Source organism: Granulicella sibirica, from assembly GCF_004115155.1.
GTDB classification, from domain to species: domain Bacteria; phylum Acidobacteriota; class Terriglobia; order Terriglobales; family Acidobacteriaceae; genus Edaphobacter; species Edaphobacter sibiricus.
The window spans coordinates 744,024-801,694 of record NZ_RDSM01000002.1; the positions used below are offsets into that span (position 1 = coordinate 744,024).

Annotated in this window: 43 protein-coding genes and 1 tRNA gene (1 of these 44 only partly in view); 19 read left to right on the forward strand and 25 right to left on the reverse strand. The window is 60.1% G+C overall.

From position 1 onward, the window contains the following. Window positions 1-168: 168 nt before the first annotated feature. Window positions 169-1,119: an alpha/beta hydrolase gene (locus GRAN_RS13975; protein WP_128913622.1), complete on the reverse strand. Its 951-nt coding sequence runs from the start codon at window positions 1,117-1,119 to the stop codon at window positions 169-171. Between the two features lie 105 nt (window positions 1,120-1,224). Between GRAN_RS13975 and GRAN_RS13980 the strand changes: the two genes are divergently transcribed. The 5 genes from GRAN_RS13980 to carB all read left to right on the forward strand — a co-directional run bounded on the left by GRAN_RS13980 (window position 1,225) and on the right by carB (window position 7,132). Beyond that, window positions 1,225-1,536 carry a Rieske (2Fe-2S) protein gene (locus tag GRAN_RS13980; protein WP_128913623.1) on the forward strand — a complete coding sequence of 104 codons (312 nt, stop codon included), beginning with the start codon at window positions 1,225-1,227 and terminating at the stop codon, window positions 1,534-1,536. A 149-nt stretch (window positions 1,537-1,685) separates the two neighbouring features. After that, entirely contained in the window at window positions 1,686-1,814 is a 129-nt protein-coding gene (locus tag GRAN_RS26720) for a hypothetical protein (protein ID WP_277751216.1), read from the forward strand. Between the two features lie 237 nt (window positions 1,815-2,051). Next, window positions 2,052-3,185 (forward strand): glutamine-hydrolyzing carbamoyl-phosphate synthase small subunit, encoded by a 1,134-nt coding sequence (carA, locus tag GRAN_RS13985; RefSeq protein ID WP_128913624.1) that lies wholly within the window; start codon window positions 2,052-2,054, stop codon window positions 3,183-3,185. A gap of 73 nt (window positions 3,186-3,258) precedes the next feature. After that, window positions 3,259-3,807, forward strand: a complete 549-nt coding sequence (locus GRAN_RS13990) for a GIY-YIG nuclease family protein (RefSeq protein ID WP_206662764.1) — start codon at window positions 3,259-3,261, stop codon at window positions 3,805-3,807. 43 nt (window positions 3,808-3,850) lie between these two features. Next, entirely contained in the window at window positions 3,851-7,132 is a 3,282-nt protein-coding gene (gene carB, locus GRAN_RS13995) for a carbamoyl-phosphate synthase large subunit (protein ID WP_128913625.1), read from the forward strand. Between the two features lie 81 nt (window positions 7,133-7,213). On the opposite strand, the gene GRAN_RS14000 is transcribed toward carB, so the two are convergent. After that, on the reverse strand, window positions 7,214-10,717 hold the full coding sequence (locus tag GRAN_RS14000; RefSeq protein ID WP_128913626.1) for a TonB-dependent receptor: 3,504 nt from the start codon (window positions 10,715-10,717) through the stop codon (window positions 7,214-7,216). Between the two features lie 365 nt (window positions 10,718-11,082). Between GRAN_RS14000 and GRAN_RS14005 the strand changes: the two genes are divergently transcribed. Continuing rightward, on the forward strand, window positions 11,083-12,333 hold the full coding sequence (locus tag GRAN_RS14005; RefSeq protein ID WP_241654596.1) for a hypothetical protein: 1,251 nt from the start codon (window positions 11,083-11,085) through the stop codon (window positions 12,331-12,333). Window positions 12,334-12,339: 6 nt separating this feature from the next. Here GRAN_RS14005 and GRAN_RS14010 read toward each other — a convergent pair whose 3' ends face one another. Both GRAN_RS14010 and GRAN_RS14015 read right to left on the reverse strand, forming a co-directional pair. Beyond that, window positions 12,340-15,066 carry an MGH1-like glycoside hydrolase domain-containing protein gene (locus GRAN_RS14010; RefSeq protein ID WP_241654600.1) on the reverse strand — a complete coding sequence of 909 codons (2,727 nt, stop codon included), beginning with the start codon at window positions 15,064-15,066 and terminating at the stop codon, window positions 12,340-12,342. 126 nt (window positions 15,067-15,192) lie between these two features. After that, entirely contained in the window at window positions 15,193-16,176 is a 984-nt protein-coding gene (locus GRAN_RS14015) for a transglutaminase-like domain-containing protein (protein WP_128913628.1), read from the reverse strand. A 278-nt stretch (window positions 16,177-16,454) separates the two neighbouring features. Here GRAN_RS14015 and GRAN_RS14020 point away from each other — a divergent pair, with 278 nt between their 5' ends. The 3 genes from GRAN_RS14020 to GRAN_RS14030 are packed head-to-tail and all read left to right on the forward strand — an operon-like array spanning window position 16,455 to window position 23,050. Continuing rightward, window positions 16,455-19,676 carry a transglutaminase family protein gene (locus tag GRAN_RS14020; protein WP_128913629.1) on the forward strand — a complete coding sequence of 1,074 codons (3,222 nt, stop codon included), beginning with the start codon at window positions 16,455-16,457 and terminating at the stop codon, window positions 19,674-19,676. Continuing rightward, complete coding sequence (locus GRAN_RS14025; protein ID WP_128913630.1) at window positions 19,673-22,165, forward strand: circularly permuted type 2 ATP-grasp protein; 2,493 nt, start codon at window positions 19,673-19,675, stop codon at window positions 22,163-22,165. Before GRAN_RS14020 ends, GRAN_RS14025 begins: the two co-directional genes overlap by 4 nt. A gap of 6 nt (window positions 22,166-22,171) precedes the next feature. Further along, entirely contained in the window at window positions 22,172-23,050 is an 879-nt protein-coding gene (locus GRAN_RS14030; RefSeq protein WP_128913631.1) for a transglutaminase family protein, read from the forward strand. 129 nt (window positions 23,051-23,179) lie between these two features. Here GRAN_RS14030 and xylA read toward each other — a convergent pair whose 3' ends face one another. The 9 genes from xylA to GRAN_RS14075 all read right to left on the reverse strand — a co-directional run bounded on the left by xylA (window position 23,180) and on the right by GRAN_RS14075 (window position 37,924). After that, window positions 23,180-24,499, reverse strand: a complete 1,320-nt coding sequence (gene xylA, locus GRAN_RS14035) for a xylose isomerase (RefSeq protein ID WP_128913632.1) — start codon at window positions 24,497-24,499, stop codon at window positions 23,180-23,182. Window positions 24,500-24,707: 208 nt separating this feature from the next. Beyond that, window positions 24,708-26,444: a CRTAC1 family protein gene (locus GRAN_RS14040; RefSeq protein ID WP_241654602.1), complete on the reverse strand. Its 1,737-nt coding sequence runs from the start codon at window positions 26,442-26,444 to the stop codon at window positions 24,708-24,710. Between the two features lie 38 nt (window positions 26,445-26,482). After that, window positions 26,483-27,646, reverse strand: coding sequence for a tetratricopeptide repeat protein (locus GRAN_RS14045; RefSeq protein ID WP_161570977.1), 1,164 nt, complete (start codon window positions 27,644-27,646; stop codon window positions 26,483-26,485). Between the two features lie 74 nt (window positions 27,647-27,720). Beyond that, a complete protein-coding gene (locus GRAN_RS14050) occupies window positions 27,721-30,408 on the reverse strand; it encodes a glycoside hydrolase family 3 C-terminal domain-containing protein (protein WP_241654604.1) in 2,688 nt (895 codons plus the stop codon). A 97-nt stretch (window positions 30,409-30,505) separates the two neighbouring features. Next, window positions 30,506-33,940, reverse strand: coding sequence for a TonB-dependent receptor (locus GRAN_RS14055; RefSeq protein ID WP_128913635.1), 3,435 nt, complete (start codon window positions 33,938-33,940; stop codon window positions 30,506-30,508). A gap of 382 nt (window positions 33,941-34,322) precedes the next feature. Then, a complete protein-coding gene (locus GRAN_RS14060) occupies window positions 34,323-35,321 on the reverse strand; it encodes a LacI family DNA-binding transcriptional regulator (protein ID WP_128913636.1) in 999 nt (332 codons plus the stop codon). Between the two features lie 229 nt (window positions 35,322-35,550). Next, window positions 35,551-36,414 carry an SDR family NAD(P)-dependent oxidoreductase gene (locus tag GRAN_RS14065; RefSeq protein WP_128913637.1) on the reverse strand — a complete coding sequence of 288 codons (864 nt, stop codon included), beginning with the start codon at window positions 36,412-36,414 and terminating at the stop codon, window positions 35,551-35,553. Window positions 36,415-36,484: 70 nt separating this feature from the next. Further along, entirely contained in the window at window positions 36,485-37,051 is a 567-nt protein-coding gene (locus tag GRAN_RS14070; protein WP_128913638.1) for a TetR/AcrR family transcriptional regulator, read from the reverse strand. 237 nt (window positions 37,052-37,288) lie between these two features. Then, a complete protein-coding gene (locus GRAN_RS14075; protein WP_128913639.1) occupies window positions 37,289-37,924 on the reverse strand; it encodes an FMN-dependent NADH-azoreductase in 636 nt (211 codons plus the stop codon). Between the two features lie 113 nt (window positions 37,925-38,037). Between GRAN_RS14075 and GRAN_RS14080 the strand changes: the two genes are divergently transcribed. Then, complete coding sequence (locus GRAN_RS14080; RefSeq protein WP_128913640.1) at window positions 38,038-38,634, forward strand: TetR/AcrR family transcriptional regulator; 597 nt, start codon at window positions 38,038-38,040, stop codon at window positions 38,632-38,634. Between the two features lie 89 nt (window positions 38,635-38,723). Here the strand turns inward: GRAN_RS14080 and GRAN_RS14085 are convergent, their stop codons facing one another. The 4 genes from GRAN_RS14085 to GRAN_RS14095 form a co-directional block, all read right to left on the reverse strand. After that, on the reverse strand, window positions 38,724-38,927 hold the full coding sequence (locus tag GRAN_RS14085; protein ID WP_128913641.1) for a hypothetical protein: 204 nt from the start codon (window positions 38,925-38,927) through the stop codon (window positions 38,724-38,726). A gap of 184 nt (window positions 38,928-39,111) precedes the next feature. Beyond that, window positions 39,112-39,672: an outer membrane protein assembly factor BamB family protein gene (locus tag GRAN_RS26300; RefSeq protein ID WP_241654804.1), complete on the reverse strand. Its 561-nt coding sequence runs from the start codon at window positions 39,670-39,672 to the stop codon at window positions 39,112-39,114. 2 nt (window positions 39,673-39,674) lie between these two features. Then, window positions 39,675-40,664: an outer membrane protein assembly factor BamB family protein gene (locus GRAN_RS26305; RefSeq protein WP_241654605.1), complete on the reverse strand. Its 990-nt coding sequence runs from the start codon at window positions 40,662-40,664 to the stop codon at window positions 39,675-39,677. A 50-nt stretch (window positions 40,665-40,714) separates the two neighbouring features. Then, a tRNA-Ser gene (locus GRAN_RS14095) sits at window positions 40,715-40,806 on the reverse strand. 105 nt (window positions 40,807-40,911) lie between these two features. Here GRAN_RS14095 and queG point away from each other — a divergent pair. Genes queG through GRAN_RS14110 form a run of 3 tightly spaced genes read left to right on the forward strand, consistent with a single transcriptional unit; the run spans window position 40,912 to window position 45,304 of the window. After that, entirely contained in the window at window positions 40,912-42,072 is a 1,161-nt protein-coding gene (queG, locus tag GRAN_RS14100; protein WP_128913642.1) for a tRNA epoxyqueuosine(34) reductase QueG, read from the forward strand. A 28-nt stretch (window positions 42,073-42,100) separates the two neighbouring features. After that, a complete protein-coding gene (locus GRAN_RS14105) occupies window positions 42,101-43,135 on the forward strand; it encodes a YihY/virulence factor BrkB family protein (protein WP_128913643.1) in 1,035 nt (344 codons plus the stop codon). Between the two features lie 3 nt (window positions 43,136-43,138). Next, entirely contained in the window at window positions 43,139-45,304 is a 2,166-nt protein-coding gene (locus GRAN_RS14110) for a PP2C family protein-serine/threonine phosphatase (protein WP_128913644.1), read from the forward strand. Between the two features lie 13 nt (window positions 45,305-45,317). On the opposite strand, the gene GRAN_RS14115 is transcribed toward GRAN_RS14110, so the two are convergent. Genes GRAN_RS14115 through GRAN_RS14125 form a run of 4 tightly spaced genes read right to left on the reverse strand, consistent with a single transcriptional unit; the run spans window position 45,318 to window position 48,089 of the window. Further along, a complete protein-coding gene (locus tag GRAN_RS14115; RefSeq protein WP_241654610.1) occupies window positions 45,318-46,556 on the reverse strand; it encodes a YncE family protein in 1,239 nt (412 codons plus the stop codon). A gap of 42 nt (window positions 46,557-46,598) precedes the next feature. Beyond that, entirely contained in the window at window positions 46,599-46,724 is a 126-nt protein-coding gene (locus GRAN_RS26725) for a hypothetical protein (protein WP_277751217.1), read from the reverse strand. A 13-nt stretch (window positions 46,725-46,737) separates the two neighbouring features. Beyond that, a complete protein-coding gene (gene ccsA, locus GRAN_RS14120) occupies window positions 46,738-47,511 on the reverse strand; it encodes a cytochrome c biogenesis protein CcsA (protein WP_338323439.1) in 774 nt (257 codons plus the stop codon). Window positions 47,512-47,558: 47 nt separating this feature from the next. Then, window positions 47,559-48,089: a hypothetical protein gene (locus GRAN_RS14125; RefSeq protein ID WP_128913645.1), complete on the reverse strand. Its 531-nt coding sequence runs from the start codon at window positions 48,087-48,089 to the stop codon at window positions 47,559-47,561. A 206-nt stretch (window positions 48,090-48,295) separates the two neighbouring features. On the opposite strand from GRAN_RS14125, the gene GRAN_RS14130 reads away from it, so the two are divergent. The 4 genes from GRAN_RS14130 (at window position 48,296) to GRAN_RS14140 (ending at window position 51,501) form a co-directional block, all read left to right on the forward strand. Beyond that, complete coding sequence (locus tag GRAN_RS14130) at window positions 48,296-49,285, forward strand: glycosyltransferase family 2 protein (protein WP_421800824.1); 990 nt, start codon at window positions 48,296-48,298, stop codon at window positions 49,283-49,285. Beyond that, window positions 49,282-49,707, forward strand: coding sequence for an alcohol dehydrogenase catalytic domain-containing protein (locus GRAN_RS26310; RefSeq protein ID WP_241654612.1), 426 nt, complete (start codon window positions 49,282-49,284; stop codon window positions 49,705-49,707). Before GRAN_RS14130 ends, GRAN_RS26310 begins: the two co-directional genes overlap by 4 nt. Further along, complete coding sequence (locus GRAN_RS26315) at window positions 49,701-50,249, forward strand: zinc-binding dehydrogenase (protein ID WP_241654614.1); 549 nt, start codon at window positions 49,701-49,703, stop codon at window positions 50,247-50,249. Before GRAN_RS26310 ends, GRAN_RS26315 begins: the two co-directional genes overlap by 7 nt. A gap of 127 nt (window positions 50,250-50,376) precedes the next feature. After that, window positions 50,377-51,501 carry a catalase family protein gene (locus GRAN_RS14140; RefSeq protein ID WP_128913646.1) on the forward strand — a complete coding sequence of 375 codons (1,125 nt, stop codon included), beginning with the start codon at window positions 50,377-50,379 and terminating at the stop codon, window positions 51,499-51,501. 149 nt (window positions 51,502-51,650) lie between these two features. Here the strand turns inward: GRAN_RS14140 and GRAN_RS14145 are convergent, their stop codons facing one another. After that, the gene (locus GRAN_RS14145) at window positions 51,651-52,751 is read right to left on the reverse strand and encodes a toll/interleukin-1 receptor domain-containing protein (RefSeq protein ID WP_161570978.1); all 1,101 of its coding nucleotides are present in this window, start codon (window positions 52,749-52,751) and stop codon (window positions 51,651-51,653) included. A 206-nt stretch (window positions 52,752-52,957) separates the two neighbouring features. Between GRAN_RS14145 and GRAN_RS14150 the strand changes: the two genes are divergently transcribed. Beyond that, the gene (locus tag GRAN_RS14150) at window positions 52,958-53,107 is read left to right on the forward strand and encodes a DUF3309 family protein (protein ID WP_128913648.1); all 150 of its coding nucleotides are present in this window, start codon (window positions 52,958-52,960) and stop codon (window positions 53,105-53,107) included. Between the two features lie 95 nt (window positions 53,108-53,202). Here GRAN_RS14150 and ribA read toward each other — a convergent pair whose 3' ends face one another. The 3 genes from ribA to GRAN_RS14165 form a co-directional block, all read right to left on the reverse strand. Beyond that, window positions 53,203-53,841, reverse strand: coding sequence for a GTP cyclohydrolase II (gene ribA, locus GRAN_RS14155; protein WP_128913649.1), 639 nt, complete (start codon window positions 53,839-53,841; stop codon window positions 53,203-53,205). A 105-nt stretch (window positions 53,842-53,946) separates the two neighbouring features. Beyond that, window positions 53,947-55,461 (reverse strand): M16 family metallopeptidase, encoded by a 1,515-nt coding sequence (locus GRAN_RS14160; protein WP_128913650.1) that lies wholly within the window; start codon window positions 55,459-55,461, stop codon window positions 53,947-53,949. Between the two features lie 23 nt (window positions 55,462-55,484). Further along, window positions 55,485-57,059, reverse strand: a complete 1,575-nt coding sequence (locus GRAN_RS14165) for a M16 family metallopeptidase (RefSeq protein WP_241654618.1) — start codon at window positions 57,057-57,059, stop codon at window positions 55,485-55,487. A 176-nt stretch (window positions 57,060-57,235) separates the two neighbouring features. Here GRAN_RS14165 and GRAN_RS14170 point away from each other — a divergent pair, with 176 nt between their 5' ends. Continuing rightward, on the forward strand, window positions 57,236-57,671 hold the beginning of the coding sequence (locus GRAN_RS14170; protein ID WP_128913651.1) for a 3-hydroxyacyl-CoA dehydrogenase/enoyl-CoA hydratase family protein. It continues 2,051 nt past the right edge of the window; only the first 436 of its 2,487 coding nucleotides appear in the window; it begins with the start codon at window positions 57,236-57,238; the stop codon falls past the right edge of the window.

Here is a 57,671-nt window from a genome sequence, read left to right on the forward strand (position 1 = left end):
TTTCGGAACGGTTTGCGTCTATTTGAATGTAGCTAGCAATTGCCGGACTATCAGTTCCCTCGGTTACGGCGTCCCCTATCCGCAACACCAATACCCATCCTTTAGTAAGGCGCCCTGAACACCGGGCGCCTTCACTCCTTAAGCCGACTTTCTCGAATTTGGCGTGATTCAACGGCTTTGCTGCGGGGCCGTGAGGCTTGAGGGTGCCTGCGCGAGGCTTTGATCGAGGAACCGGGCTATACCCTGGGGAAGGCTACCGGGATCGTTTGATACAAGCTCCAAGGTTGTCTTCGGATCTGCTGCAGTCTTGTAGGTGGGTGGGATCGGGGATGACGGAGTGGGATAGCTGATGAGAAGCTTTGGCGTCCTGAGACCAGAGAGGCCGCCGAGGGGAAAATCCTCGTGGAAGAGCGCGCGAACGGGGAGAGCGCGGGTACGGGGGTCGGCCATGGCGGTTCCGATGGGATCGGGGCCGAGAGAGTCGAGGATGAGGGCAGGAATCTTTGGATCAGAAGAGGCAAGTTGGACGGCGAGGCTGGCACCCAGACCGTGGCCGAAGAGGATCAGGTGGTCTGCTGGTACGTGGCGACTGTTCTCAGTCCACAGCAGGGCAGCGTGAGCATCTTCCAGCATGCGGATCTGATTGGGGTGCGTTGGGTCGCTTTGGCCGTATCCGCGATAGTCGAAAGCGAAGATGCTGAGGCCCAATCCGTGAAGGACCGCGAGATTGCCGGCATCCGGCGCACTCTGCGAGAGGGAGGCGTCGCCCGAGCGAAGGTAGAGGACGGTGTAGCCTGCGTACTTTGAATTGGGCGCGGCAGCCAGGTAGGCACCCGAAAGTCGCGGTGAACCAGTCTCCGCGGCGTCGAAATGGACAGGTTCAGCCGGGAGACCTCCGAGAGTGTCGAGGGGGGAGTTCGAGCGCTGGGGATGCAGGATGAGCTGCCACTGTCCCTGGTAGAAGAGGAGGCAGAGGGTCAGATAGCCGCAGACAAGGGCCGCGACGATGGTGAAGCCGAGCGCCTTCAGAATCCAGATGGGGTCAACGGTTTCGGGAGTGGATGCTGCCTTCGGCGTGGGCTGGGGGGCGGTGGTACGGGTGGTCTTGGGGCGAGGCATGGGTCTGTTCAAACTGTAGCATTCGGCTCGCGCTGCGGCACTCCGGGCGATGGCGGACTGCGGGAGTGGGACGCCTTAGTAAGATGGCTGCTGGAGGATTTGTTCTTGGCGCAATGGGTGAAGTTGATCAGCCTGGCCGACGCTCCGGAGCCGGGCAAGGTGATGGAGTGCGGGGTGGATGGGGTCGAAATCTGCCTGGCGAACGTTGCGGGAGAGTTGTCGGCGCTTGATAACTGGTGTCCGCACCGGCGCGGGCCGCTTGGGGAGGGGTGGCTCGAAGGCTCCTCGGTGGTGTGCCCGTGGCACTCGTGGGCATTTGATGTGAAGACGGGACTGTCGACTTATCCGGAGAAGGAGCGGGTGGATGCATTTCCACTAAGAATTGACGGCGAGGATGTCCTGGTAGACATCGAGTGACTTGCCTGTCCCGCATGAGGCGCGCGGTTGAACCACAGCGGGTTACCCTGTGGAGAAGTTTTGACGACAGGTTGATGCTTGCGAGCATATTCTGAACGCAGCCCGAACTGGTTGCAAGCCGACTGGCGGGTGCTTAGGGGAGATTTACCATGAAGCTTCGGAATCTGATGCTTGGCGTCATTGCCATGATCGTGCTCGCTGGGTCTGTGATCCCGGCTGGCGCGCAGCCCTACCACCGGCATCATCGCCGTCACCACCGCCACCATCATCGCCGGTAGCCTCCGGCACCCAGCGAAGTAGAGCTGCGGCGCGTCTCATGGCTCGTCTGGTCTGCGGAATGTCAACGTGGAATGCCCGGATTCGTCCGGGCATTTTCCGTGCTTTCAGGTCGCGAGCGACAGCCCAGGAGGTCCGCATTCCGAGGAAACCTTGTCTTACCGCAATCCTCCAGCGTGCAAGGTTCGATGCTGATAGAATCACTTGAATCCACTCCTTTTGGATTTACTGGAGAGGCAATGCAGGCAATGCTGGCGCTGGAAGATGGGCGCATCTTTCGCGGTAAAGGTTTTGGCGCGCGGGCCGAGTGCTCGGGCGAGGTGGTCTTCAATACATCGCTGACCGGCTACCAGGAGATCTTCACGGATCCCTCGTATGCGGGGCAGATTGTGGTTCTCACGAACCCTCACATTGGAAATTACGGAACGACACCGCATGATGCGGAGGCGTCGAAGCCTTATATCGAAGGTCTCGTGACGCGTGAGTTCTCTGCGATGAGCTCGAACTGGCGTTCAACCGAGGTCGCGGACGAATACCTGGAGCGGAATGGGATTCCGGTGATCGCTGGCGTGGATACGCGCGCCGTCGTTCGGCATCTGCGGGCGAATGGCGTCATGCGTGGCGTGATCGCTTCCGGTGAGTCGCTTGATTCGGAAGCGCTGGTCGCAAAGGCGCGGGCGATTCGCAAGATGGACGGCACGGACCTGGCTTCGGTCGTGAGCACGAAGAAGATCTACGAGTGGAGCGATGCGGAGCCGAAGAACCAGACGGGCGATTCGCTGCTCGGTGCGGGTTCGGACAAGGCGCTTAAGCACGTGGTCGCTTATGACTTCGGCATCAAGGAAAACATCCTGCGCATGCTTACGCGCGAAGGATGCCGTGTGACCGTTGTCCCGGCTCGCACGTCCGCCGAAGAGGTGATGGCGATGAAGCCGGATGGGGTGTTCTTCTCGAACGGACCCGGCGATCCGGAGCCTCTGGATTACGCGATCGAGAACGTGCAGAAGCTCAAGGGGCAGGCTCCGCTGTTCGGGATCTGCCTCGGACACCAGATCTTCGGGCTGGCGCTCGGCGGTAAGACCTACAAGCTAAAGTTCGGGCATCACGGCGGGAATCACCCGATCCTGAACCACGAGACGGGCAAGGTCGAGATCACCGCGCAAAACCATAATTTCAACGTCGACCCGGCTTCGTTGCCGAGCGATGTCGAGCAGACACACACAAACCTGAACGACAACACAATGGCGGGGTTGAAGTCGAAGACGGACCCGATGTTCAGCGTGCAGTACCACCCGGAGGCGAGTCCGGGGCCGCATGACTCGCACTATCTGTTCCGGGATTTCCGGAAGATGATGGATGAGTGGGAGAAGTGAAGGAGCAGGACGAGATTAGTTATTGAAACTCTGAAAGTTGAGCACAGGGGCGCGTGTATCGGTGACTGGTGAGATGACGCAAGTGAACGATGAACGAACCTTCTATGTTTATGCGCTGAAGGATCCTCTACTCAAACCTGCGGTTCCGTTCTACATCGGCAAGGGTACAGGTGTGCGGGCCTGGGAGCACGAGCTAACACCGGACACTTCTTCGAAAGGCAGGAGGATTTCCCAGATTCACGAGGCTGGGCAGCAAGTACTCGTGACGAAGTTAGCAGATCGTCTCACTGAAACCGACGCGCTGAGGATCGAGGCGGAATTGATCTCCGCATTCGGAAGTGAAGTCACTGGTGGACTTCTTACAAACGCGGTTTTCCCTAGGCTTGAGTTGGCTAGGCGTAAGTCCCGAAATTTGAATATACCGAGTGGTACTTGGGAAAAAGCACAGCTTGGTTTGCAACTGATGGAAAGCGCGGTTCTGGAGTTGGCGCTTGCAAATCAAGAAGGAGTTACTAACTCCGACGTTTCGCATGCGTTAGGTCTACAGAGCGATTACCTCGGTGGATCAAGGATTACCTCAGCTGGAGCGTTCTCGGCCTTCTTATGCGTGAAGGCCGAATGATCCGCGTAGAGAAAAAAAGACATAAGGCACAGGTGCGATAGAAATGCCACGCAGGAATGACATTGCGAAGATTCTGGTGATCGGCTCGGGGCCGATCGTGATTGGGCAGTCGGCCGAGTTTGATTACTCGGGGACGCAGGCTTGCAAGGCGCTCAAGGCTGAAGGCTACGAGGTTGTGCTGGTGAATTCGAACCCGGCATCGATCATGACGGATCCCGAGGTTGCCGATCGAACGTACATCGAGCCTTTGAACGCCGCCTATGTCGAAGAGATCCTGCGGGTCGAGACGGAGATGCTGCGAGAGTCCGGGGCCAAGGGCGTGTTCGCCGTGCTGCCAACGGTCGGCGGACAGACGGCGCTGAACCTTGCCGTCGATCTTGCGGATTCGGGTGTTCTGGATAAGTACGGCGTCGAGTTGATTGGAGCGAAGCTCGAGGCGATCAAGAAGGCGGAGGATCGGCTTTTGTTCAAGGACGCGATGAACAAGATCGGTCTTGACATGCCGAAGTCGCTCCTCGTGAACAACGTCGGCGATGGGCTTGCCTTTGCGGGGAAGATCGGCTTCCCGGTTGTCATCCGGCCTTCGTTCACGCTGGGTGGTTCTGGCGGCGGTATCGCTTATAACCGCGAGGAGATGACGGACATTCTCTCGCGCGGGCTTGATCTCTCGCCGGTCAGCGAGTGCCTGATCGAGGAGAGCGTGCTTGGATGGAAGGAGTACGAGCTTGAGGTCGTGCGCGATCTCAATGACAACGTCATCATCATCTGCTCGATCGAGAACTTCGATCCGATGGGCGTGCATACGGGTGACTCGATTACTGTCGCTCCGGCGCAGACGCTGACGGACCGCGAGTACCAGAGGATGCGTGACGCGGCCATCGCCTGCATCCGCGAGATCGGTGTCGAGACTGGCGGATCGAATGTGCAGTTCGCTGTCAACCCGCTGAATGGCCGCATGACGGTTATCGAGATGAATCCGCGCGTATCGCGGTCGTCGGCGCTGGCTTCGAAGGCGACGGGATTTCCGATTGCGAAGATCGCGGCGCGCCTTGCTGTCGGCTACACACTTGACGAGTTGAAAAACGACATCACGAAGGTGACGCCGGCCTGCTTCGAGCCGACGATCGACTATGTCGTCGTCAAGATTCCGAAGTGGCAGTTCGAGAAGTTCCCTGGAACAGACGAGGGGCTTGGCCCGCAAATGAAGTCGGTCGGCGAAGTCATGGCGATCGGCCGGAGCTTCAAGGAAGCCATGATGAAGGCGGTGCGGTCGCTCGAGACAGGCAAGAAGGCGACGGCTGCGGACATCGAGCCGAGGCGCCTGACGCAACGGCTCGTCACGGCGCACCCGGAGCGTCTGCAGTACGTACGGTACGCCTTCGAGAAGGGGATGACGGTGCGCGAGGTTGCGCGCATGACCGGCATGGATCCGTGGTTCCTGTACCAGATGAAGGAGATCACGGACGAGATCAAGGCCATCAGCGAGATCCCTTTCGAACAGGTTACCGAAGAGGCCTTGCGCGACGCCAAGAAGATGGGCATCTCCGATGAGCGCCTCGCGACCGGCTGGGGAGTCGAAGCTTCCGCTGTTCGTCAGCTTCGCGCCCGGCTCGGTGTGCTTCCGGTGTTCAAGCTTGTGGATACGTGTGCGGCCGAGTTCGAGAGCCTTACCCCGTATCTCTATAGCTGCTACGACGAGGAGGATGAGGCGTCTCCGACGAAGCGCAAGAAGATCATGATTCTCGGCAGCGGGCCGAACCGCATCGGGCAGGGAATCGAGTTCGATTACTGCTGCTGCCATGCGGCCTTCGCGCTGCGCGAAGATGGCTACGAGACCGTCATGGTGAACTGCAATCCCGAGACGGTTTCGACGGATTACGATACGAGCGACCGTCTCTACTTCGAGCCGCTTACGCTTGAAGACGTGCTTGCCGTTTACGAGCACGAGGCAGCCTCCGGTGCCGAGATTGGGATGATCGTGCAGTTCGGCGGGCAGACGCCGCTGAACCTTTCGCTTCCTTTGAAGGCGGCTGGTGTGCCGATCATTGGAACGTCGCCTGAGTCGATCGATCTTGCTGAGGATCGGAAGCGCTTCGGCAAGCTGATCGAGCAGTTGCAGATCCCTCAGCCCGAAGGTGCGATGGCTACGTCCGTGGAGGAGGCTGTCGCGGGCGCGAACCGCGTCGGATACCCGGTGCTTGTGCGGCCATCGTATGTGCTTGGCGGGCGGGCGATGGTGATCGCGTATGACGATGAAGCGATCGTGAAGTACATGAGCACGGCGATCGAGTACTCGCAGGAGCGGCCGGTGCTGATCGATCACTTCCTTGAAGATGCGACCGAGGTTGACGTCGATGCGCTGTGCGATGGCGACGATGTGCTGATTGCAGGCATCATGCAGCACATCGAGGAGGCCGGTATCCACTCAGGAGACTCGTCCTGCGTGCTTCCAGCGGTCGATCTGAGCCAGGATGTGCTGGAGACGATCCGGAAGCATACGCGGGCGCTGGCGAAGGCTCTCAACGTAATCGGACTGGTGAACATCCAGTTTGCGATCCAGCGTGGCAAGGTCTTCGTGATCGAGGTCAATCCACGTGCCTCACGGACCGTTCCGTATGTCTCGAAGGCCACGGGTATTCCTCTGGCCAAGATCGCGTCGCGCCTCATGGTTGGCAAGAAGCTCAGAGATCTCCTTCCGGAGCAGGTTGCCTCGGGCAAGGATCTCGATACGGGATCGCACTTCTTTGTGAAGTCGCCGGTGTTCCCGTGGGGTAAGTTCCCGGGCGTCGATACCGTGCTTGGGCCGGAGATGAAGTCGACCGGCGAAGTGATGGGTGTCGCGGATAACTTCGGCGAGGCGTTCGCCAAGGCGCAGATTGCCGCGGGCCAGGTACTCCCAGTGAAGGGAACCATCTTCCTCTCGGTCAACGATCACGACAAGGATGGGCTCGTGCAGCTCGCGAAGGACTTCACCGAGATGGGCTTCCACCTCGTCGCGACGCATGGGACCGCGGACGTGCTTGAGAAGGCGGGCATGCAGCCGGAGCGCGTCTACAAGGTGAAGGAAGGCAGGCCGAACGTGGTCGACTTCATCAAGGGCGAGCGGATTCAGTTGATCATCAACACGCCGCGCGGGCAGGATACGTTCTTCGATGAGAAGGCGATTCGGCGGGCGGCGGTGCTTGCAAGGATTCCTACAATCACGACCCTGGCGGCTGCGCGCGCTGCTGCAGAGGGAATCGCGGCGCTACAGGGTGGAACGCTGAGCGTGATTGCCTTGCAGACGCTCCATGCGGAACGGGTCGCCGTGGCTACGGTCTCATAACAAAGAAGAGGGGGCCACGGTATGTGGCCCCCTCTTGGTTGATAAAACACTGGGCGAGCCACAACGGCTCGCCCAGTGTCGTTAGAACTGCGCCTTGAGTGCGAACTGGTACAGGCGCGGGGTGTAGTTCGGATCAGTCTGCGAGACCTGGCCGAAGGCTGCGTTGCCGAACTGTGAGGCCGACGTACCGTTCCCAATGTAGAAGTTCGGCGTGTTGGAGATGTTGTAGCTCTCCGCACGGAACTGCACGCTCACGCGTTCGGTGACCGGGAAGTTCTTGAAGATGGAGAGATCGACGTGGCGGAAGTCGGGGCCAAACAGCGAGTTGCGCTGCGTGTTTCCGATGGTTCCAAGGGGCTGAGGAGCGAAGGCCGCCGTGTTGAAGAACTGCGCGTTGGTCTTGTGGCTGGCGCGAGCGTCGCCAATTTGGTTCGGACGATCGTTGCCACCGCTGTTCTGCGGGACCGCGCGATTGCTATAGCCGTGCCTGAGGCCATCGCTCTCGATCGGGTTATCCGCGCCGCTGCCCGTGCTTGTAATGGTGAACGGCTTGCCGCTCTGCCAGACGGTGATGGTATTCGCCTGCCAGCCGCTGAACGCCGCCTTCTTGATGCCGTGGAAGTTCTTGCCATACTGCAGTTCGTAGTTGAGCGAGAGAGCGAAGCGGTTCTGGATGTCGTTCTCCGCGATGCCGTACTCGATCTGCCGAATGCGGGTTGGGTCTGCGTTGCTCCAGCCCTGGCTGCCGCCCTGCTGCGAGAAGCCTGTGATGTCGCTCAGGCCCTTGCTCCAGGTGTAGTTGGCGTCGAAGGCCAGCCCGTGGGTGAAGCGGCGTTGGAAGGAGGTCTGGAGTGCGCTGTAGTTCGAGACTCCTTCGCTGTCGATATAGCTGACGCCGCCGAGGTTATTCAGGATATTGCCGAGGGGACGCGTCGCGCCACTCGAGTTTGTGATTGGGTTGAAGGGTTTTGGCTGGTTGATGTTGTTGATCGACTCCGGCAGATGCTGGCCGATGTTGCCGACGTAGCCGATAGTGAAGACGTTCGCGCCGAACTGCTGCTCCATCTGCAGGTTGAACTGCTGGATAAGAGCCGACTTGAAGTGAGGCGCCTCGGCCACGAAACCAAGGCCATTGATGCCTGCCAGGTTTGTGATGTCCGGTGCGGATGGAGCGGGCAGACCCGTGTTCAGCGTTCCGGGGGCACCGATCTTGGGAGAGGCGCAGTCAGGATTCTGGCCGGCAGACTGACCAAGTTCGGTTTCAATCTGAACGGCGAGGGTCGACTGGCAGGCAGGGCTGAAGTTGGAGGTGAACGGTGCGTTCTTCAGATCGGCGTTCGAGGTGTAGTTGCCGGGGAAGAAGCTCAATCCGTATCCGCCGCGTAGAACGATGCTCGGGGTGAGCGACGCGGAGAAGCCGACGCGTGGTGCTACGTTGGAGTAATCGGTCGGAATGTTGACTTGCGAGTTGACGCCGTTCTGGCCGGCAACCTTGAGAGCAGAGCTGATGGAGGCGGTGTTGAGTGTCAGGGCCTGCAGGAAGTCGAAGTTGGAGATGTGGTTGTGCGCTTCGGTGAAGGGTGTGAAGACGTCGTAGCGGAGGCCGTAGATGAGAGTCAGCTTCGGGTTCACCTTCCAGCTATCCTGCGCGAAGCCGCTTGGCTCGTAGCTGCGATAGTCGGGAGCGAAGAGGTTGGCGTTTCGTACTTCGTTGTTGAAGGCTCCCACGAGCATCGAGGCGAGCTGATTGTTCTGCTGGGTCAACTGGTCGGAGTTGCTGTCGGTCGGGAGGTTGAAGCCATAAGCGCCGACTGCGGATGCGCTCTGGACGTTGCGTGCCTGCCTGCGAAGGAAGCTCGCACCGGCCTTGATGTTGTGGTTGCCCTTGGTCCAGCTCACGGTTCCCGAGTACTGGAAGGTATTGTCGATGTCCTGCAGAGGAACGTAGGCACCATCACCGATTTCAGAGAACGGGCCGACGGAGATCGGTGTCAGGGAATCGGCGAAGGGGCTGAAATTGGTCATGCTGGCAGGGAAGCCGATCTTCACATCTGCTCCGATGCCGTAGTTGAGAGGAAGCGAGAGGTTGTTGATGCGCGTGAAAGCCGCGCGTAGGTCGAGAAGAAGGTTTTGGGTGAAGGTGTGGGTGAATCCGAAGGCATACTGCTGCGAGATGTCCTTTGCGGGACCGTCGAAGTCGTATCGGCCGCCGCTGATCTGCAGGCCGTTCTGGGTGCCGAGGCCGGGAGGCGTAAAGGTGTTGACCGTGTTGTAGGAGAAGCGTCCGAAGAAGACGTTGCGGTCGTTGAAGCGGTGATCGACGCGCGCGTCGTAGGTGTTGCTGGTCTGTGTCTTGTTCGGGCTGGTGATGTAGTTGTTGGTGAGCTGGCCGACTGGGCCGGCGTTGGGGGCGGGGAAGAGCTTGAGGTAGTTCAGAGCGATCTGGTTGATTGGCAGTGGCGTTCCGCTGACCGGGTTGATCGTGCCATTCGCCGTGGAGAGAAGCGATTGCGGATTGGTCTGGATTGCGTTGTATTCGGCGAGTGTCGGGACCGTCTTGGTGTAGGTGACGCCGACTACCTGGCGCAGACCTTCATAGTCGAAGAAGAAGAACGTCTTGTCATGGAAGATTGGTCCGCCGATACTTCCGCCGAACTGGTTCTGGCGTAGCTCGGGCTTGCTTCCTGTCGTCTGGAGGACACTGCGGCCGTCGAAGATGTCGTTGCGGAAGAACTCGTACGCCGAGCCATGGAACTTGTTCGTTCCGGAGCGCGTGACGATGTTGATGACGCCACCAGCGGTGCGGCCAGCCTCTGGCGCATAGCTGTTGGTCTGGACGGTAATCTCCTGGATTCCTTCGACGTTCGGCTTTACGCCGATCGACCCGATGATGCGTTCGTTGTCGTCGACGCCGTCGACAACCCAGTTGTTGAGGGTGTCATCCTGGCCGTTGACCGAGATGCCGGCCGCGTTCGTGCGGCGATCATCCGGGCGTCCACCACTGGACAGACCATTTCCAGGACCTTCATTCGCTCCGGGAACAAGCTGAACGAGCTGGACGAAGTTGCGTCCGTTCAACGGGAGGTCCTGTACCGCCTTGGCCGTCACGGTCGAGCTGACGGTCGCATTGTCGGCCTGGAGGAGAGGCGTCTGAGCCTGTACCTCGATGGTCTGAGACTCCGCTCCGACCTGCATGTGGGCGTCGGCACGGGCACGGTCACCCGCTTCAACGGAGAGATCCTGGGTCGACGAGGTGCTGAAGCCCGTGGCCTTTACCGTGACGGAATAATGTCCAACAGGAAGAAGGCTGAACTGATAGTCACCGCTACCGTTGCTGACGGTCTCGCGTTTTGCCTGCGTCTCCGCGTTAACAAGGGTCACTTGCGCGTTCGGAATGGCGGCTCCGGTTCCGTCGGTGACGGTACCGATGATATCGGCGGTGGTGAGCTGCGCCTGGGCTTTGGAGCCTGCGAAGAGGCTGCCGACGAGAAGAGCTATGAGGAAGAAGGAGCGGCTGAGCCGTCCCCGCGTTCCGTCGCACTGGCCAGTGCAATGTTTGATGTGGTGCCCTTGCTGTTCAATCATGGTTTCGCTTCCTTGATGGTTCTCTATAGATCGGTCGTGAAAAAGCGTGCGGAAGGAGCGATAGCTCGCGACGCGCAGAGGGATGGCTGATGTACGCCCCGAACTATAGGCATGCAAACATACGATCGTGCAGGGGTTTTCTGGTATGCACCCTCCCAGCCGTAAAGGTAAGTCGAGGGGGAAACGCAAACCCGTCTGTTTTCAATAGGGATAGACTAGGTAAAGAGTCCTAGGTTGCCAGGTATTAACCCTCGGGCCTATGCTGTGGGACAGGCCGAAAGGTATTACGTGTACACATGACTCCTGAATTGAACGTCCGACCGCCATCGTTGAGCGAGGCGGAACAGGAAAAAGTGCGAGAGCAGATGAATCGTCTGCTGGAAACGCATCACTTCAAGAACAGCAGGCGCTATCCCGCGCTTCTGCGATTTATCGTCGAAGAGACCCTGGAAGGACGTGGGGAGTTCCTCAAGGAGCGCCTGCTCGGCGTCCGCGTCTTCGACCGGCCAGCGGACTACGACACCGCGTCCGACCCGATCGTCAGGGTCACGATTGCCGAGATACGCAAGCGCATCGCGCAGTATTACCACGACGAAGAGCACGACGCAGAGATAAGGATTGAGCTTCTACCAGGCCGCTATGAGCCGGAATTCCGGGCGAGGCATTCGAAACGCGAGACAGCGATCGTCGCAACCGTCGTCACGGAAGTGGAAGAGATCCTCCCTGTAGTCGAAGCTTCCGCCCCTGCCCCTGCCACTTCGACGGACCCGGTAGAGCTTGCGAAGGCAAAGCCCGGAAGAAACCGGTTGTGGTATCTACTCGGGGCGGCGCTGCTGGTCTTTGCGCTGGTATCGGCGGGTATTCTGCGCTGGCTGCATCCACCTGCTCTGGAAGCCTTGTGGTCGCCGCTTCTGAGCGGCCAGGGATCCGTGTTGTTTTGTCTGCCGACGGACGTCGAGAAGAGAAGAGGTCCGACCGGTGATCCTGTTCCCGATAAGGCTACCGCGCCTGCGAAGAAGCTGACCGGTCGCATGGAAGATGCGTCGACCTTCCGCGCACACCAGGCTTTGGGGGAAAATGTCGTTTACTCCGACATGCTTGCCGCCCTGAGGGTGGCGAATGTGATGGCGGTTCATCAACGTTCCTATACAGTCAGGCTGACCGTTTCAACCACCCTTGAAGACCTGCGCCAGGGGCCGACGGTCCTCATCGGAGGCCTGGATAATCAGTGGACCATTCGAGCTCTCACCAACCTGCGCTACCACTTCGCCGGAAGTGATGACAATCGATACTGGATCCAGGATCAGGAGAATCCCGCAAACCAGCGGTGGTCCCTCGATTTGAAGGAGCCAATCGCGTCCGTCACCCGGGATTACGCCATCGTCTCGCGACTCCACAATGAGCAGACAGGACAAGTGGAGATGATCATCGCTGGGATTGGGATGACCGGCACGGCCGCCGCCGGGGAGTTCATCTCGGACGATCACCGCGCTGCGGAACTCCGCCAGAGGATAGGAGCCGGCTTCAACGATAAGGACTTCGAAGTTGTACTCAGCACGGATGTCGTCAACGGCATCGCCGGAGCCGCAAAGATCGAAGCCGTCTCCGTCTGGTAGCCGGTCTCAGCCGATCTTCTCTTCCGAACGGACCCGGTGCATCCTCTCCATGCAGGTCGCCGCCAGCGCGGTCCATCCGGTCTGGTGGCTGGCCCCGATTCCGCGGCCGGTATCTCCGCAGAAGTACTCGCTGAAGAGCACGAGATCCTTCCAATGCGGATCGTCGATGTACCTTTGTTCGGTTCCATGCGAAGGACGCCGTCCTGTCTCATCCCGGAGAAACAACGAGACGAGCCGCCGCGAGATCTCCTCCGCCGCTTCGAGAAGGTTCAGCATCTTCCCGCTTCCAGCCGGACACTCCACCTTGACGCTGTCACCGTAAACCGCGTGGTATCGCTCGAGCGCATTGAGCAGGAGCATGTTGACCGGAAACCAGACCGGGCCCCTCCAGTTGCTGTTTCCCCCGAACATGCCGCTGTCGCCCTCTCCGGGCACATACTTGACTGTCAGCGTTTTGCCCGCAAGCTCGACTTCGTAGGGGTGTTCGGCGTGGACGCGCGACAGTCCGCGCACGCCATGGTTCGAGAAGAACTCCGTCTCATCGAAGACGCAGCGCAGGATACGCACGAGGCGATCCTTCGGAACGAGAGCGATGAAGCGCGCATCCTTATAGTCCGGATCCTTGGTCTCCACCTGCGAGACGTATCGCGCAAGCTGCTTCTTATTCTTGAGGAACCAGTTCATCCGCTTGGTGAAGCCGGGCAGCTTGTCGAGATGCGGCTTGCTCAACACCCCGATCGCGTACAGCGGAACCAGCCCGACGATCGACCGTACCTTCAGCGGCTTCGGAGTGCCCCCTTTACTCGTCAACTGATCAAAAAAGAAGCCCGCCTCCTCGTCCCAGAGCCCGGTGCCTCCAAGCGTGTTGATGGCATCGATGATGCCGATGAAGTGCTCGAAGAACTTACTCGCGATGTCCTCGTAGGCAGGCCGCGTTTGCGCCAGTTCAAGCGCGATTCCCAACATGGTCGAGCAGTAGAGGCCCATCCACGCCGTGCCGTCGGCCTGATTAAGCGATACCCCATCGGGAAGCGTCGTCGAGCGGTCGAAGACGCCGATGTTATCCAGTCCGAGGAAGCCGCCGCCGAAGAGGTTATGGCCGCCCTGGTCATTGCGATTGACCCACCAGGTAAAGTTCAGTAGAAGCTTCTGAAACGCGCGCTCGAGGAAGTCAAGGTCGCCATTCCCATCCTTGTCCGCAGTGGCTTTGTAGACGTGATAAACCGCCCACGCATGTACCGGCGGGTTCACGTCGCTGAAGGCGAACTCATAGGCCGGCATTTGTCCGTTGGGGTGCAGATACCATTCGCGCAACAGAATGAGCAACTGGCTCTTCGCGTACTCCGGATCGATCTGTGCCATCGGAATCATGTGGAACGCGGTGTCCCACGCGGCAAACCACGGGTACTCCCACTTATCCGGCATGGAGAGAATGTCGCGGCAGAAGAGATGCTTCCACTGCGCATTCCCGCCCTGCAGGCGCTCCGCAGGCGGAGCAGGCTGCGCCGGGTCGCCAGCCAGCCAGCGCTCCGAAACGTAGTAATAGAACTGCTTGCACCACAGGAGCCCGCCATAGGCCTGCCGTGAGACGTTTCGCTCGTCATCGTTGAAGGTCTTCGGGATCCGCCTGGCGTAGAAGTCGTCGGCATCGTCCTTCCGCTCTTTAAAGCACTGCTCGAATCCAGCGACATCGATGGATCCGGGCTCGCTTTCATCTTCCCGCACAAGCCGCAGCCGGATGACCTGCGTCTCGCCCGCAGGAATGGAGATTCGATAGACGAACGCCGTCTTGGTCCCGATCTTCTCCTGCTTGACTGCGTCCTTCTCTCCCTGAACCAGGTATCGGTCGAACGCATCTTTCGAATAGCCCTGTGGCCCGTTATAGTTCGGGTCGAGACGGCGAACGTTTGTGTCGTTTTCGGTAAAAAGAATCTCTTCCGACTGCGGACCGCCGTCTTCCTCCACGGCCATAAATCGATAGCGCCCAAGCGTCTTGTGGTTCGCGATGACGGTGCGGTCGTTGCCGTCCTGCAGATGCATCCAGGGCTTCGTCTCCTGGCCCTGCTCGAGATTCCGCCATGCCCAGTTGTTGCGCAGCGTCAGCGTCGGGGCGACGGTTAGATCCGCGGCCTCCGGTCCCCGATTCGAGATCGTGAGGCGGACCAGTGTGTCCTCCGGCGAACACTTCGCGTACTCGATCAGAACGTCGAAATAACGATCTTCATCAAAGATGTCGGTATCGAGAAGCTCGTATTCGAGATCGTCGTAGCCCCGCGTGCGGTTCTCCTTGACGATGTCGTCGTACGGGAAGGCTCGCTGAGGATATTTGTAAAGCGCCTTCGCATAGGAGTGCGTGGGCGTCGCGTCAAGATAGTAGAACTGCTCCTTGACGTCCTCTCCGTGGTTTCCCTCAGGATTACCGAGCCCGAAGAGCCTCTCCTTCAGAATCGCGTCCTTGCCGTTCCAGAGCGACGTGGAGTAGCACAGGCGGCACTCGCGGTCGGTCCATCCAAGCAGCCCATCCTCGCCCCAGCGATAGGCGCGGTATCGGGCCATGTCATGCGTGAAGTTCCACGCATTCCCGTCCGCCGAGTAGTCCTCACGAACCGTTCCCCACTGCCGCTCAGGCAGGTAAGTCCCCCAGCGCTGCCAGTTTTCTTCGCGGGACGTGGATTTTTGAAGCCGGATGTCTTCGATGCACGGTGATGCGGAAATCTCGTCTTGATTAGGCACAGCGATCTCGTCCTCTTAATCCTTCGTCCGCTTCCCAGGGAAGGCTCTCAGCGTGGATAGATTAGACCATGCCGGAGCCTCGGCACGAGGCCCCCGGGAAACGGCGTTCGCGAAGTCATTTTATTGCTAGAGCGTGGCGGACTGCGTCTGGGTCGGACTTGCCTCGCTCCCGTTCGTCTGGGTCGGCGTCTTGAGCTCGTGCGGGATTGGTTGCGGGATCTCCAGCGCCTCCGGGAGCGGAACCTTGTTTCCCTGCGGGTCGACCTCATTTGATTCGACATAGAAGTGCGCAAGGTACGCCGCCCCGAAGCTGGTCGTGATGGCGACATCGGCGGCATCGCGGCCCGTCGCCATCAGGACACGGCCAATCCGGGGGTAATTGTGTCGCGCATCGATGTTGATCCACTTCCCACCGAGGAACACCTGGTACCACGCGCTGAAGTCGCCCGGCCCGCTGAACGGCCTGCGGATGTCCCCGACGTAGCCAGTCGCATACCGTGCAGGAATGTTCATGCAGCGGGACAGCGTGATGGCGAGGTGTTGGAAGTCCCGGCAGACGCCAACGCGCTCGGTGAATACATCCATCGACGTCTTGGTGGGCCGGGCCGCGTTGTAGTTGAACGCGACGCGGGCGTGCACCCAGTCGCGAATGGCTACAGCCCGAGCCCATCCCGGAGCCGTCGAGCCAAAGAGATCCTGCGCAATCCCACCAAACTGATCCACCTGGCAGTACCGGCTGGGCAATAGAAACTGGAGAACGTCCGCGGGCAGATTCTGCACGGAAGCCTGTTCCGCCCGCACATCATTGGGATCTGGTTTCGCGTCGGTCTCAACGACGCTCGACCCGGAGAGACGCAGATGCCCCTTCGGAGCAAAGAAGCGTGCGCAACGATTCCCGAAGGAGTCGATAAAGTCTGTGCAGGAGACGTTCACCTTCGGGCCGTCGGTAAAAGCTGGGGCGTCCGCGATCGAGGTCGTGAAATGCTCCACGGCCAGCTTGTTTCCAGCACGAACGCGCGACTCAAGCGAGGGATGCACGGAGAGTACGGCGACGATGGCAGTAGGCGCCGGGAGGCGGAACTGGATATCGAACTCTGACAGGATGAGCATGGGACCCCAGACGTCTTGATCAGGCGGAGACGTCTCTTTGAGAAGACACAGTTTAGCCTACGGCACACCTAAGACGCGTTAACGTCTCAAGCCCGTTTATCGGTTGGTTGAGTGCCCCGGATCACCGCAATCGAGCACCGGCCGGCCGGCTCCGTTCCGTCTATAGCCTGAGTGCGGTAGTTTTAAACAAACGCCGCGAGAACATCCCGAAACTTCACGCACTTTTCATCAGCGTGCCAGCATCGCCAGCAACTAAACGCACGACGGATCGAGGATCGATGGGACTTCAGGTTGCACTGCACCACCGGACGCAATATCGGTACGATAAGGCCGTTTCGCTAGGCCCCCAGGTGATTCAGTTGCGCCCCGCGCCGCACTGTCGAACCCCTATCCTGAGCTACTCGCTCGACATCACCCCGTCCGATCGCATCCTGAACTGGCAGTTCGACCCCCTCTCGAACCACCTGGCCCGCGCCATCTTCCCAAGCAAGACCACAGAGTTCACCGTCGACGTCAACCTCGTCGCCGACCTCACCCCCTACAACCCCTTCGCCTTCTTCCTCGAGCCCGGCTTCGAGAGCTTTCCCTTTCAGTACCCGGCGGACCAGCTTGGAAATCTGGAGCCGTACCGCGCAAAGGAGCCGTTCGGCCCCCTGCTTAAACGCTTTGTCGCAGAGTTGTCGCTCGAAAAGCAGGGAACAATCGACTTCCTCGTCAGCCTTAACCAGAAGGTACGTGACGCGGTCGGCTACGTGACGCGCCTCGAGCACGGCGTCCAGACCTGCGAGCAGACCCTTACCGGCGCCACCGGTTCCTGCCGCGACTCCGCCTGGCTGCTCGTGCAGATCTGCCGCCAGGTGGGCCTCGCCGCCCGCTTCGTCTCCGGATACCTTATTCAACTCGTAGAGGACGAACCGTCTGTCGATGGCCCCCCGGGGCCGACCGTCGACTCCGCCGACCTCCACGCCTGGACCGAGGTCTACCTTCCCGGTGCGGGGTGGATCGGCCTAGACCCGACCTCAGGTCTCTTCACCTCCGAAGGACACATCCCCCTCGTCTGCACCCCAACCGCCTCTCAGGCCGCGCCCATCAGCGGAACCTCCGAGAGCGCCCGTGTCGACTTCGGCCATACGATGTCGGTCAAGCGCCTGAATGAAGCGCCGAGCCTGACGAAACCCTACAGCGACGACGAGTGGTTGAAGATCCGCGGGGTCGCCCACGCCATCGACCGGGATGTGAAGCATCAGGACATTCGCCTCACCATGGGCGGCGAGCCCACTTACGTCGGCATCGACGAGCCCGAGGCCATGCAGTGGAACATCGAGGCTCTTGGCCCGCTCAAGCGAACCCGCGGCCTGGCGCTTATCCGATGTCTCCGCGAACGCACCGCCCCCGGCGGTCTCCTGCACTTCGGGCAAGGGAAGTGGTATCCCGGAGAGCCGCTCCCGCGCTGGGCCTTTCATTGCGTCTCCCGCCTCGATGGGGTTCCGGTCTGGGAGAACGTCGACCTCTTCGCCTTCGAAGACAAGGAATACGGTTTCACGGTCGAGGACAGCTTCACCTTCCTCAAAGCTCTTACGCATCGCCTGCAGGTCAGCGCCTCGGACATCCTCCCCGCCTTCAACCAGCCGGACGACAACGGCGACCCAACCACGCCCGCCGGATACATCCTGCCGCTCCGCCGCCGCCAACCCGAAGGCCGCCTCGCGTGGTCGAGCCAGCTCTGGTTCCCACGCCCCCACCGCCTCGTACTGTCCTGGGGCGATTCGCCCATCGGCTACCGCATCACGGTCGACTCGATGCCCTTCGTCGCTCCCGACGAACTCGTCTATGACCGGGAAGACGGTGAGCTAGTCAAGCTCCCGGCACATCCCGCCCGCCGCCCCGATCTCTTTGCCGTCGAACCCACACCCGACCCGCTTCCACCCCTCTCGAGCACCGCCGAGACGGCGAAAGAGCTCATCCGCCCCTCGCTCTGCGTCGAGGCACGCGAAGGCCGCCTTCACGTCTTCCTCCCCTACGTCTCCGTCGTAGCGGATTACCTCGACCTCGTCGCCGCCATTGAGGACACCGCGCAGTTCCTCGAGATGCCTATCTGGATCGAGGGATACACCCCGCCGCACGACCTGCGCCTTCGCGCCTTCTCGCTCACCCCGGACCCGGGCGTCCTCGAGGTCAACCTGCCTCCCACCGACAACTGGGACGACCTCGAAGCCCTCAATGCCGTCCTCGCCGACGAGGCCCACAAGAATCGCCTCATCGCCGGCAAGTTCGCCTACGACGGCAGCCACCTCGCCACCGGCGGCGGAAGCCACATCGTCATCGGCGCCAACAGCGTGCCGGACAGCCCTCTTCTTCGCCGCCCCGACCTGCTCCGCAGCATGGTCTCCTTCTGGCAGAACCACCCGTCGCTTTCGTACCTCTTTTCGGGAATGTACGTTGGCCCCACCAGCCAGTACCCTCGTGTCGATGAGGCTCGCGCCGATGCTCTCTATGAGCTTGAAGTCTCGTTCAGCCAGCTCACCGGAGACGATCCGCCGTACATCCTCGACGGATTGTTCCGCAACCTGCTCGTCGACGTCACGGGGAACACGCATCGTGCCGAATTCTGCATCGATAAGCTCTTCCCGCCCGAAGGTCAGGGCCTCCGCCTCGGTCTCCTCGAACTGCGCGCCTTCGAGATGGCCCCGCACTACCGCATGGGCCTCATGCAGATGCTCCTGGTCCGTGCCCTCGTCTGCGCGTTCTGGAAGCAGCCCTTCACCGGAAGCCTCCTGCGCTGGGGCACAGCGCTCCATGACCGCTTCATGCTCCCGCACTTCGTCCAGCGCGACTTCGCCGAAGTCCTCGGCTTCCTGCAGCGCGGCGGCTATCCGCTCGAGGATAAGTGGTTCGCTTCACACGTCGAGTTCCGCTTCCCGAAGATCGGCTCCATCCAGGTCGACGGAGTCGAGCTCGAACTTCGCCAGGCGCTCGAGCCATGGAACGTCCTCGCCGAGGAGACAAGCTCAGGCCGCACCGGCCGCTCCGTCGATTCGTCTTTGGAGCGCATGCAGGTGAAGGTGACCGGCCTCACCACCGAATCGCGCTACATCGTCACCTGCAACGGCCGCCAGGTCCCTCTCCATCCCACCGGAGAGCCCGGCGAAGCCGTCGCCGGAATCCGCTACCGCGCGCGCCGCCTCTCCGCTGCGCTGCATCCAACCATCCCAGTGCACACTCCCCTGAGCTTTGAGCTGATCGACACCTGGAAGCAGCGCTCGATCGGCCGTTGCACTTACTTCGCCGGTCCGCCCGATGGCACCATCCACACCACGCGCCCCGAGAACGCGACGGAAGCCAAGGCTCGCCGCCTGCAGCGCTTCCAGGTCTCCGAGCCGTCGTCAGATCCCATCGTCACGCCGGGCGAAGAGCACAACCCGATCTTCCCGATGACCCTCGATCTCCGCTGGCCCGCCCCGGATGCCGCTCTCATCGAGACTCCAGGAGTCGCCCCATGATCGGCGATCTCTACCAGTCCACCCTCCGCTACGGCGCCACCTATGAGGAGTCGTCCGCAGACGGCATCAACCCGCGCCCGCACTGGGAGCAGCTCATCGAATCCCTGCGCGCCATTGGCCCCGAGGAGCTCGGACATCGCTGGGCCCGCGCCGAACGCCGCATCCGCGAGAACGGCATCACCTACAACATCTACGGGGACCCCGAGGGCATGAACCGCCCGTGGCGCACCGACGTCGTGCCCCTCCTGATCCCCGCCGAAGAGTGGCGCTATATTGAGGCAGGCGTCATCCAGCGCGCCCAGCTCCTCAGCCTTCTCCTGCAAGACCTCTACGGCCCCCAGACGCTCCTGACCGAAGGCCGTTTTCCCGCCGCTCTCCTCTTTGGAAACCCCGCGTTCCTCCGCCCCATGGTCGGCGTCAAAGTCCCGCCGCACAGCTACCTCCACATGATGGCTGTCGACCTCGCCCGGTCGCCTGACGGAGAGTGGTGGGTGCTGGCCGACCGCACCCAGGCTCCCTCGGGCAGCGGTTATGCCCTCGAAAACCGAACCATCGTCTCTGACATGTTGCCGGAGCTCTTTCGCAACTCGAACGTCCTTCGCCTCGCCCCGTTCTTCCGAGCCCAGCGTGACGCTCTCATCGGCATGTCCGCGCAGCCGAACCCGCGCATCGTCCTCCTCACCCCCGGCCCGCACAACGAGACCTACTTCGAGCACTCCTACCTCGCCAAGTACCTCGGCTTCACCCTCGTCGAGGGAGCGGACATGACCGTCCGCGATCGCCACGTCTACCTCAAGACCGTCGGCGGCCTCGAGCAGATCGACGTCATCCTTCGCCGCGTCGACGACAACTTCTGCGACCCGCTCGAACTCCGCGGCGACTCGCTCCTCGGCGTGCCCGGCCTCGTCGACGCTATCGTTGCCGGAAACGTCAAGGTGGCGAACGCTCTCGGCAGCGGCCTCATCGAGTCGGCCGCCATCATGCCGTTCCTTCCCGGTCTCGCCCGCCATCTTCTCGGCGAAGAGCTCAAGCTTCCCTCCGTAGCCACCTGGTGGTGCGGCCAGAAGCGAGCGCTCGACTGGGTCCTAGACCACCTCGATGAAGTCGTCGTCAAGCCAGCCTTTCCCGCGCGGGGCATGGAACCCGTCTTCGGCTCCGAGCTTCCCGCAAAAGAGAAGGCCGAGTTCATTCAGCGCCTCCGTGCCTTCCCTCACGAATACGTCGCGCAGGAGCAGGTCGCACTCTCCACCGCCCCCGTCTGGGAGAACGACTGCCTCAACTCCCGCAGCATGGTTCTCCGCACCTACGTCCTGAACACCCCGACCGGCTGGTGCGCCATCCCGGGCGGCCTCGTGCGCGTCGCCGAGGCTAACGGGTCCGTTGTCTCCATGCAGCGCGGCGGTCACAGCAAGGACGCATGGGTTCTTTCCGATAGCCCGGTCGACACCTTCAGCATGCTTCGCCCGCGCAACGAGCCCGTCGAGCTGCGCCGCGTCTCGCGCGTCGTCCCAAGCAGCGTGGCCGACAACACCTTCTGGCTCGGCCGCTATGTCGAACGCGCGGAGAACATCGCACGCATCCTCCGCGCCATCGTCCCCCGCGTCACCTTGGCCGACGAGGCCGACCTCGGCAGCCTTTTGCTCCTGCATAGTTGTCTTGGCACCCGGCTGAGCAAGCTTCCCAAGCGCAAGCGGACGCCGATCACCTATGCCCACTTCGAGAAGGAACTCCTCTCGATGCTCACCGACACCAAACGCTGGGACAGCCTCCCCTGTACGCTCGAGGAGATCTCACGCATCGGCGGCAACGTGCGCGAACGCCTCTCGGCCGACATGATGCTGCTCATCGGCCAGCTTCGCGAATCCATGCGCAGCACCCCCGCTGACCGGCTCGCGGACTACTCGGCCAAGCTGACCTCCTGCCTCGCCCTGCTCTCCGCCTTCTCCGGTATGGAGCGCGAGAACATCAACCGCGGCTCAGGCTGGCTCTTCATGAGCCTCGGCCGCCGGCTCGAACGCTCGATCTATCTCACACGCGAACTGCGCATCATCACACGGCATCTCCACATCGAAGACTGGGCCTACCTCGAACGCCTCTTGGAGGTAGCCGATAGCTCCGTCACCTATCGGACGCGCTACTACACCACCCTGCAGCCGCTCGCCGTGTTAGATGTCCTCATGGCCGACGAGACGAATCCGCGTTCACTCGACTTCCAGATCAACCACCTCGCCGATCTCTACGGCAAGCTTCCCCGCCACGTGGCCTCCGATCTGAAGACGATGCAGGAAGCCATCACCTCGATGCGTCGCATCGATCTGCAGTCGATCGTCTACCCGCCGCCGGGCAAGATCAAGCGCGTGGATGATGGCCTCAGTCACTTGGATCGTTATCTTGCGGAGCTGGAAGAGATGCTGCCGTCCTGGTCGAACAACCTGTCGAGCCGGTACTTCAGCCACGCTCGCACCTTGCCGATCACCATGGGCCAATAGGGAAGCATGATCTACAAAGTCAGCCATCGCACCACGTACAAGTACGTCTATCCCGTATCAGTCGGCAATCATGTAGCGTGCCTCAAGCCGCGTTCGTCCGCGCAGAACTACGTCGTTCACAACACCCTCAATATCCAGCCCGCACCTGTCACCTATACCGAACGAGTCGACTACTTCGGCAACACCCTCTGCTTCTTCACCGTGCAGGAGCCGCACAAGAAGCTCGTCGTCGAAGCGAACAGCGAAGTCGTCGTGACGCCCGATACATCCATCTCTGACCGCGCCTCACTGCCATGGGAGCAGTCCACCGACTGCCTCGCTCTCGATCACAGTGTTGAATGTCTTGACGCCTACCAGTACCAGTTCGAGTCGCCACGCATCCGCATCCGCCCAGACTTCGCAGCCTACGCACTCGAATCCTTCACGCCGCAGCGCCCGATGCGCGAAGCCCTGCTCGACCTCACCACCCGCATCTACAAAGACTTCCGCTTCGACTCCAAGGTGACGACCGTCCGCACGCCTACCGAAGAGGTCTTCAAGAAGCGTCGCGGCGTCTGCCAGGACTTCGCCCACGTCCAGATAGCCTGCCTTCGTTCAATCAAGATCGCCGCCCGCTATGTCAGCGGCTATCTCCGCACCTATCCGCCGCCCGGCAAGCCAAGGCTCATCGGCGCTGACGCCTCCCACGCCTGGGTCTCGGCTTACTGCCGCGGCGTGGGCTGGCTCGACATGGACCCCACCAACAACGTCGCCCCCACCGACGGCCACGTCACCCTCGCCTGGGGACGCGACTACGGCGACGTCAGCCCCCTGCGCGGCCTCATCCTCGGCGGCGGCGGCCACTCCCTGAACGTAGAAGTTGATATGGAACCGATCGAGGGTTAGCTCAAGCTCTGGATTTTACTTTTCTGGTTGTCTTTCCCGGAGGGAATCTGCGTCTCCTTCCTCCTCGCCTCAAACGCCAAAGCCCCCGCATCACGCGGGGGCTTTAGCTTACGCATCTTTCAGCGCGAACTAGTAAAGCTTCCGGGCCACCAGATTCTCCAACCGCTCCTGCTTGCCCGACTTCGGCTGAGGATTCAGATTCTTCTCCTCCGAAGCCTTGGCAATGTCAGCGAGCGTCACTTTGCCCGCGAGCATCGCCTCCGCCTCCGGAGTCTTCCAACCCGCATACCGCTCATCCACAAGCTTCGAGAGATCTTTCCCCTCGATCAGATCCGCAGCCTTGAGAAACGCCTGCGCGCAAAGGTCGACGGCACCCACATGCGCAAACACCAGGTCCTCAGGCTCGAACGACTGACGCCGCACCTTCGCGTCGAAGTTCATACCGCCCTTGCCAAGACCACCCGCCTGGATCACGTGATACATCGCCAGCGTCGTATCCCAGAGATCGTTTGGAAACTGGTCCGTATCCCAACCAAGCAACGGATCGCCACGGTTGACGTCCAGCGATCCAAGAATCCCGAATGCGCCAGCCATCGCAATCTCATGTTCGAACGTATGCCCGGCCAGAAGCGCGTGGTTCGCCTCGAGGTTTACCTTCACCTCGTTCTCGAGGCCATACTTCTTCAGAAAGCCAAACACCGTCGCCGTGTCGAAGTCATACTGGTGCGCCGTCGGCTCCTTCGGCTTCGGCTCGATCAGGATCTGTCCCTTGAACCCGATCGCATGTTTGTACTCGACGACGAGCGAAAGGAGACGGCCAGCCTGGTCCATCTCGTGGCCCACGTCCGTGTTCAGCAGCGTCTCGTATCCTTCACGCCCGCCCCACAGAACATAGTTGTCGCCACCTAGAAGCTTGGTCGCGTCCATGCAGTGCTTCACCGTCGTCGCGCTATACGCGAAGACATCCGGATCAGGGTTCGTCGCCGCTCCCGCCATGAAGCGAGGATGGCTGAACAGGTTCGCTGTTCCCCAAAGAAGCTCCGTCTTGGACGACTCCATCTTCTTCGCGAGATAGTCCACTATCTCGTGGAAATTCTTCAGCGACCCACGAAGGTCATCCGCCTCCGGCGCAATGTCGCGGTCGTGAAACGTGTAGAAGGGAAGATCCAACACGCGGAACAGCTCGAACGCCGCATCCGCCTTCTCCTTTGCAGCAGGCATGGCGTCCGAGCGGTTCATCCACGGACGATGGATCGTCGGGGCACCGAACGGGTCGCTGCCGTTCATCGCAAGGCTGTGCCAGTACGCAACGGCAAAACGAAGATGCTCGTGAAGAGGCTTCCCAAGGACGACCTTGTCGCTGTCGTACCAGCGATACGCAAGCTCATTCTTGCTGTCCTGTCCCTCGTAACGAACGGTGTCCAAATCCTGAAAGAGCGTGGTCGCCATATCCTTCTATCCTCTTGTCATTTCGTTTCATTCTTTCTGTGCCGGGGTAGCCGGCGCAGACCGTATTCAGCATACCTGCCAGACATGGGAATAATATCGCAACGTTGCCATACCGAGCGATAGCGTCTCCCAGGCATGCGCTCCAGCTTCGTCTCGGAGTATAGGTTTCACTCCACCTCATGTCAAAGAAGAAGAGCAATCTCTAACTTCACTTCGTGATGGCTGGCCACTTCTCAGCCTTCACCACGCCACGCTTCTCCATGATCGTCACGAGCCCGTTCGCCTGAACTCCCCTGATCTGCTCAACATACCCATTCGTCCAATGAATCTCCAGGTCCGCGGAGGTGTTCTTGCCTATCCCGAAGTGAATACGTTTATCGCTCACCGAGTAGAAGCTCGATTGCGCCATCACCGCCTGCGCCTGCATCCTGCCGCCATACTTGGCGATGATTCGCGATCCGATCGCGCTCCGGTTCGAGACCGTTCCTACGAGCAGAACCTTGATCCAGTTGCCGCCGCCACTCACATCATTGCGCAGCAGGGAAGGAGGCTCGTTGAGGTTGCTGATCAGCATGTCGACATCGCCATCATTATCGAAGTCGCCGAAGGCACACCCGCGGCTGCAATGCGGAGCGGAGATCCCCGGCCCAGCCTCCTCGATCAACTCTTCAAACCTCCCGCCACCCAGGTTCCGAAAGATCATCCGCGGCGTCCTCAGGGGATACTGGGGAAACTTCGCCTCCACCTCCGGATAAACCGACCCGGTCACGACCGCGATGTCGGGCCAGCCGTCGTTGTCGAAGTCAGCAAACCCCGCTCCCCAACTGATATACCGTGTCTCGACCGCGATCCCGGCCTTCGTCGTCACATCACTGAAGTTCCCTGTGCCGTCGTTCTTGTACAGAATGCTCGTGTCATCCGAGAAGTGGGTCTTGAAGATGTCGAGGCTCCCATCCAGGTCATAGTCCCCGATCGCGATTCCCATGCCCGCCTGCTCCGTCCCTTCATCACTCAGCGCGACCCCCCGCTCCGCGCCCTCCTCGGTAAACGTGCCGTCATGATGGTTCCGAAACAGCAGGCTTGGCGTCGAGTCCGACGCGACATAGATATCCGTCCAGCCATCGTTATCGAAGTCAGCCGCGACCGAGGTCATCGCATACGTCTTCGCAGTACGGCCGATCCCCGACTTCTCCGTCACATCGACAAACGTCCCATTCCCAAGGTTCCGATAAAGGTAGTGGCTGCCCATCCCAAGCCCACGCGGCCCGCAGTTCACCGGCACACCCTTGAAGTTGCAGTAAGGATTCTCCCCCGGCTTCGGCAGCTTGCCAAGATTCAAGTCCACATACGTCGCAAGAAATAGATCCAGGTGCCCATCTCGGTCATAGTCCAGAAACGTGCATCCCGAACCCCACCGAGCCGGCCCCGCGTACAGCAGTCCCGCTTCCTTCGTCACATCGGTAAATGTCCCATCCCCGTTATTCCGATACAGCACATTCTGCCCGTAGTACGTGATGAAGATGTCCTCGAACCCATCGTTGTTATAGTCCGCGATCGTCACCCCGCTCGCCCACCCCGACCGCACGAGCCCAGCCTTTTCCGTCACATCGGTAAACGTCCCATCGCGGTTGTTCTTATACAGCCGATTGGTAGCATCCGCAGGAGCATTCTCCATCCTGCTCCCGCAGGGCATAAAGATATCGAGCCATCCATCGTTGTCGAAGTCGAAGAACGCAATCCCGCACCCCACCGTCTCGACGATGTAGTCCTTGCGTTGCAACCCGCCATAGACGATCGGCTGCGTCAGCCCCGCCGCTGCGGCAACATCGGTGAAGTGTGCCCGGAATGGAAGTCCTGACGGCTTCCCGCGCGGCTGCGGCGTCACATTCCTGGCCACAACCCCCTGCCCCATCGCAGACCCGGAAGCAGCCGTCGAAGCCGCCATCCACAGAAACTCCCGTCGCGAATGGATGCGGCGTTTCCTCATGGAGTAACGACAGCCCCCGGCCCGGATATCTTCTGAATCAGCGAGTCCGCCGCCTTGCTATGCAGGGCCTTCGTCTTCGCATATTCCATCTCCGCCTTCTGCTTCTGCCCAAGCGTCGTATACAGACGAGCCAGCCGATAGTGCGCATCCGGCTCCGAAGGATCAAGGCTCTCAGCCTTCAAGAAAGCCGCAAGCGCCTCATCGTTCTTCTTCTCGTCGCTATAGATCTTTCCCAGGTCGAGATAGACCATGCGCATATCCGGCTGGAGCTTCAACGCCTTCGTCAGCAGCGTCTCAGCTCCCGCCGTATCGTTCGTTCTCAGCCGAATATCTCCGAGATAAGCGCTTGCCTGCGCATGCTCCGGATTATGTTGTAACTCCATCTCGAACTGCGGCCCCGCATGATCATAGTCATGCGCGACATAGTACAGATAGCCCAACTCAAAGTGCACATTCGGCTCATCCGGAGCGATTCGCGCCGCCTCTTCCAACTCCTTGATTGCTTCGGGAGCCCGGTTCAACTCACCCAACGCCTGTGCCATCAGCATATGGGCCTGCACCGAGTTAGGATCCGCCGTCAGGATCGTCTTGTACTCGGCCATCGCGCAGTCGTACTGCCGACTAAAAAAGCAGCTCTCCGCAAGCACGCTATGCATCTTCAGGTTTGCAGGATCGCTGTTGACTGCGGCTTGAAGATAGGGAACTGCCTTCGCATACTCCCGCGTCCCGTAGTAACTCATCCCAAGCAAAATCCCGGTCCGAGGATCGTCCGGCTTCTCCTTCTTTGCCGCAAGCAGCGGATCGATTGCCGCCCCAAACTTACCTTGCTTGAACTCAGCCAGTCCAAGATTCATCGAAGCATCGGCTTGGTGCGGATCGAGCGCAATCGCCTTGCGATACTCAACCGCGGCCTGTTCCAACTCGCCCTGCTGGGCAAGCACAAGCCCAAGCGCCGCATGGATCGAAGCGTTCTTCGGATGAGCCGTATCTAGCTTCCGCCACGCAAGCTCCGCCTCGTGAAACTCGCCAGCCTGGGTCAACTCGATGGCGTGTTGAAGCTCAACGTCCTGCGCAATCACCAGCGGCCCAGCGCATAGCAACAGAAGCCCCGCAACCACTGCGGGGACTTTCCGTTTGACATGGAGTTCGCTTCGTTTCACGGTCTCAATAACTGGCCCTTCCACATGAGACTAGCAGCGCAGCCCGCCGCTCGTCTCGCCTGCAGCGGAAGCCGTTACTTCGGCAAAGCCGCAGTCCCCGTCACCGAGAAGTCCGTCTCCACCTTGGCCGCCGTATCCCCGGGCTGCGCTCCCCCGACGCTCAGGTGATACTCACCCGATAGAATCGATCGCTCGCCCTTGTCGTCCACGCTCGAAAGCGAGCGCGGCTGCAGCGTCAGCGTCACCTCGCGGCTCTCCCCCGCGTCCAGGTGCACGCGTTCGAAGCCCACCAGCGAATGCTTCGGGCCGCCAGCCTGCGGCGTCTTGAGATAAGCCTCAACGACCTCGTCCCCAGCCCGCGCACTCGTATTCTTCACCGTCACGGCCGCCGTCACCGGCTTACCCGCCTCGACAGACTTTGCCACCTTTAGCCCCTCATAGCTGAACGTCGAGTAGCTCAGCCCATATCCAAATCCCCACAGCGGAGCGCCCGTGTAATAACGATAGGTGCGGTTTTTGAGCGAGTAATTCGTGAACTCCGGAAGGTCCGCCGTGCTCGCATAGAAGGTAAGAGGCAGACGACCCGCAGGATTGTTCTCCCCGGCAAGCGTCTGGGCAACAGCGGCTCCGCCCTTGCCTCCCGGATACCAGGCCTGCAAAATGGCCGCCGCATGCTCCTTGGCCCACGTAAGCGCAATCGCGCTGCCCGACATCGACACCACAACCACCGGCTTGCCCGTAGCAGATACCGCCTCCAGCATCTTCCGCTGCGAGGCCGGAAGATCGATGCTCGTCCGGTCGCCGCCGTTGAAGCCTTCGATCTTGATCGGCATCTCCTCACCTTCGAGTTGAGGCGATAGCCCAACGAACGCGACGACGACATCGGAAGCCTTTGCAGCGGCAACCGCCTCATCCAACTGAGCCTTCTCCGGAGCCTCCCAGCGCAGCGTTGCTCCACCACCCGCCCGATCGCCGAAGTGGCTGTACGACACCTCGAACGTATGCGGTTTCGTATCGTCGAACGTCAACTCCATCCGCGCCGGCGTCGTTCCCGACATCACCGGCGGAGCGGTGGGAGAAGCCCCTGCAACCACCGCAAACGCCCCCATTTCCAGCTTGCCCTTCGTCAGTGTTCCCTCGGACACCACCTTGCCGTCCATCACAACCCTATAGTTCTCCTTCGGCGAATAGGGAAAGGCTGAACCACCCTCGAGGATGAAGGCGTATTTACCCGCCGCCGGAACCTGCAGCGTCCCGCTCCACCGCACCGAGTAGTCATGCGTCTCAAGCTCAGGGACCGGCTCAACATCGCGCCAGTCGTGCTGAATCGACGAGTCCATTCCCACAGCCACGGGCTTGCCTGTCCAGTCCGTTGTCGCGAAGTACTCCGTCTTCAACCCCTTGCCAAACACGCTCCGAGGCACCGGCACACTGAAGCCCGTAGCGAGCGTCGCCCCTTGCGCATAGTGAACCTCTGCACCGGGGAACTGTTTGATGATGCCATCGACCGGCGACACCGGCTTTGACGCCTGCCCATTGTAGTTACCCTCAAGCGAAGTCAGCAGGTCAGCCGTCGGACCGATGACCGCAATGCGCTTCGGGGCCTTCTCCAAAGGAAGAATGCCATCGTTCTTTAGCAGAACGATCGACTCCTTCGCTGCCTTCAGCGATAACTCGTTATGCTGCACGGAGTCGTCATCACTGAAGGGAATCTTGTCATACGGATTCACTCCCGGAGCATCGAGTAACCCAAGCTCAAAGCGCGCCGTATAGAGTCGCTCCGCAGACTTCGTCAGCAGGTCTTCCGACACGACTCCCTTGCGCACCGCCTCGCCAAGCGTGTTGAAACCGGGCGCCCAGATGCTGCAGGAAAGGTCTGTCCCCGCTTTGATCGAGATAGCCGCCGCATGCATGATGTCCGGCGCGTTGTGATGCCCGTTCGTCACGTCAACGATTGCTGCGCAGTCCGAGACAACGAACCCCTTGAACGCCCAAGCATCGCGCAGGTGATCCTTCAGGAGCATCGTGTTCGCGCATGCGCCCATCCCATCGATGGCGTTGTAAGCGCACATTACCGACTTCACATGTCCATCGATCACCGTCGAACGGAACGCCGGAAGGTAAGTCTCTTCGAGATCCCTTGGAGCGACATCGACATTCGCGATATGACGCGTGGACTCCGGCCCACTGTGTACCGCGAAGTGCTTGCTCGTCGCGACGGCCTTCGGATGCTCCGGATCGGAGCCCTGCACACCGTGAATAAACGCGACGCCCATCCTGCCCGTCAGGAATGGATCTTCCCCGTACGTCTCCTGCCCGCGTCCCCATCTCGGATCGCGGAAGATATTGATGTTCGGAGACCAGAAGGTGAGCCCGTAGAAGATACGGTGGTTGCCCTCGCGTTGCGCCTGGTTATACTTCGCCCGGCCCTCGGTCGAGATCACGTCGCCCATCTGCTGCACCATCATCGGGTCCCACGTCGCAGCCATCCCGATCGCCTGCGGGAACACCGTCGCATAACCCGAGTTCGCAACGCCATGCAGAGCCTCACTCCACGTCTGGTAGTCAGGGATGCCAAGACGCGGAATTGCTGTCGCCCAGTCTTCAAGCTGCGACGCCTTCTCATCCAGCGTCATCTTCGATACAAGGTCATGCGCACGTACCGCCGCGGGAAGGGAAGAGTCCATGTAAGCGGATGGCTTGATCTGTGCAAAAAGACCGATCGACAAAAACGGAAGTGCAGCAAATACAAAACGTCTCACGAGATTGACTCCACCTTGCAGATAAGACAGGAAGCATCCTGTAGAAAAGGAAATGGCGCCGAAGATCAGAGATCGACGGCGCCACTCGGGTTACGGCTTAGAACAGCAGCTTGCCGCCGAACTGGAACTTGCGGGCATCCCACGTCGAGGTCACTTGTCCAAAGTTGCTCGCCGTGAAGCTGTTCTGCAGGTTCTGGAACTGCGTGTGGTTGAAGGTGTTGAACGACTCGGCCCGGAGCTGCAACCGGAGCGATTCACGGTAAAGCGGGAAGGACTTGAAGACAGACAGGTTCGTATTGAAACGTCCTGGTCCGATCACCTTATCCTTACCCGAGTTGCCGAATCCTTGGTTCACACTGGTCGCATCTCCACCTTGCCACGGTGCAACTGGTGCGGAGAACGCTGCAGTGTTGAAGTAGCTGTTGAACTTCTTCTGGCCAAGCGTTGGAGTGCCTGCGACGAGGTTGGCCCGGTTCGAGGTGCCGCCACCAAGACCGATCGTGTCGGTCCCGTATGTGATGGCCACCGGCGTACCGGAGTTCGCGATCGTGATTCCTGAAACCTGCCATCCGCTCAGGAACTCGCGCTCCGCGAAGTTGCTCGAGTTCTTGAAGAAGGGAAGATCGTAGATATAGTTTGTGCTGAAGATGTTGCGGCGATCATAGGATCCTGATCCCTTGTCATACTTCGCGTTGAACGGGTTGGAGAGCGTCGCCAGGTCGCCGCCATTGCTAGCCAGATCGATCTGGTGCGACCAGGTATAGGACACCTGTACTGTCAGGTTGTGCTTGTTCTCGACGCGAAGCCCAGCCTGCAGCGAGTTATAGCTGGAGTTCGTCGTCTGCTCTTCCTGCGTGATACCCGCGTAGCCCTGGAACAGGCGCAGCGTGTTGGCATCCACCGACCCGTTCGCAACCGTCTGCCGGACAGCAGCGCTGCTGTTCAGTGGAATCGTGTTGATGGCGCGGTCGTCGTTCTGGTTCCAACCCGCCGTACCGACATATTGCAGCACGCTGACGATCGACGGAGCGACCTCGTGCTGGATGCCAAGGCTATACATCGCAAGACCCGGAAGCGGATAGTGATACGCGAGATTGGTGATGCTGGCCGGCTTCGGGTTGGTGGAGGCCGTCTGGCCATTCGTCGCGCTCGTGTTTGTATTCGAGAAGTAAACGTTGTTTGCCGAAGGCTGATACGAGAACGGCGGATTGTTCCCCGCGTCATACGAATCGTTGCCCTGGATGCGCTCATAGAAGAGACCCGCACCACCGCGAAGCACCGTCTTGCCGTCTCCGTACACGTCGTACGCAAAGCCGACGCGTGGCTGAGCGGACTTCCAGTCGTTCTGCACGCCGCCTCTTGGGAACCCATTCACGCCTGCCAACTGGATGCCGTTGAGGTAGAAGGGCTGGCTGATCCCCTTCGGTGTGCTGAATCCCGGGCCGTTTGGATTCAACGTTCCGTTGACCGGACTCTGAGCATTCGCTGCGGTAAAGTCTGCCGGGACGAAGTTTGCGAACTCGTTGAAGCGCTCATAGTTATGTGGGAGGGCGTCGTAGCGGAAGCCAAGGTTGAGCGTGAGCCTCCGGGTCAGCTTGTAGTTATCCTCGCCATAAAACGAGTACGTATTATTCACCCAGTGCAGGCCATTGAGCACCTGCAACTGCGTGAAGTTAGCCGCATCGCCAAGCAGGTAGTTGACGTACGAGTCACCCGCGAAGCTGGAATTGTTGAAGGTATAAGTACCCTGCGTATTCGACTGGAGCTGCTGGTTCTTGAGGAAGTGCATCCACGAGAAGCCGAACTTCATCGAGTGGCGGCCCTTGGTCCAGGAGACGTCATCCCGATACTGATAGTCCATGGCCGCGTTGTGCCACGGATAGTAGGATGGGCTCCAGTTCGTACCATACGGCGCACCAAGGTCAACCTCAGGCAGACGATTGAGAGCGTTCTGCCCGGAGAAGAAGGTTGTCGTGTTGAAGCCCGTCGGCTGTGCGAACGTGCCGACCGGGGTGATCGTCAGCTTGTTGCCGTTGAAGTTGAACGCCGTCTCGTTGAGGAGGTTCGGCGAGAGTGTCTGCGTCAGCTTGATAACCGCGGCCCACGCCGGGTTCGAGATCGCGCTTCCAACCGTCGGGTAGTTGTCGTCGCTCCAGAGCGGAGGGAACTTCGTCTGGCTGTTCGCATCGTGGATGTAGTTACCCATCAACTGCAGCTTGTCGTTGATGGTGTGGTCGATACGGACAAGGTCCTCGCGCACAAACGTCGGCTGACTGACCGAGGTTACAAATTGGTTCGCTCCGGTGGAAACATTAGGCTTGGGGAAGATGCCCGTATTGATCATCGTCACCACATTCTGATCGATCAGGTTCGCGGGAATCACGTTGTTCGGAAAGGGCTGTCCGGGAGTGAGTCCATCCGCGGCGTAGATCGCAAGCTTTGCCGGATCCGACGTAACGGGAACAATAGGGGTCTTGCCCGAGGCCGGCGTGACATAGTTCAGCGACTGCCCTAATACCGGGTAATCGCCTGTCGGAATCGTATTGGTCGTGCTCGGAGCCGTTCCGGCGATCTCGCGCCGGTCCTCCTCATTGAAGAAGAAGAACGTGCGGTTACGCGCATTGTTATAAAAGTGTGGAATGAAGAGCGGGCCACCGATGTTACCGCCGAAAATATTCACGCGCAGCTTCGGCGTGGGCTGATTGTTCATCTTCGAGATGTAGTTGTTCGCATCGAACGCCTCGTTGCGATTGAACTCCCACAATCCGCCATGGAAGCTCTTCGAGCCCGACTTTAACACCATCAGCACCTGTCCGCCCGATCCGATCCCATAGTCCGGGCTGTAGTTGCTGGTCAGCGTCTGAAACTGCGCGATCGAATCCTGCGACACGAGAATACTGAAGCATCCACCGCATCCACGATCGTAGATCTCGCCGCCATCCACGAGATAGATGTTGTGGCTCGGACGCGTACCGTTGAAGCTGATGCCGTTCCCGGCAGTCAACGCCATCACGCCGTTATAGTCGGGCAGATTGTTCGAAACGCCCGGCGCCAGAACAGCCAGCGCGGTGATGTTTCGTCCGTTCGTCGCAAGCTCCGCAACCTGTGCGCCTGAGATAAGGCTGTCCACCTGGCTTGTCTCCGATTGCACGGCCAATGCGTTGGCTTCAACCGTGACCGTCTGGCCTTCGCTTCCGACTTCGAGAGTGATCTTCTCTTCGACCGTCTGCGCCACGTTCAACACGATGTTATTTGTCGCCACGTTCTTGAAGCCCGCCGCGACCACGGACAGGTTGTACTTGCCGATCGCCAGGCCGGTAAAGCTGAACAGACCAGAGTCGTTCGTGGTCGCGGTACGCGTGTCGCCCGTCGCCGGGTTCACCAGTTTGACCGTGGCGTTTGGAACCGTCGCGCCCGAAGGATCTGTCGTGATTCCGTTAATCGTTCCGTTCTCCTGAGCATGCGCGCGTGGCACGCCGGCCAGGAAGGCCGTAAGTAGGAAAGCTATCGCCAGGATTTTATTCTTGCGCATCTGTACTCCTCCGAAGGGTCAAACTGTGAAACAGGTTCAAGTGCTGCTGATGGAGCCAGGACAACTTACCGTCGCAGGTAACGTTTTCTCAAATCAGACTCCCAGGGTTGTCTCTTCGTACAAGCACCTGGAGTAATTCAGAAATCCCGAGCAGGCCTGGACGAGCGCCGCACGTTTTGAAACTCACAAACCACCGAAAATGCCATGTTCGCAACGTTGCCATACTCTTACGCAGCATCCGCTGGATTCGCGCTTTTATGCCGTTTCAGAAGCGAGCGAATCCTATGCCGCCCCGCAAACCGGTGTCAAGCGGAATTTGTGCCGGGTGTGGACCGAGTCGGAGGCCATTCTGTTTCGAGGGAGATACAGCTCGAGCCGAGTCTTAGGGGCAGCCGCAGGAGTTCCGCAGGAGGAGCTCAGCTTCTAACTGAACCCGTTGCACCGGCAGAGAATGATCTGCGCTGATTCGCTTAACCAGAAGCCGAACCGACTCACGCGCCATCAGGTCCGTTGGTTGGACCACCACCGTGATCGCCGGCTGCACAAGGCTCGCCAGGTCCACATCATCGAAGCCGATCACCGCCACGTCGCGCGCATGATCCGCCTGAACCTCGCGTATCGCCTTCATTGCCGACACCGTCGCCATACTGCTCAGCGCAAACAGGGCCCGCAGCTTCGGCTTGCGTGTCAGCGCCTTCCGCACCGCCGTCTGCAAAGCCCCATAGTCCGCAGCGGCAATAACGGTAGACTTCTCGCCAGCCTTCTGCATTGCCTGCTCGTATCCTTGGATCCGCTCTTGAAACGAGTAGATACTCGGGCTGGCCGTGACGCACGCGATCTCATGAATCCCGTGTTCCAGCAGATGCCGTGTCGCCAGTTGCGCCGCCTCCACGTGCCGCAGCATCACCACATCCGCATCCTGCCATAGCGGACGATCCAGCGCCACAACCGGCATGCTGCCTAGCTCATGCCGCAGTCTCTCCATATCCGAGTCAGGCGCGGCAGTCAGAATAACCCCGTCCGCCCGAGACCGCCGCAGGACGGCAAGCTGCTTCGATTGCCTTTCAGGATCTTCCTGATGCGTCAGCAGGATGACTGAAAGCCCCTGCCGCGTCGCCTCCAGTTCAATCTCCTGCACGCAGCGGCTGAAGTAAGGATTCGCAATCTGCGGAAACACCACGCCGATCGATTTGGTCCGTCCACCCCGCAGGCTTCGCGCAACCTCGTTCGGCTCATACCCCAACGCATGCACCGCGTCCATAATGCGTTGCCGCACATCCTCGCTCACATACGGGCCGCCACGCAGGCAGCGCGATACGGTCGAAGCTCCCACCTGGGCGAGCTTGGCGACATCGAGAACCGTTGGCTTGCGAGAGGACACGATAGGATCCGGGTGAAGGCAAAGTCAGTTTAGCTTGATCCGCTGAAATTGCTTACACCCCGAACACATGGCCCCGAATCCAGCAAACGAAGAGAGGGGGCCCCACCTTCGGCGCAGCGCTTCACCGCGCCTAAGGTGGGAGAGTAAGAAGCCAACCGCTTATCGTTGATTCTGCCGTTGTTGCTTGAACTCCTGACAGGCCGGAACCTGAATAAGTGAGGCCGTCGCGTCAGTGGGTGATCAGGCCGGGTATCACGACTGCGTCCGCGAAGACCGTAGAGAGCGTCACCGCACGGTACTTCGCCGCTTCCTCCGCACGCCCCGCCTCGACATGCTTCACACGGCTCTCCGCGTCCTTGCCAAGGACCAGCCGCCTCGGAACATCCTCGGTATTCGCTAGCGTCACGATCACCTCGGCGATCTTCTTCGGATCGCCCTCTTCTTTGCCGCGAATCGAAGCCAGCAACTTGTACGTGGTGCCAACCGACTCCTCGTACTCCGGCATCACCTCCGGAGAGTGCTCGCTTGCCCTCATAGCCCAGTTCGTGCGGATTCCGCCCGGCTCCAGCGTGCAGACCTTCACGCCAAACGACGCTACCTCGGCGGCAACCGAATCGCTGAAGCCGCCCACCGCCCACTTCGCTGCATGGTACGGCGAATTGCCCGCTCTCGCCATGCGCCCGCCAATCGAGGAGATCTGGAAGATGTGCCCGCTCTTCTGCTTGCGCATCACCGGCAGCGCCGCATGCGTCGTGTAGACCACGCCAAAAAAGCACGTCTCCACCACATCGCGAAACTGCTCGGATGTCATCTGCTCAAACGGGGCGAAGTACCCGTACCCCGCGTTATTCACCAGCACGTCGAGGCGACCATAGGTGTCCACGGCAGCTTTGACCGCGGCCTTCGCCGCCTCTTCCTCGCGAACATCCAATGTCACCGGTGTCACGCGCTCTCCATACAGCTCCACCAGAGGCTTCAACTCCTCCGTCCGCCGCGCCCCGGCGACCACACTGTCTCCAGCCGCTAGGGCAGCCTCCGCAATATCCCGGCCCAACCCGTTTCCACTTCCCGTAATCAACCAGACCTTCGCCATGTGATGTCCTCCTGTTGTATAGATTCAATAATGAGCGAGTGGTTGCTCATTTATTGGAAGAATCCTCAGCTCAGGAGGCCATGCGCCAGAAGGCTTCGAACGCCTGCTCGACGAGCCGTGCTTTTTGCCCCGGCTTCTTCGCCGCAATCTCCATCACCGCCTCCTGCATCGCCGACATGGCGGACGAAGCAAACCCTGCGGGCAGGCTCTTAAACGCACCAAGTCTCCCGACCTCAGCCATGGTCTCCGAGACTGCTCCCCGTACAGCTTCCATTCGCTGCCTCGTCGTCGCGGAAATGATGTCCGAGAAATTGAGCAGCACGGAAGCCTTCCGCTCCTGTGGTTTCTCAATCGCCCACCGGAGGTATTCCCTCCAAACGTGCGCTGCTCGTTCCCGAAGGTCGGACTGATGCGGGAAGCTCTCGTGGATTCGCCGGTACACCTCGGTCTTCAACTCGAGGTAAAGCTCGTTCAGTAGCTCATCCTTGGAGGCGAAGTACGTGAACAGCGTGCCTTCCGCGAGCCCTGCTCCTTTGGCGATCTTCGCGGTCGAAGCACCCAGGCCCGCCTCCGCAATCTCACGCACGGCGGACCGCAGAAGCGCCTCTCGTTTCTCAGGACTTCTTGCTCTGGCCATACCCGTCGATGCTACCTCAGCAGGGTCGCCCCGGCATTCACGAGCAAGAGGAACGAACTGAAATCGCCAGCACTAGAGGCATGGAGATACTTTCCGAATAAGACAATCTCCAGGGATTGAGGCACCGAGAGCACCGCATCGGTGCCTCAATCCAGAAGAAAGGGAAGACCACGCCAGGGGCCAGCTGGTACGCCGGGGCGGCAAGCCTCGTGCGTTCCCGGTTCGCCCAACGCGAGGTTACACCCGCGCTGGCTGAAGTTGCTGCCGGATCGAATCAAGGTGTGGCTGAAGGAAGGTAGGACGATCGATTTGTCCATACATGATCGCGGACGCTCCGCCGGCATTGATAAACGTTGTATCGATCACACCCAGGAAGCCGAACACCGAACGCAGATAGGGCTCCACGAAATTCAACGAGGCAAACGCGGTTCCCGCGTCGTAGGCGCCGCCCGAAGCGGTGATGAAGGTAGCTTTCTTTCCTTTCAGCAGACCTTCTGGCTTGCCATCGATATAGGAGAACGTCTCGCCGCGTCGCGCGACCTGGTCGATCCAAAGCTTCAGCGTCGAAGGGATGCTGAAGTTGTGCATCGGCACACCGATGACATACTCGTCAGCCGCCCTCAGCTCGGCGAGCAGGGTATTGGAAAGCGAGATAATCTCGTTCTGCTCCGGGGTACGAGCATCATCCGGCGTGTACACGGCGCCAATCCACGATGCCGTCACCGGGACGATGGTGGTTTCGGTCAGGTCACGGCGAACAAGGTGACCGTCCGGATTCACTTCCTTCCACTGTTCGACGAAATGGTGCGAAAGGTGGCGTGAGATAGAAGCGTCCCCAAGTGGGCTCGAATCGATATGCAGTAAGGTGGGCATGACTAAATCTCCTTACGACATATGACGAGAAAACGACATCTGTCGATTCATAAAGTTCACGACAAATGTCGCCAATCCCTCCTGAGAAAAATCTATTGATAAGCTGAACGGATATGGAACAGGTTGAGGCACAAGTCGAGGCCGTTGATACGAGGGAACCGATAGATCCCCGCGTCCGCCGCACGCGCCAGATGCTTCAGAACGCTCTCGACCAGCTCCTGTCCGAAAAGGACTTCGACAAGATCTCCGTACAGGACATCGCCGATAAGGCGACGCTGCACCGCGCGACCTTCTACGACCACTATCCCGACAAGTTCGCCCTGCTCGAGTGCCTGGTCGGAGGCCGCTTTCGCGGTCTGCTGGCAAAGCGCAATATCAGCTTCAGCGGATGCGACGGTGCGCTACAGGCGATCGCGCTTGGTGTCTGCGACTTCATCACGAGCATTCCCGGAGCCGACTGCGGAAGCCAGAGGCAGCTGGAAGGACACATGGAGTCCGCGGTGATCGCGGTCGTGCGGCGCATACTCTTGGAAGGAATGGCGAAACACCCACCCGTCTCGATGCGGCCCGAACTGATCGCCTCAGCCGCCAGTTGGGCGATCTACGGGGTGGCCAAGGAGTGGATGCACACCCCGAAGCGGCCGCCCGCCGAGGAGATCGTTACGAAGATTGAAAAGCTCGTGTCCCCGATCCTGTCGGCCGGGCGGTAGTCCACGGACGAAAGAAGCCCCACAGCGGGCAGGGAAGCCGCACATGCAGGGCCTTGTTTGGGTCGTGGTTCTCGTTGGTGGAAGAGTGGCTAAACGGCCTTGCGCTGGAATGTCGTCTTCTTCGTTCCGGCAAAGGAGTCCTTCGCCTTCAACGAAGCTGTCGAAACGCCCGGGACTGGCTTGCCGCCAGCCTTCAGGCCTTCTGCCTTCTCCCGTGCAGACTGCAATTTCTGAGCCGCACGGCTAAGTCCACCGATCTTGATCTTGCCTGCTTTGGGGATGAAATCGCTCATAAAGAAATCCTCTCACATCTCGCAAAAAGACAGCCCGCTTGACAACAGGAGCCTCCGGAAAGGCCCTCTTCGCCCGCGCATTACAAAAACCACGTCGCAAAACGCGAATCGCCAATAAAGACGCACCCCTCACCACGTTTTCTACCTGACCGCTAACCACACTTACCGCACAATGGCCCACATCCTACCGTACGTTTTTCACCGGAAGAGCCCAGGAAAAGAGCACGCCGCCGCTGCTCGTCAAAACATACTGACGCCCGTCGAGCGCGTACGTGATCGGCGAACTCTGCATCGGCATACCCTGTCCCGCGTGCCACAATGTCTTTCCCGTAGCCGTGTCGAGCGCCAGCGCATTCCCATAGGCATCGCCCGTAAACGTAATGTTTCCATCAGTTGTGAGCACACCCGCACCCGATCCACCTTTACCCACATAGTGCGACCAGCGAATCTTCCCCGTCTGGTAGTCGATCGCCTCGATCACACCCTTGCCCCAAAGCGAATAGTCCGCCCCCGCCCACCCATAGGCCCCATCCGCATCCTTTTGAAAATAAAGACTATAGCTAGGGTGCGCGTCCACCACAAATAATCCCGTCTTCGGATCGAAGCTAGGCGAACGATAATTCGTCAACCCCGCCTCATCCGGCGCGACCAGCCGCCCATCCGGAGCCGGATCTTTCTCCGGATTGGGGATAGGTTGTCCTTTAGAATCAATCCCTTTCGCCCAGTTCACCGGCCCGAAAGGCACCGTCAACAAGCTCTGCCGTTGGTCCGATCAAGCACGAAAAAGTACCCATTCCTCGAACTCTGCATGAGCATCTTCCGGGGTTTTCCATGAAAGTCCCCATCCACCAGCACCGGGGCTTCCACCGCGTCCCAGTCATGCGTATCATGCGGCGAAGGCTGAAAGGCCCAGACAAGCTTCCCCGTCTCCGGATCCAGCGCCACGATGCTGCAAGTAAAGAGGTTATCTCCCGGCCGCACCCTTCCATTCAAGACCGGCGTAGGGTTACCCGTCCCCCAATAGATCAGCTTCAGATCAGGGTCGTACGTGCCCGTCATCCAGGTCGCCCCACCCGTCGCCGCCTTCGGCGTGCCCTCCGGCGGGCTCGCATCCCACTCCCACTGGATCTTCCCCGTGTCCCCGTCAATCGACTTAAGGAACAACATAATGTTGTCCGCATCGCCAGAAACTCCCACAAGGACATGATTTCCAACAACTAACGGAGCCGCTGTCGTCCAGTAGCCTTTGGTAGAGTCGGCGACCACGGTATTCCAGAGCACCTTCCCGTCCCGCGCGTCGAGTGCAACCAGATGGCAATCAGGCGAGAGAAACAGGATCGTGCCCTTATACATCCCGACGCCGCGGTGCCCGATGGAGTGCCCATGATTCGGGGGGTAAGTGTACTTCCAAAGCAAGTGGCCGGTTCGCGCATCCACCGCCCAGACGTTGTTCGGCACGGTGAGATAGACGACCCCATCCACCATCAGTGGAGAAGCTTTGATGGCCGCGATCTGGGTGCTCTGGAAGGCCCACGCCAGCCCAAGGTGGCCAACATTATCGCGATCAATCTGTGTCAGTTTGCTGTGCCTCTGCCCGGTGTAGTCGCCATGGTAGCCAGGCCAGCTATCTCCGGGGTGGAGCAACTCTGACGCGACGAGGTTCTGGGCACCCAGTGGACGTTCAGCTACTAATAAGAGGCTGAATACCAGAGCGAGAAGTGAAAACCCGTTCTTCATGCAGGACCGTCTTGTTTGAAAGGATCGTTCGTCAGGGATGGAGAAAAAGGTGGCGGAGAGGGAGGGATTCGAACCCCCGGTACCCGCGAAGGTACGTCTGATTTCGAGTCAGGTGCATTCAACCGGGCTCTGCCACCTCTCCGTTTGATTAGTTTATCGCGAAACGATCTCTTCGTCAGCCTGTTTCAAACGCACTCGTGGCGGTACCCTGAGAAGGTGGGTCGCATGACCTATCCGGCGGATGGAAATGAGTTTATGCGAGTGGACCGAGGGCCTTATCGCTTGGGTGAAAGATGCTTCCAGGCAAACGGGATTTGACGTCTCGGGGGTGACTGCAGCAGACAATCCGATAGACGGTGCACGGTTCGTCGACTGGGTTGAGGCTGGACGAGCGGGTGAGATGGACTGGCTAAAGCGTCGCGACGAGCGCGGGGCGCTGGTGAGGAGCGCTGTAAAGGTTGCGCTTCCGTGGGCACGGTCGGTCGTAGTGTGCGCAATGAACTACAACGCCGCAGCGCCTCTGTCCCTTGATGTGGCCGAGCCTGGAGCCGGATGGATCGGCCGCTATGCGTGGAGCGGCCGCAAAGTGGGAGAAGCAGTCCAGGCGGTCGACTACCACGACGACCTGCTGGCGCGGCTCCGGGAGGTTGAGGCTGGGTTGAAAGTGCGATCCGAGTGCGAAACACGGTGCTACGTGGATACGGGCCCACTCGTGGAGCGAGGAATGGCGACCAAGGCCGGAATCGGTTGGGTCGGGAAGAACACCTGTGTGATCCGTGAGGGTATGGGGTCGTGGATGTTGATGGGAGTCATCGTCACCTCCCTTCCGCTAGCTGAGACGACGGTCATATCCCTTCCTGCCGAGGACCGCTGTGGGAGCTGTACTCGCTGCCTCGAAGCCTGTCCGACCGGCGCTCTCGTGGCGCCACGCGAGATGGACGCCTCCCTCTGCATCGCATATCTGACCATTGAGAAGAAGGGGTCGATTACTGAGGATCTACGGGAAGCGGTGGGTCGACAGGTGTTTGGCTGCGACATTTGCCAGGATGTGTGTCCGTGGAATCGAAAGGCTCCAATCGCATGGAAGCAGGGGCTGGAGACTCGCCGGGAACTCGTCAACCCTGCGCTGGAATGGCTGGCGCAGCTGGACTCAGCTGGCTTCCGTCGCGTTTTCAAGGGATCACCCCTCGAGCGAACAGGAAAAAAGCGTCTCCATCGGAATGTCGCGATTGCGATGGGGAACAGTGGACAAAGCCAATTTATTCCGCAACTTGAGGTCTGGGCTGCAGGAGAGGACGCCGTCCTGGCCGAGAGTGCTGTTTGGGCGCTCGGACGGCTTCGGAGGAGCGGCAGTTCGGAGGATCCGGTGGGTTCGGTCGAGAATGCCTCCTCTGCTAGCATCGGGTGAAGCGGGCGAGGATGCCCGTATGTTCTAGATGCCAATCAATCCAAGCGATGAACGATTTAGCTCGACGAAGCCTCTTGAGAAAGCGGCCGGGATCGCCACGCCTGAAGATTTAGCGGTAAGAGACATTCCGCTTGTCGAGGAACGGCTGGAGCATCTGGAACCCTCGTCAGGCGCTGCGGATGCGCCGTTACCGGGGGGAGATGAGTTGGTCGCCCCGGGGGCCTGGCCGCAAATCGTCGACCTTGCGAAGTACCTCGTGCGGTCGGAGGTCCATACCTACGCCTTCAGCGTCGCGGCGAACACGATCCTTTCACTCTTTCCCTTCATCGTGCTCCTGCTGACGATCTCGCAAAGGGTCTTCCATTCGGATCGGATGGAAAGCGTCGTCGGCGAGATGATGCACAGCTTCCTACCCGTTGGGCAGGACTTCGTCATGCGTAACATGGTCATCCTTGCTCACCCTCGCAAGGGAACGCAGATCTTTTCGGTGGTGATGCTTCTTGTGACGTCCACGGGGGTGTTCCTTCCACTTGAGGTGGCCCTGAACGACGTTTGGGGGGTGAAGACGAATCGTTCTTATCTCCATAACCAGGCGGTCTCGATCGGCTTGGCTACAGCGGTCGGTGCGCTGGCGATCACCTCCATCGCTCTTACCGCAGGGCAGAAAACTATCATGAGCTGGGTGTTCTTCGGTCATACAGATAGTCCGGCGTTCTCGTTTGCAGCGTTTCTCGTGCTGAAGCTGTTCGCCCTGATTGCCGGGATTCTTCTGTTCTTCCTTATCTACTGGATGCTGCCCAACCGAAAGATTCCCGCAGGTGCTGTTCTTCCTACAGCGATCGCGATTGGGCTCATCTGGGAGGGCGCCAAGTATTTGTACATTCTTCTGCTTCCGTGGCTCGACTTTCGAGCGGTCTATGGGCCGTTCTATATCTCGGTGAGCCTGATGATGTGGGCATTTGTCTCCGGCTTGATTCTTCTCGCCGGGGCGCATTTTTCCGCAAACCGTTATATCTCCTATTCCATGAGGGCGACGCTGCCCGCACAAGAAGCGGAGGTCTAGCCGGTGCCGGACGGGGCAAGAGCAAAGTTCTTCGGCTGGATTGATCGCAGGCCACGTAAGGGCCTTGAGCGTGCCGCCTTCTGGCTGCTCGCCTGGTTTCTGCTCCTCTCAGCGATGCGTTGGATCCCGGGTCTGCTTGGCGGACTTGCAGCGGGACTCCAAATCACCGTCGGGGTCGTACTTCTGATGGTGGCTTTGCCGCTGATCTGGACGACCATAAGAATGCGTCTGCTCTGGAGCCTGCGCAACAAGCTTGTCCTGACGTATCTTCTGATCGGACTTGCCCCTGTCGTCCTGATCATCACCCTGGTTCTGGTGTCGGCATATGTGGCTGCGGGACAGTTTGCGATCCACCTTGTGGACGCTCGCGTGACGAGCTATCTCATGCAAATGGGATCCGAGAATGAAGCCCGGTTTCGGCACCTGCAACCCACGGTTGAGGGACATAGCACACGGGAGACGATGAACGCGGATCTACCCCCGGACGACAGGCCGGCCGGCGTTCCTTCTCGCTTTCGGCGCGACACCACATGCTTCCTCGACGGGACATCCGTTTTCCATGTCGCATCGGCAAGAAAGGCTCCGCTCGGACTTGCGCCCTGGGCGACAGAGGTGCGGGGAGGGCGGTTTCATGGAATCGTTTCGGACGGCGGGGAACTCTACCTCGTTGCCCTGCACCAGCAGAGGTTGAACGATGGGCGCATGTTCACCGTGATGAACAGTATCCCGATGGAACGCGAGCTCATCGACTTATTTGCCGAAGGACTTGGAGTCGTGAGGCTTCTGCCCGAGAAGACGGAAACGAAGCAAGCAAGCTCGGACCCCGCGCCGAACTCTTCGGAGGTACGCCGCAATCGCCAGCATTACCTTTCCGAGACTCGTGGCGGAGTCGACCCAAAGGGCAGTAATGCTGCAGATATTCGGGTCTGGTTTCCCTCGACCCTCGCGATGACAGATTGGGCTGCGGGACAGCCCGACAACGTTGTTCTAGAGGTGGATTCCCGTCCTTCGCTTCTCTACCAGCAGCTCTTCGGTGCGTCCCTGAGTGGCTGGGTCATGACCGTCATTCGCGTCTCTCTGACGTTGCTTGTCTTCGTATTTGGGGCGCTGTGGCTGACCGCGTTTGTGATGGCGGTACGCCTCACCCGCACGATGACCGAGTCAGTTGCGGATCTCTACGATGCGACCCAGCGCGTGGACCGAGGCGATCTCGAGCACAAGATTATTGTGAAGAGGACGGATCAACTCGCCGAGTTGAGCCGATCTTTCAACGCGATGACAGGTTCTCTCCAGCGGCTTCTCGTCGAGCAAAAAGAGAAGGAGCGTCTCCAGAACGAGCTCTCGATTGCGCAGGAGGTGCAGGCGAACCTCTTCCCGCACAGCGCCTCAGATCTGCCAACCCTCGAGCTTCACGGGGTCTGCCGTCCGGCGCGTTCCGTGAGCGGCGACTACTATGATTTTCTCGTCTTTCAGGAAGACGTTCCGTCGCTGAATGGCGGGAGACCGACGCGCAGGGAAGCGGGTGTGGGGATTGCGATCGGGGACATCAGTGGAAAGGGAATCTCGGCTGCCCTCTTGATGGCGACACTCCACTCCGCGGTGCGCGCTTACCAATTCGCCAGCGAGGAGCTCGTCTACAGCAAATCTGCCCTGGAAGGATTGACGGCGAACAAAGAAGGTCTTGCCGACGCGGGAGGCTGGTTTCAATCTCCGGGCCGGATCATGTCTCTTCTGAACCGCCACCTCTTTCGGAGCACACAGCCCGAGAAGTACGCCACCTTATTTCTTGCGCACTACAACGCCGCTTCCTCCGTCCTTACCTATTCGAACGCAGGCCAGCTTCCCCCTTTTGTTCTCGGCAAGGATGGAAGCGTGCAGCGGCTGGAAGAAGGCGGAACGGTAGTCGGCTTGATGGACGGGATGCACTTTGGCGAGGGCCGCGTGACCATGCAGTCGGGGGACATCCTGGTAGCGTACTCCGACGGGGTAACCGAGCCGGAGAACGACTTCGGTGATTTTGGCGAGACGCGGTTGTTGGAGGTTGTGAGCCGCTATCGAACTCAGCCGCTCCATGTCATCTCAGCGCAGGTAATGCTCGCGCTCGACGCGTGGATCGGGGCGGAAGAGCAGCCGGATGACATCACGCTCGTTCTTGCTCGGCAGGTCTAAGGCCCCGATGCCGTCAGACTCTTGGCTGTCGGGAAACGACCTTGGTCACGATGGCGTTTGGCCCGCTCCCGGCTGGCAGGATCGTGAACAGGTTCGGGCCAAGCTTGCTCAGCGTTCGAATGACCGAGACGTCTCCGGAGTGCGCATCGACCGCAAGCAGGAGATGCTCGTCAGCCGAGAACGCCAGGGAGCTTGGTCCGGAGCCGGTATGCAGGCTCGAGACGAGCTTGCCGTCGTCGATGCTATAGAGCCCGATCGAGTCGTCGCCGGAATTTGAGACGAACAGCCTGCTATTGTCTTCGCTCACGATACCGCTGACGGGTTTCGTCCCGATCATGTACGTTCCGCCGACATCGTTCGTTTGTGTCGCAATCTCCGAGATACTGTCCGAGTTCATGTTCGAGACGAACACTTCTCCGCCATCCGGTTTGAGTGCGAGATGGATTGGGGTCGATCCAACTTCGACCATCGTCAGCAGCCGATCTGTTGTCAGGCTTGGATCCTGTCGAGCTGACCAGGAGGCGTTCGCTGCGGCGAGATTGAGGGCCATCACCTGGTGTGCGGACGAACACGCCACGAAAGCCTTTGACGAGTCAGGGAGAATTACGGTCGAGTCAGCACCCGGGCAGCCGGTGAAATGCGCGCGCCGGCTCAGAGGCACTTCCTTACTGGATAGAACGCCGGGCTGGGGGATTGCGCCAACAGCGAAGATTGAGACGGATCCGGATGCCTGGCTCGGGACGACAAGAGAGCGGCTGTCCGGCGAGAGGTGGGCTTTTCCAGGCTGCTCTGCAGGAACCTCGGCGATCTCTCTTCTTTGGTCGAGGTCTAGAACGCTGATGGAATTCGAACCGGAATTGCTGACGAACGCCCGGTGTCCAGTCGGGTCGACGTCAATCGAGACCGGCATGCGATGCACAGGAATCGTGGCGACGACGTTGTTGGCTAACGCGTCGATCACGGAGATGCTGCCGGACTGCGTGTTGACGACATAGATCTCGTTTCGTACCGGGTTGGCTAGGAGCGCTGAAGGTTGCGAGCCAACTTGGAGGGTACGATCCGACCTGAGGTAGACGAGGTCGAGAACCGAGACGGTATTGGTTCCACCGTTTGAGACGTAAGCGTACTCGCGATAACCGGCTGGAGTCTCAGGAAAACCGGGATGACGGCAACCCACGAGTGAGAGCGGCAGGGCGGCTAGAGCCGCAAGCTTATGGAACCTGATTGATGTGGTTCGATGGGGACTGGGCACTTCTGCGAGTCTAGTGGTGCGGGGTGTGGGCTGCAAGGCGCGCTAGGGCTTCCTGGTGTGGAACCACTGCCATGTGATCCATGCCAGATACCCGCCCTGGACGATCCACACGCCTGCGTAGACGTAGACGAGGTGGCGGGCTTCCATGGTGTCGAAGTTCAGATGCATGCGGCGCGGACTCCTAGGAGTGGGTAACGGATGAATTCAGGACGCGAGTCGGAGCGAGATGATCCGCTCCGTCCAAAGCGGCGTAAGCGACGTTCTGCTCGTTCAACTGACGACGTCTCTCCAACTTATAGCGGACGAGGCAGACAAGCGTTCCCCAAAACAGCCAGCCGAACGAGTTCCAAAGAAACGCGGGCCACATTCCAGGGTCGAGCGAACCGTCGCCACCGAATACAGGTGCGGGATGCTGCGTGCGCCACCAACGGATAGACATGAACACGATAGGCACATCAACGGCAGCGAAGACAGACAGAATCGCCGCGAGCGTTTGGGTCTGGCCGGTGGAGGAGAAGCGTCGGAGAACGAGGTAGCTGACGTAGAGCAGCCAGAGCAGGAGAAAAGTTGTCAGACGTGCGTCCCACGTCCACCATATGCCCCAGACGGGACGCGCCCAGAGCATGCCGCTTCCAAGGCCGATCGAGGCGAAGACGACGGTCAGCTCAGCCGAGGCGAGGGCGAGAGCGTCGGCCGCAAGCGCCCGCTCCGGGTTCCGGGTTCGGTAGTAGAGGTAAATTCCGGACGCAATGAAGTTGACGTAAGGGAAGATCTCGGCAAGGATGTTCGCCGGCACATGGTAGTAAAAGATTCGCTGGACATTTCCCATGGTCGCTTCAGTCGGAGCGACGTAGAGCGCCAGCCAGGTCGCGTAGGCGAGTATGGCGAGAGTCGCGACAAAGCCCAGAATAATCATGGGCGGAATGCGATGCGAGGATGTGCCTTGGTTTGCCACGGGATCCAGTGTATCGCGCCTCGGGAGATGCTGGCAGCGGATTCAGGTCAGCTTTGAGCGCATCCACGCTGGTAGACGCGAGGTTTGCGCCACTCAGCGTCGGTGGCGAAGAGAACGCAGCTCTGGCCTGTATCCGTGTTGATCCGCCAGGTGAGATTTCCCTGGCGATAGACCTGGAAACGTCCCGTGCCGGAGAAGACGGTTCCATTCGGCGGATTGGCCGAGATGGTGTCCGAAACCGGTAGCTTGAACGACGTTGATTCCGGGCTTGGAGCGGGGGGATCCTGGGCTGTCTTTCCCTGGACAGGAGTCGCTTGAACCGGTTGAGACGATGGCGTCGTCGAAGCCGCTTGCGCCGAGGTCGAACCGGGAACGACTACCTGTTTCACGGTCTGGGGCTGTTCAACGGGGGATGTGGCCGTGTTTGAGTTGATTACAGAATCAGAGGCGGGTGCCGATCCGTCCGGCGAAATGGTGTCTCCGCTTGCGAGGCCATGGTCAACCTTGTACTCGCGGTATTTATAAACGATGCCCCAGCCAAGAAGACAGAGCACGATCAGGATAAGGAGGTTCTTCATCAATAATCCTTGCGGCCTGAATCGCCGTGGCGCGTCTTGAACCCTATGACTCTCTTTCCCATCAGCGTCCTCTTCAGCGGGGCAATTAGAGCAAAGAGAAGGTCTAACGCGCAGCTTTTCTTGCAGCGCTCGACCTCTTCCCGGACTCTAACAGGAGATTCGGAAAGGATCGCTGTTCAAAACGCCACGGAATGCAGGGGAGTATCATGAGTAACGTGTTGAAATATTCCATCGTCGTCCCGTTTCACAACGAAGAGGAGAACGTGACAACCCTGTACGACCGGGTCAAGCACGTTATGGAGCAGGTTGGGGACTCGTTCGAGTTGGTGTTTGTCGACGACGGCTCCCGCGATCGCACGTACCGTCTGCTGGAGGAGATTGCCGCAGTCGACTCGCGAGTTCTCGTGATTAAGCTGCGCCGCAACTTCGGGCAGACTTCGGCGCTTGCCGCCGGGTTCGATCACGCGCAGGGGGAGTTTGTCCTCGCCATGGATGGCGACCTGCAGCACGAGCCGCTCGAGATTCCCAACTTCCTCGCCAAGCTCGAAGAGGGATATGACGTCGTGAGCGGATGGCGCTCGCAGCGCGGCGACAACTTCGTGATGAGACGGATTCCGTCGATGCTTGCCAATAAGCTGATGGCACGTTTCTCCGGGGTCGCGATCCATGACTTCGGAACGACCTTCAAGGCGTATCGCCGCGAGGTGATTCAAAACATTCCGTTATATGGCGAGATGCACCGATTCATTCCGGCGCTGGCAAGCTGGTATGGCGCGAGCATCTGCGAGATTCCGATCTCGAACCCGCAACGGGTTGCAGGCAAGAGCCACTACGGGATCGGTAGAACGTTCCGGGTGTTCTTCGATCTGCTGACGATTCGGTTTCTCCTTCGCTACATGACGCGTCCTCTGCACTTCTTCGGGACCATTGGTGCGACGGGAATGCTGACCGGAAGTCTTCTTGCGGCGTGGCTGCTGCTGCACAAGCTGCTGACGCATCATGATGTGGCTGGCGAACACGGTCCTCTGTTCATGATCGCCGCGGTGTTGATCCTCGCGGGAATCCAGATGCTTGGCATCGGATTGCTTGGTGAGCTTCAGGTGCGTCATTTCCACACCGCAAACCATCGCGCTCCGTACGCTGTCGACCGGATTCTTCGGCTGCGTTCGAGCGAGGAGAGCATGCACCAATCATGAGGGCGATTCAGATCCTCGAGACTGGCGGACCTGAAGTCCTCACGCTCCAGGAACTTCCGACACCGGCTCCAGCGCCACACGAGGCCTTGATTCGGATCGAGGCTTGTGGCGTCAACTTCATCGATACGTACTTCCGCGAGGGGCGATACCCGGCTTCGCTGCCTTACACGCTTGGTCAGGAGGCGGCTGGGACGGTCGTCTCGGTTGGGAGAGAGGTTTCGGCCGTTACGCCCGGGGACCGGGTGGCGTGGTGCTCGATTCCTGGGACCTACGCGGAGTACGCGGTTGCTCCGGAGTCGAGGTTGGTCGTGCTTCCGGACGCAATCTCGACGCAACAGGCTGCGGCTGCGATGTTGCAGGGAATGACGGCTCACTACCTGACTCACTCGACCTACGCGTTCAGGCTGGTGATACGGTGCTGATCCACGCAGGCGCGGGTGGAATGGGACTTCTGCTGACGCAGATCGCCAAGCGGCTTGGCGCGAGAGTGATTACGACGGTTTCGACGGACGCGAAAGCTGAGCTATCAAGGGAAGCTGGTGCGGATCATGTGATTCGCTATGACCAGGAGCCTTTTGATGAGGCCGTTCGACGATTTACTGGCGGTGATGGACTCCCGGTTGTCTTTGATTCAATTGGGAGGACAACCTTCATCCAATCGTTGAAGTGTCTTCGTCCCCGCGGGCTGATGGCGCTTTATGGCGGAGCCAGTGGGGCCGTTCCTCCCTTCGATCTGATCCAGCTTTCGACGATGGGTTCGCTCTTTGTAACGCGCCCGACCTTGCGGGACTATATCGTTACTCGCAAAGAGCTGGAGTGGCGCGCGAGCGATGTTCTAGGCTGGGTCGCGGATGGCTCGCTGAAGCTGCGACTTGAGCACAGCTATCCGCTGGCGGACGCGGCTGACGCGCATCGCGATCTGGAAGCGAGGCGCACTACCGGCAAGGTTCTGCTGATTCCTTGATATTTCCCTTCTTATGAGCGATTTACCATTGTCGAGGGGTTAGTAAGAATTTTCTGGCGGCATAAGCGGAAGGCTGATAGTTTGAGCATCCTACGATGTGCGGCAACCAGCCACAAGGAACCACCCCATGTCTGAGGGAACAACAAGCTATCTTCCCTTTTCGCCTGCTCTCGAGAAGGCCGCCCCGGATGAGCATGTGATTTTCGATGAGCTTTCCCGCACGATGCAACACATCACCCGGACGATGGCGAGCCACTACCGTCATGCATATCGGCCAGTGCATGCCAAGTCTCATGGTGTCCTGGTTGGGATGCTCGAGGTGCCGCCGGATTTGCCGGAACCTCTGGCGCAGGGACTCTTTGCGAAGGCGGGGGCGCATCCTGTGATCCTGCGGTTTTCGACCAACCCGGGCGATCTGCTGGCGGATAACGTCTCGAGTCCGCGCGGACTTGCGGTGAAGGTGCTGAAGGTTGAAGGCGAGAAGCTCCCGAACCACGTGGGAAATGACACTCAGGATTTCGTGTGCGTGAATGCGAATGCATTTTCGGCCCCCGATCCTAAGGGGTTCCTGGAGCAGATCAAGCTGTTCGACAGGACGCTCGCGGTCTCGGAAGGCGTGAAGCATGCAGTTTCGGTGTCTGCGCGGGCGACGAATGCGGTGTTGAAGGCGGTGCACCTTCCGTCGGCAACGCTCGAGGGGATTGGGGCTCCGGCAACGCATATTCTCGGGGAGAGTTTTTCGACGGTGGCTCCGCTCCGGTATGGGAACTATGTCGCCAAGATCGGATTTGCGCCGAGCTCCGAGAGTCTGAAGAAGCTGACGGGTGAGTCAGTCGACCTGGGGGCCGACTACAACGCGCTGCAGGAGTTGATTGAAATCTTCTTCCGCCACCGAAGCGCCGTCTGGGATGTCCGGGTGCAGCTTGCCTTGGCGGAGGATCCCAAGCTGGACGAGAAGGATAAGGACTTCCCCATTGAGAAGGCAGACGTGGCCTGGCCGGAGGAGAAGAGTCCGTGGCAGACGGTGGGAAGGATGACCGTGACGCAGCAGCGGAGCTATTCGGATGCACGTCAGCTTTTTGTGGATGAGCAGATGTCGTTCAGCCCTTGGCATGGGCTCGCGGCGCATCAGCCTCTTGGAGGGATTATGCGGGCGAGGCTGAAGGCTTACGAAGAGGCGAAGAAGTTCCGGGCACAGCGCAATGCGCGGGTCATTGCGGAGCCGAAGTCGATCGATGAGATCCCGGCGTAGGGATGGAACTACAGACCAGATTCCGTTAGGGGGGAATGACGACCAGATTGGCAACGCCAAGCAACGACAAAAACGGATTCGGATTACGCCGTTCGGCTCCCACTTGAGGTGCGCCGAAGGTGGGGGACGAGTTTATAGAGGAGCGAAACCTAACTGCCAGTCGCTCTGGCAAAGGTATAGGTGAGGGCTTTGCCGGGTGGATGGGTGCCGGCGTCCTGGTAGGAGTTTGTGATGGTGACGCCAAGGCCATCCGCGGATGGCTCGAGCGTGAGCGTGGCGGACCGTTCGAGCTGGACTTCCTGTGGGTTGTTTCTTAGCTGGTATGCGCTGGTCACGGCCTTCGAGCCGTCGACTATTGCGGGTTGCGTGCCCCAATCGCAGGGCCCGGCCTCGCACTTTCCGTAGGCATGCACGAGCATCTGGCTTCCGCCGTTGCTTACGACGAGCCGCAGGAGCGAGTCCTTAGGAGTTAGCTGCGCTGTGTTCTGCCAGCGGCCGATGAACGGGGTCAAGGCGGCAGATTCGGGGGCGGGCGGGGTGACCGGCGCAGGTGCGGGGACGGGCGAAGGGGCGGTTTGCGCGGGCTGCTGAGAGTGATGCGTGGCGGCGAAGACGCCCGCGCCTACAGCTAGCAGTACAGCTACAGCGATGCCGGCGAAGAGGGGTGTGCGGGATTTTGCTGAGGCGGACTCGTCTGGTTGTGGGGGTTGCGGTGGGGGAAGCTGGACGGGGACTGTGGCGTGAATTGGCTCTGTCTCGTGCTCCTTTGCTACGTGGACGTAGCTTCGGAGGGCTTCGACGAGGAGGGCAACGTCCGAGTTCCAGCGGGCGTGCGTGAGCTCGACGCTGTTGCGGTAGGAAAAGTCCTTGAGGTTCTCGGGCAGGACGTCAGCCGAGGGCATCTTGGCTTCGTGAACGAGTACGGGAATGACGGGGACATTGCGAGTGAGGGCGGAGGCGATCTCCAGGCGCACGAAGTCATTGTCGTTTTCGAGCCGGTGATTGCCCTGAGCGTCGGTGATGGAGGCCCAGTGGGGGCCGACGATGGCGAGGAGGACGCCACAACTTGCGACGTTCTGGTCGATGGCCTTCCGGAAGTCGGATCCTGGCTGTATACCGGCGACGTCCATGAAGACGCTCTTTTCGTCGAAGGCGCGGACGAGGTCGTCGAAGAGGCGGCCCGCCTCGCCTTCCGCGTCGTCCCGACGGTAGCTGATGAAGATGGCGCGGCCTGTGGTCTCGGGTGGCATCGTGCGCTCCTGAGACAGCATAGGCACAGGACCTTCTTTCGGCAACCCGGAATTTTAGCGACGAGTGGACAAGGCGTGTTACCCGGAGTTGCGCGTGGTCATGGGGGCAAGTTACTTTTTGCGATCTTGTCTCTAGAAGCAACGGTTTTCCTGTTGCGGGACTCACAGCTATAGATCGCGGAGGAGGTTCGCCGCTTGGAGATCTTATGCTTCTGCTTCTGGTTATTTTGATTCTCGTCTTCGGGTTTGGCGGCTACCGCATGGGACCTGGGCTTGGCTACTACGGCGGCGGTGGGCTTAGTCTTATTCTTACGATCGTGCTGATTCTGTTTCTGTTGAAGGTGGTTAATATCTAAGTTCACTTATCGCGCAACTGAAAAAGGCTGACCTTTTAGGTCAGCCTTTTCTACTTCGGGAATCTCGCCCAGACACAAAAGCAAGGGCGACGGATTTATAGGACGAGGTGACCCATCTTTTCGCGCTTGGTTTGGAGGTACTGGGCGTTGGTTGGGGCGGAGGGGACCGTTGCGGAAAGACGCTCGACGACCTGGATTCCGGCCAGCTCGAGAGCTTCGACCTTTTCGGGGTTATTGGTGATGAGGCGGACGGCAGTGAGGCCGAGCGAAGATAGGATCGCCGCAGGAAGCTCGAAATGACGGCAGTCAGCGGCGTAGCCTAGTTCCAGGTTTGCCTCGATCGTGTCGCGCCCGTGGTCCTGGAGCTCGTAAGCGCGAAGCTTGGCCATGAGACCGATGCCGCGTCCTTCCTGCTGCTCGTAGAGAAGGATGCCGGTGCCTTCAGCGGCGATCATGTCGAGTGCCTGATGCAGCTGCTGCTGACAGTCGCAGCGGAGCGAGTGGAAGACGTCGCCGGTGAGGCACTGGGAGTGGATACGGACAATGGGCGGGGCGGCGTGGATGTCTCCCATGACGAGGGCGACGGCGGACTCGATGCGTGTGGCGGGGGCAGGGAGATCAACGTTGCAGGGAATGGGATTGGCGACGACGCCTTCGAAGCCCAGGATGCGGAAGTGTCCCCAGGCGGTGGGGAAGTCGGCATCGGCTAATTTTGTTACGGACTGGAAAGGCATGGCTCCATTATAGATTCCGAGGGGTGGGGATTGGATTCATGCCCGGCAAGCTGCTTTGGGGGCCCACACCTCAAAAGCGAGATGTGGGGCACCCTTACTTGATGGCTATTCGGCGTCCGGTTTGGGAATCGTGGCCTTGATGGGTGGGGGCGGGATGGTGATGTCGACGTTGGTGACGGCACCTAGCGAGGAGAGAGGCGTGCCGAATTCCTTGCCGTTGCCGACGACGACGATGGCAAGTTTGGAGGCGTCGATGTACTTGTTGGCGACGCGAGTGACGTCGGCGGGTGTGACCTTTTCGATGCCGTCCTTGTAGCGCTCGAGGAAGTCGGGCGGGTAGCCGTAGAGGGCGAGGGTGACCTGTTCGGCGAGGGTCTTGTCGCGGGAGTCGTAGTGGAAGATGAAGGAGTTGAGAACCTGGTCCTTGGCGTTCTTCAGTTCGGTGGCGGTGGGGGGGACGGTTTTGAGGCGGCCGATCTCGTCGAGCATGGCTTTACTGGCGGCGACTGTGCTGGAGCTCTTGGTGGCGGCTTCGACGAGGAAGAGGCCGGGGTGATCGTAGGAAGCGCCGTAGCTTCCGCTGACCGAGTAGGCGAGGCCGAGGCGGGTGCGGACGGCCTGGAAGACGCGGGACCCGAAGCCGCCCGAGAAGATCTCGTTCATGACGCTGAGGGCGTAGTAGTCGGGGTTGCGGCGCTCGGTGCCGAGCCCGACGAGGATGACGTTGGACTGATCGACGTCGGTCTTGTCGACGAAGTAGACACCCGGTTTCGGCTCGGGGAAGTTGTCGGCGAGAGCGGGAAAGGCGTCGCCCTTGGGCATGGAGCCGAAGGCAGCGCGGAGCTTGGTCTCCATTGCGGCGGAGTCGAAGTCGCCGTCGAGGGCGACGATCATGTTGTTGGCGACGATGGTGTGATCGTGCCAGGCGGCGAGGTCGTCGATCTTGACGGCTTCGACGGTGGCGAACTCGGTCTCGCGGCCGTAGGGGTTGTTCTTGCCGTAGGCGAGCTGGACGGCCTGACGGCTGGCGATCCCTGCCGCGTCGTCATTGCGGCGGGCGATGCCGGTTTCGGCCTGGCGTTTGGCGAGGGCGAGCTTGTCGGCCTTGAAGGCCGGGTGGAGGAGGAGGTCGAGCGAAGACGCGAAGACGCTGTCGAAGTCTTCCTTGAGCGAGGACCAGCGGATAGAGGTGGTGGCGAGGCCTCCGCCGGTTTCGATGGTGGCGGCTTTGCGGGCGAGCTGCTCATCGAGAGCGTCGCCGGAGATGGTGGCGGTGCCGCTGGTGCGCCAGGCCTGGCCGTAGAGCGAGACGAGGCCGACCTTGTCGGCGGGCTCATTGCGTGCGCCGCCCTTGATAAGGATGGAGCCGTCGATGAAGGGGAGCTCGTGGTCTTCCTGGAGGAAGATGGTGAGGCCGTTGTCGAGGACGATCTTTTTGGGCTGGCTGGGCTTGAAGTCGTGGAGGGGCGGGATGGGAATCTTCTGCCAGGGTCTGGACGAGGTGGCTGCCGGCTTGGGTGCGGCTGGCTTATCGGCCGAATTCTCATCCTGGGCGAAGGCGGACAGGGTGAGGCACGCCGCGAGTGCCAGGGCGAACCCGGAGTGCTTCAACTTGCTCATCGATACCTTTGCTAATTCTCTCTTCACTGGGCGGCTCCGCTGGTCTTTTCCGGTGTTTCGGCTGAGGTTCCGGCGGGGGGCGCGGCGAACTCGATGCGGGCGGTGGTGCGGTTGCTGTCGACGAAGATCTTGTTGGCGACGCGGCGGATGTCGGCCTTGGTGACGGCGTCGTCCTTGGCCTGCTCGCGGAACATCTCGCGCCAGTCGCCGAATTTGGTCTGGTAGTCGGCGAGCTGGTTGGCGAGGCCGGAGTTATCGGCGAGGCCGCGGAGCCGGTCGGCTCGGGAGCGGGTCTTGAACATCGCGAGCTCGTCGTCGGAGACCTCTTCGGTCTTCAGGCGATCGATCTCCTTGTGGATGGCCTTGGCGATCTCGTCGGTAGTGTGACCGGGTAACGGAACGCCGTAGACGGCGAAGAGTCCGGGATACTTGTCTCCAGGGAAGCCGCTGAAGCCCTGGGCGGTGGCGGCGATGCGCTGGTCGCGGACGAGGGAGCGGTAGAGTCGGGCGGTCCGGCCGTTGGAGAAGATGTCGGTGATGGCGTCGTAGACCGCATCGTCAGGATCGCGGTAGTCGGGGCGGTGGTAGCCCTCGATGTAGAAGGGCTGCGACTGGTCGTGGATGAGAACGGTCTTTTCGGCGATCTGCGGGGGCTCGACGGTGGTCATCGGCTCGGGCTTGGGGCCGGCGGGGATGTTGCTGAAGTACTTCTCGAGAATGGGGAGGGTGGTGGAGGCTTTGACGTCGCCTACTACGGCGATGACGATGTTGGCAGGGACGTAATACTTCTTGTGGAAGGCGGCGGCTTCAGTCGCGGTGACCTGGCTGATCTCGCTCTCCCAGCCGACGGTGGGGCGGCCATAGGGGTGAGCGACGTAGGCGGAGGAGAGGAACTGCTCGATCATGCGGCCGGTGGGGGAGGAGTCGGTGCGCATGCGGCGCTCTTCCTGGACGACGTCGCGCTCCTTGTAGAACTCACGCTCGACGGGCTCGCCGATGCGGCTCGACTCCATGTAGGCCCAGAGCTCGAGGCGGTTGGAGGGCATGCTCCAGAAGTACTGGGTGGAGTCTTCGCCAGTGGAGGCGTTGAGGCCCTCGGCTCCGTTCTGCTCGGCGATCTGGGGGAAGGCGTTGGGGACGACGTACTTCTCGGCCTCGGCGGTGGAGCCGTCGAAGACTTTCTTGAGCTGCTCGAGCTTTTTAGGATCCTGGCCGACGCGCTTGCGGTACTCGGCGTCGTAGGCGGCGTAGGCGACTTCTACCTTGGCGAGGGCGACCTTTTCGGCGGGGTAGTTGGTGGTGCCAATCTCGGTGGTGCCCTTGAAGGCCATGTGCTCGAACATGTGGGCAAGACCGCTGGCGCCCTGGGGGTCGTCGGCCGATCCGGCGTCGACCATGGTGAAGTAGCTGAAGACGGGGGCTTCGGGGCGCTCGCAAAGGATGAGGGTGAGTCCGTTGGGGAGGACCTTGACGGTGGTGCGCTTCTCAAAGCTGGCGAGATCCTGGGCGCGGAGGGTGATGGGCGAGGCCGCAAGAAGGACCCCAAGGGACGCCACACCCGCGAACCGGCGCAGCGACAAACCGTGATGCTTGAGCAAAGAGACGACCTCCGAGCAATAACCTGTTAACCATAACGGATCGAGGTGGAGAAGGTAAGCGCGATATCTTCGCGAAACGTTCACTTGACGAAATGAATGACCATTCAGTAGAGTCGTGCCGTTCGGGATGTCTGCCGGACGAGGCTTGTTTTCTGCTTCAGGAGAGTCCGGAGATCATGTCGAACGCAATACACCCGCAACCGCACGACATCCGCAAGGTCGCCGTGCTCGGCGCTGGAACCATGGGCTCACGGATCGCCGCGCATGTCGCGAATGCCGGGCTGCCGGTGGTGCTGCTGGATATCGTGCCTCCAGGTGTCGGTGCGGATGCAGCCAAGGCCGAGCGGAATAAGTTTGTGCTGGCCGCGCTCGATGGGTTGAAGAAGTCGAAGCCCGCGGCTTTCTATACGCCGGATGCGGCGGGCAAGATCGCTACGGGCAACTTTGAGGATGATCTTGGGCTGATCGCGGATTGCGACTGGATTATCGAAGTCGTCGCCGAGAATCTCGAGATCAAGCGAGGGCTGCTGGAGAAGGTGCAGAAGCATCGGCGGGCGGGGTCGATCATTACCTCCAATACTTCGGGGTTGCCGATTGCGAAGATCGTCGAAG

What these genes read in the sequence shown, in the direction of transcription:
- GRAN_RS14150 (WP_128913648.1), top strand. Translation starts at nt 52,958, where the DNA reads ATGCTTCTGCTTCTGGTTATTTTGATTCTCGTCTTCGGGTTTGGCGGC.
- GRAN_RS14000 (WP_128913626.1), bottom strand. Translation starts at nt 10,717, where the DNA reads ATGATTGAACAGCAAGGGCACCACATCAAACATTGCACTGGCCAGTGC.
- GRAN_RS14075 (WP_128913639.1), bottom strand. Translation starts at nt 37,924, where the DNA reads ATGCCCACCTTACTGCATATCGATTCGAGCCCACTTGGGGACGCTTCT.
- GRAN_RS14080 (WP_128913640.1), top strand. Translation starts at nt 38,038, where the DNA reads ATGGAACAGGTTGAGGCACAAGTCGAGGCCGTTGATACGAGGGAACCG.
- GRAN_RS14025 (WP_128913630.1), top strand. Translation starts at nt 19,673, where the DNA reads ATGATCGGCGATCTCTACCAGTCCACCCTCCGCTACGGCGCCACCTAT.
- GRAN_RS26310 (WP_241654612.1), top strand. Translation starts at nt 49,282, where the DNA reads ATGAGGGCGATTCAGATCCTCGAGACTGGCGGACCTGAAGTCCTCACG.
- GRAN_RS13990 (WP_206662764.1), top strand. Translation starts at nt 3,259, where the DNA reads ATGACGCAAGTGAACGATGAACGAACCTTCTATGTTTATGCGCTGAAG.
- queG (WP_128913642.1), top strand. Translation starts at nt 40,912, where the DNA reads ATGAGTTTATGCGAGTGGACCGAGGGCCTTATCGCTTGGGTGAAAGAT.
- GRAN_RS14055 (WP_128913635.1), bottom strand. Translation starts at nt 33,940, where the DNA reads ATGCGCAAGAATAAAATCCTGGCGATAGCTTTCCTACTTACGGCCTTC.
- GRAN_RS14015 (WP_128913628.1), bottom strand. Translation starts at nt 16,176, where the DNA reads ATGCTCATCCTGTCAGAGTTCGATATCCAGTTCCGCCTCCCGGCGCCT.
- GRAN_RS14070 (WP_128913638.1), bottom strand. Translation starts at nt 37,051, where the DNA reads ATGGCCAGAGCAAGAAGTCCTGAGAAACGAGAGGCGCTTCTGCGGTCC.
- GRAN_RS14020 (WP_128913629.1), top strand. Translation starts at nt 16,455, where the DNA reads ATGGGACTTCAGGTTGCACTGCACCACCGGACGCAATATCGGTACGAT.
- GRAN_RS14160 (WP_128913650.1), bottom strand. Translation starts at nt 55,461, where the DNA reads ATGAGCAAGTTGAAGCACTCCGGGTTCGCCCTGGCACTCGCGGCGTGC.
- carB (WP_128913625.1), top strand. Translation starts at nt 3,851, where the DNA reads ATGCCACGCAGGAATGACATTGCGAAGATTCTGGTGATCGGCTCGGGG.
- GRAN_RS26720 (WP_277751216.1), top strand. Translation starts at nt 1,686, where the DNA reads ATGAAGCTTCGGAATCTGATGCTTGGCGTCATTGCCATGATCGTGCTC.
- xylA (WP_128913632.1), bottom strand. Translation starts at nt 24,499, where the DNA reads ATGGCGACCACGCTCTTTCAGGATTTGGACACCGTTCGTTACGAGGGA.
- GRAN_RS14140 (WP_128913646.1), top strand. Translation starts at nt 50,377, where the DNA reads ATGTCTGAGGGAACAACAAGCTATCTTCCCTTTTCGCCTGCTCTCGAG.
- ribA (WP_128913649.1), bottom strand. Translation starts at nt 53,841, where the DNA reads ATGCCTTTCCAGTCCGTAACAAAATTAGCCGATGCCGACTTCCCCACC.
- GRAN_RS14040 (WP_241654602.1), bottom strand. Translation starts at nt 26,444, where the DNA reads ATGGCGGCTTCGACGGCTGCTTCCGGGTCTGCGATGGGGCAGGGGGTT.
- GRAN_RS14030 (WP_128913631.1), top strand. Translation starts at nt 22,172, where the DNA reads ATGATCTACAAAGTCAGCCATCGCACCACGTACAAGTACGTCTATCCC.
- GRAN_RS14130 (WP_421800824.1), top strand. Translation starts at nt 48,296, where the DNA reads ATGAGTAACGTGTTGAAATATTCCATCGTCGTCCCGTTTCACAACGAA.
- GRAN_RS14085 (WP_128913641.1), bottom strand. Translation starts at nt 38,927, where the DNA reads ATGAGCGATTTCATCCCCAAAGCAGGCAAGATCAAGATCGGTGGACTT.
- GRAN_RS13975 (WP_128913622.1), bottom strand. Translation starts at nt 1,119, where the DNA reads ATGCCTCGCCCCAAGACCACCCGTACCACCGCCCCCCAGCCCACGCCG.
- GRAN_RS26725 (WP_277751217.1), bottom strand. Translation starts at nt 46,724, where the DNA reads ATGCATCTGAACTTCGACACCATGGAAGCCCGCCACCTCGTCTACGTC.
- GRAN_RS14105 (WP_128913643.1), top strand. Translation starts at nt 42,101, where the DNA reads ATGCCAATCAATCCAAGCGATGAACGATTTAGCTCGACGAAGCCTCTT.
- GRAN_RS14125 (WP_128913645.1), bottom strand. Translation starts at nt 48,089, where the DNA reads ATGAAGAACCTCCTTATCCTGATCGTGCTCTGTCTTCTTGGCTGGGGC.
- carA (WP_128913624.1), top strand. Translation starts at nt 2,052, where the DNA reads ATGCAGGCAATGCTGGCGCTGGAAGATGGGCGCATCTTTCGCGGTAAA.
- GRAN_RS14145 (WP_161570978.1), bottom strand. Translation starts at nt 52,751, where the DNA reads ATGCCACCCGAGACCACAGGCCGCGCCATCTTCATCAGCTACCGTCGG.
- GRAN_RS14005 (WP_241654596.1), top strand. Translation starts at nt 11,083, where the DNA reads ATGAATCGTCTGCTGGAAACGCATCACTTCAAGAACAGCAGGCGCTAT.
- GRAN_RS14065 (WP_128913637.1), bottom strand. Translation starts at nt 36,414, where the DNA reads ATGGCGAAGGTCTGGTTGATTACGGGAAGTGGAAACGGGTTGGGCCGG.
- GRAN_RS26305 (WP_241654605.1), bottom strand. Translation starts at nt 40,664, where the DNA reads ATGAAGAACGGGTTTTCACTTCTCGCTCTGGTATTCAGCCTCTTATTA.